Source organism: Brachyspira alvinipulli ATCC 51933 (genome assembly GCF_000518245.1).
Taxonomy (GTDB): Bacteria; Spirochaetota; Brachyspiria; order Brachyspirales; family Brachyspiraceae; genus Brachyspira; species Brachyspira alvinipulli.
Map to the genome: position 1 here is coordinate 60,681 of NZ_KI912406.1, position 57,671 is coordinate 118,351.

Annotated in this window: 57 protein-coding genes, 2 tRNA genes and 1 pseudogene (1 of these 60 only partly in view); 33 read left to right on the forward strand and 27 right to left on the reverse strand. The window is 27.9% G+C overall.

Translation table 11 applies throughout. The features are described from left to right. Positions 1–1,797, forward strand: a pseudogene (locus T324_RS0113440) (hypothetical protein); the annotation flags it as partial. 45 nt (positions 1,798–1,842) lie between these two features. Beyond that, the gene (locus T324_RS17405) at positions 1,843–2,532 is read left to right on the forward strand and encodes a ribonuclease HII (protein ID WP_038375296.1); all 690 of its coding nucleotides are present in this window, start codon (positions 1,843–1,845) and stop codon (positions 2,530–2,532) included. Positions 2,533–2,598: 66 nt separating this feature from the next. Here the strand turns inward: T324_RS17405 and T324_RS0113450 are convergent, their stop codons facing one another. Beyond that, positions 2,599–3,288 (reverse strand): ankyrin repeat domain-containing protein, encoded by a 690-nt coding sequence (locus T324_RS0113450; protein ID WP_028330736.1) that lies wholly within the window; start codon positions 3,286–3,288, stop codon positions 2,599–2,601. Positions 3,289–3,502: 214 nt separating this feature from the next. Here T324_RS0113450 and rpmG point away from each other — a divergent pair, with 214 nt between their 5' ends. The 20 genes from rpmG (at position 3,503) to T324_RS0113550 (ending at position 22,975) form a co-directional block, all read left to right on the forward strand. Next, positions 3,503–3,679 (forward strand): 50S ribosomal protein L33, encoded by a 177-nt coding sequence (rpmG, locus tag T324_RS0113455; RefSeq protein WP_028330737.1) that lies wholly within the window; start codon positions 3,503–3,505, stop codon positions 3,677–3,679. Between the two features lie 23 nt (positions 3,680–3,702). After that, positions 3,703–3,775: transfer RNA gene (locus tag T324_RS0113460), tRNA-Trp, on the forward strand. Positions 3,776–3,816: 41 nt separating this feature from the next. Beyond that, positions 3,817–4,140, forward strand: coding sequence for a preprotein translocase subunit SecE (gene secE, locus T324_RS0113465; protein ID WP_028330738.1), 324 nt, complete (start codon positions 3,817–3,819; stop codon positions 4,138–4,140). Between the two features lie 7 nt (positions 4,141–4,147). Then, positions 4,148–4,735, forward strand: coding sequence for a transcription termination/antitermination protein NusG (nusG, locus tag T324_RS0113470; RefSeq protein ID WP_028330739.1), 588 nt, complete (start codon positions 4,148–4,150; stop codon positions 4,733–4,735). 25 nt (positions 4,736–4,760) lie between these two features. After that, entirely contained in the window at positions 4,761–5,183 is a 423-nt protein-coding gene (gene rplK, locus T324_RS0113475) for a 50S ribosomal protein L11 (protein WP_013244493.1), read from the forward strand. A gap of 75 nt (positions 5,184–5,258) precedes the next feature. Next, positions 5,259–5,960 (forward strand): 50S ribosomal protein L1, encoded by a 702-nt coding sequence (gene rplA, locus T324_RS0113480; protein WP_028330740.1) that lies wholly within the window; start codon positions 5,259–5,261, stop codon positions 5,958–5,960. A 97-nt stretch (positions 5,961–6,057) separates the two neighbouring features. Continuing rightward, positions 6,058–6,582: a 50S ribosomal protein L10 gene (rplJ, locus tag T324_RS0113485; RefSeq protein ID WP_028330741.1), complete on the forward strand. Its 525-nt coding sequence runs from the start codon at positions 6,058–6,060 to the stop codon at positions 6,580–6,582. Between the two features lie 68 nt (positions 6,583–6,650). Next, positions 6,651–7,040, forward strand: coding sequence for a 50S ribosomal protein L7/L12 (rplL, locus tag T324_RS0113490; protein WP_028330742.1), 390 nt, complete (start codon positions 6,651–6,653; stop codon positions 7,038–7,040). 132 nt (positions 7,041–7,172) lie between these two features. Beyond that, positions 7,173–10,694, forward strand: coding sequence for a DNA-directed RNA polymerase subunit beta (gene rpoB / locus T324_RS0113495; RefSeq protein ID WP_028330743.1), 3,522 nt, complete (start codon positions 7,173–7,175; stop codon positions 10,692–10,694). Between the two features lie 19 nt (positions 10,695–10,713). Then, entirely contained in the window at positions 10,714–14,919 is a 4,206-nt protein-coding gene (gene rpoC, locus T324_RS0113500) for a DNA-directed RNA polymerase subunit beta' (RefSeq protein ID WP_028330744.1), read from the forward strand. A 73-nt stretch (positions 14,920–14,992) separates the two neighbouring features. Then, positions 14,993–15,931: a TDT family transporter gene (locus T324_RS0113505; RefSeq protein WP_028330745.1), complete on the forward strand. Its 939-nt coding sequence runs from the start codon at positions 14,993–14,995 to the stop codon at positions 15,929–15,931. A gap of 23 nt (positions 15,932–15,954) precedes the next feature. Continuing rightward, on the forward strand, positions 15,955–16,896 hold the full coding sequence (locus T324_RS0113510; protein ID WP_245580724.1) for an FkbM family methyltransferase: 942 nt from the start codon (positions 15,955–15,957) through the stop codon (positions 16,894–16,896). 84 nt (positions 16,897–16,980) lie between these two features. After that, a complete protein-coding gene (locus T324_RS0113515) occupies positions 16,981–17,427 on the forward strand; it encodes a bactofilin family protein (RefSeq protein ID WP_028330747.1) in 447 nt (148 codons plus the stop codon). A gap of 11 nt (positions 17,428–17,438) precedes the next feature. Beyond that, on the forward strand, positions 17,439–18,233 hold the full coding sequence (gene map / locus T324_RS0113520; protein ID WP_028330748.1) for a type I methionyl aminopeptidase: 795 nt from the start codon (positions 17,439–17,441) through the stop codon (positions 18,231–18,233). A gap of 82 nt (positions 18,234–18,315) precedes the next feature. Then, positions 18,316–19,149, forward strand: a complete 834-nt coding sequence (locus T324_RS0113525) for a tetratricopeptide repeat protein (RefSeq protein WP_425387441.1) — start codon at positions 18,316–18,318, stop codon at positions 19,147–19,149. 185 nt (positions 19,150–19,334) lie between these two features. Next, on the forward strand, positions 19,335–20,009 hold the full coding sequence (sdaAB, locus tag T324_RS0113530) for an L-serine ammonia-lyase, iron-sulfur-dependent subunit beta (RefSeq protein ID WP_028330750.1): 675 nt from the start codon (positions 19,335–19,337) through the stop codon (positions 20,007–20,009). Positions 20,010–20,034: 25 nt separating this feature from the next. Further along, a complete protein-coding gene (sdaAA, locus tag T324_RS0113535; RefSeq protein ID WP_028330751.1) occupies positions 20,035–20,910 on the forward strand; it encodes an L-serine ammonia-lyase, iron-sulfur-dependent, subunit alpha in 876 nt (291 codons plus the stop codon). 33 nt (positions 20,911–20,943) lie between these two features. Beyond that, the gene (locus T324_RS0113540; protein ID WP_028330752.1) at positions 20,944–21,522 is read left to right on the forward strand and encodes a GNAT family N-acetyltransferase; all 579 of its coding nucleotides are present in this window, start codon (positions 20,944–20,946) and stop codon (positions 21,520–21,522) included. 61 nt (positions 21,523–21,583) lie between these two features. After that, the gene (locus T324_RS0113545) at positions 21,584–22,567 is read left to right on the forward strand and encodes an ankyrin repeat domain-containing protein (RefSeq protein ID WP_028330753.1); all 984 of its coding nucleotides are present in this window, start codon (positions 21,584–21,586) and stop codon (positions 22,565–22,567) included. Between the two features lie 72 nt (positions 22,568–22,639). Next, a complete protein-coding gene (locus T324_RS0113550; protein ID WP_028330754.1) occupies positions 22,640–22,975 on the forward strand; it encodes a hypothetical protein in 336 nt (111 codons plus the stop codon). Between the two features lie 58 nt (positions 22,976–23,033). On the opposite strand, the gene T324_RS0113555 is transcribed toward T324_RS0113550, so the two are convergent. After that, positions 23,034–23,687: a hypothetical protein gene (locus T324_RS0113555; RefSeq protein WP_028330755.1), complete on the reverse strand. Its 654-nt coding sequence runs from the start codon at positions 23,685–23,687 to the stop codon at positions 23,034–23,036. A 354-nt stretch (positions 23,688–24,041) separates the two neighbouring features. Here T324_RS0113555 and T324_RS0113560 point away from each other — a divergent pair, with 354 nt between their 5' ends. From T324_RS0113560 to fabV, 3 genes are all read left to right on the forward strand, one after another. Continuing rightward, positions 24,042–24,728, forward strand: coding sequence for a potassium channel family protein (locus T324_RS0113560; RefSeq protein WP_028330756.1), 687 nt, complete (start codon positions 24,042–24,044; stop codon positions 24,726–24,728). Between the two features lie 2 nt (positions 24,729–24,730). Then, positions 24,731–24,946: a DUF2905 domain-containing protein gene (locus T324_RS0113565; RefSeq protein WP_028330757.1), complete on the forward strand. Its 216-nt coding sequence runs from the start codon at positions 24,731–24,733 to the stop codon at positions 24,944–24,946. 322 nt (positions 24,947–25,268) lie between these two features. After that, positions 25,269–26,447: an enoyl-ACP reductase FabV gene (gene fabV / locus T324_RS0113570; RefSeq protein WP_028330758.1), complete on the forward strand. Its 1,179-nt coding sequence runs from the start codon at positions 25,269–25,271 to the stop codon at positions 26,445–26,447. 73 nt (positions 26,448–26,520) lie between these two features. Here fabV and T324_RS0113575 read toward each other — a convergent pair whose 3' ends face one another. The 4 genes from T324_RS0113575 to nhaC all read right to left on the reverse strand — a co-directional run bounded on the left by T324_RS0113575 (position 26,521) and on the right by nhaC (position 31,607). Beyond that, positions 26,521–27,465, reverse strand: a complete 945-nt coding sequence (locus T324_RS0113575; protein WP_028330759.1) for a vWA domain-containing protein — start codon at positions 27,463–27,465, stop codon at positions 26,521–26,523. Between the two features lie 52 nt (positions 27,466–27,517). After that, positions 27,518–28,489 carry a vWA domain-containing protein gene (locus T324_RS0113580; RefSeq protein ID WP_028330760.1) on the reverse strand — a complete coding sequence of 324 codons (972 nt, stop codon included), beginning with the start codon at positions 28,487–28,489 and terminating at the stop codon, positions 27,518–27,520. Positions 28,490–28,503: 14 nt separating this feature from the next. Then, positions 28,504–30,078, reverse strand: a complete 1,575-nt coding sequence (locus tag T324_RS0113585) for a DnaJ domain-containing protein (RefSeq protein ID WP_028330761.1) — start codon at positions 30,076–30,078, stop codon at positions 28,504–28,506. 110 nt (positions 30,079–30,188) lie between these two features. Then, complete coding sequence (nhaC, locus tag T324_RS0113590) at positions 30,189–31,607, reverse strand: Na+/H+ antiporter NhaC (RefSeq protein ID WP_028330762.1); 1,419 nt, start codon at positions 31,605–31,607, stop codon at positions 30,189–30,191. 133 nt (positions 31,608–31,740) lie between these two features. Between nhaC and T324_RS0113595 the strand changes: the two genes are divergently transcribed. Together T324_RS0113595 and T324_RS0113600 are read left to right on the forward strand one after the other, a co-directional pair. Beyond that, positions 31,741–31,814: transfer RNA gene (locus T324_RS0113595), tRNA-Ala, on the forward strand. 104 nt (positions 31,815–31,918) lie between these two features. Next, positions 31,919–32,431: a chemotaxis protein CheW gene (locus T324_RS0113600; RefSeq protein WP_028330763.1), complete on the forward strand. Its 513-nt coding sequence runs from the start codon at positions 31,919–31,921 to the stop codon at positions 32,429–32,431. Here the strand turns inward: T324_RS0113600 and T324_RS0113605 are convergent, their stop codons facing one another. Together T324_RS0113605 and T324_RS0113610 are read right to left on the reverse strand one after the other, a co-directional pair. Further along, on the reverse strand, positions 32,432–33,037 hold the full coding sequence (locus tag T324_RS0113605; RefSeq protein ID WP_028330764.1) for a 5-formyltetrahydrofolate cyclo-ligase: 606 nt from the start codon (positions 33,035–33,037) through the stop codon (positions 32,432–32,434). It abuts the gene before it with no gap. Further along, positions 33,018–33,773 (reverse strand): PilZ domain-containing protein, encoded by a 756-nt coding sequence (locus T324_RS0113610; RefSeq protein ID WP_028330765.1) that lies wholly within the window; start codon positions 33,771–33,773, stop codon positions 33,018–33,020. Before T324_RS0113610 ends, T324_RS0113605 begins: the two co-directional genes overlap by 20 nt. 142 nt (positions 33,774–33,915) lie before the next feature. Between T324_RS0113610 and recG the strand changes: the two genes are divergently transcribed. Further along, entirely contained in the window at positions 33,916–36,006 is a 2,091-nt protein-coding gene (gene recG, locus T324_RS0113615) for an ATP-dependent DNA helicase RecG (RefSeq protein WP_028330766.1), read from the forward strand. A gap of 16 nt (positions 36,007–36,022) precedes the next feature. Here the strand turns inward: recG and T324_RS0113620 are convergent, their stop codons facing one another. The 7 genes from T324_RS0113620 to T324_RS0113645 form a co-directional block, all read right to left on the reverse strand. Then, the gene (locus T324_RS0113620; RefSeq protein ID WP_028330767.1) at positions 36,023–36,694 is read right to left on the reverse strand and encodes a DUF6320 domain-containing protein; all 672 of its coding nucleotides are present in this window, start codon (positions 36,692–36,694) and stop codon (positions 36,023–36,025) included. A 1-nt stretch (position 36,695) separates the two neighbouring features. After that, positions 36,696–37,961 (reverse strand): condensation domain-containing protein, encoded by a 1,266-nt coding sequence (locus tag T324_RS0113625; protein WP_028330768.1) that lies wholly within the window; start codon positions 37,959–37,961, stop codon positions 36,696–36,698. 233 nt (positions 37,962–38,194) lie between these two features. Further along, the gene (locus T324_RS18305; RefSeq protein WP_211232597.1) at positions 38,195–38,632 is read right to left on the reverse strand and encodes a hypothetical protein; all 438 of its coding nucleotides are present in this window, start codon (positions 38,630–38,632) and stop codon (positions 38,195–38,197) included. Beyond that, the gene (locus T324_RS18310; RefSeq protein ID WP_211232598.1) at positions 38,583–39,665 is read right to left on the reverse strand and encodes a hypothetical protein; all 1,083 of its coding nucleotides are present in this window, start codon (positions 39,663–39,665) and stop codon (positions 38,583–38,585) included. Before T324_RS18310 ends, T324_RS18305 begins: the two co-directional genes overlap by 50 nt. Before the next feature lie 256 nt (positions 39,666–39,921). Next, positions 39,922–40,704, reverse strand: a complete 783-nt coding sequence (locus T324_RS0113635) for a DNA methyltransferase (RefSeq protein WP_028330769.1) — start codon at positions 40,702–40,704, stop codon at positions 39,922–39,924. After that, complete coding sequence (locus T324_RS0113640) at positions 40,691–41,017, reverse strand: DNA methyltransferase (RefSeq protein WP_028330770.1); 327 nt, start codon at positions 41,015–41,017, stop codon at positions 40,691–40,693. Before T324_RS0113640 ends, T324_RS0113635 begins: the two co-directional genes overlap by 14 nt. Next, complete coding sequence (locus tag T324_RS0113645; RefSeq protein ID WP_028330771.1) at positions 41,007–41,849, reverse strand: DNA methyltransferase; 843 nt, start codon at positions 41,847–41,849, stop codon at positions 41,007–41,009. The genes T324_RS0113640 and T324_RS0113645 overlap by 11 nt, the downstream gene beginning before the upstream one ends. Positions 41,850–42,002: 153 nt before the next feature. On the opposite strand from T324_RS0113645, the gene leuS reads away from it, so the two are divergent. After that, positions 42,003–44,564, forward strand: a complete 2,562-nt coding sequence (gene leuS, locus T324_RS0113655; protein WP_028330772.1) for a leucine--tRNA ligase — start codon at positions 42,003–42,005, stop codon at positions 44,562–44,564. A gap of 89 nt (positions 44,565–44,653) precedes the next feature. Here leuS and T324_RS0113660 read toward each other — a convergent pair whose 3' ends face one another. Continuing rightward, complete coding sequence (locus tag T324_RS0113660; protein ID WP_028330773.1) at positions 44,654–45,295, reverse strand: SGNH/GDSL hydrolase family protein; 642 nt, start codon at positions 45,293–45,295, stop codon at positions 44,654–44,656. Between the two features lie 570 nt (positions 45,296–45,865). Further along, complete coding sequence (locus tag T324_RS17415; protein ID WP_051436856.1) at positions 45,866–46,267, reverse strand: tetratricopeptide repeat protein; 402 nt, start codon at positions 46,265–46,267, stop codon at positions 45,866–45,868. A 379-nt stretch (positions 46,268–46,646) separates the two neighbouring features. Here T324_RS17415 and hisA point away from each other — a divergent pair, with 379 nt between their 5' ends. Beyond that, entirely contained in the window at positions 46,647–47,360 is a 714-nt protein-coding gene (hisA, locus tag T324_RS0113670) for a 1-(5-phosphoribosyl)-5-[(5-phosphoribosylamino)methylideneamino]imidazole-4-carboxamide isomerase (protein ID WP_028330774.1), read from the forward strand. 466 nt (positions 47,361–47,826) lie between these two features. Here the strand turns inward: hisA and T324_RS18615 are convergent, their stop codons facing one another. The 10 genes from T324_RS18615 to T324_RS0113715 all read right to left on the reverse strand — a co-directional run bounded on the left by T324_RS18615 (position 47,827) and on the right by T324_RS0113715 (position 55,433). Next, on the reverse strand, positions 47,827–47,994 hold the full coding sequence (locus T324_RS18615; RefSeq protein ID WP_245580726.1) for a hypothetical protein: 168 nt from the start codon (positions 47,992–47,994) through the stop codon (positions 47,827–47,829). 146 nt (positions 47,995–48,140) lie between these two features. Further along, complete coding sequence (locus tag T324_RS0113680) at positions 48,141–49,832, reverse strand: phospho-sugar mutase (RefSeq protein ID WP_028330775.1); 1,692 nt, start codon at positions 49,830–49,832, stop codon at positions 48,141–48,143. Positions 49,833–49,931: 99 nt separating this feature from the next. Next, complete coding sequence (locus T324_RS18620; protein ID WP_425387442.1) at positions 49,932–50,183, reverse strand: hypothetical protein; 252 nt, start codon at positions 50,181–50,183, stop codon at positions 49,932–49,934. 25 nt (positions 50,184–50,208) lie between these two features. Beyond that, complete coding sequence (locus T324_RS18625) at positions 50,209–50,595, reverse strand: hypothetical protein (RefSeq protein ID WP_245580728.1); 387 nt, start codon at positions 50,593–50,595, stop codon at positions 50,209–50,211. A gap of 17 nt (positions 50,596–50,612) precedes the next feature. Then, a complete protein-coding gene (locus T324_RS0113690; RefSeq protein WP_051436857.1) occupies positions 50,613–51,719 on the reverse strand; it encodes a leucine-rich repeat domain-containing protein in 1,107 nt (368 codons plus the stop codon). A gap of 77 nt (positions 51,720–51,796) precedes the next feature. After that, positions 51,797–52,438, reverse strand: a complete 642-nt coding sequence (locus tag T324_RS0113695; protein ID WP_028330777.1) for an outer membrane protein — start codon at positions 52,436–52,438, stop codon at positions 51,797–51,799. A gap of 11 nt (positions 52,439–52,449) precedes the next feature. Further along, a complete protein-coding gene (locus T324_RS0113700; RefSeq protein ID WP_028330778.1) occupies positions 52,450–53,109 on the reverse strand; it encodes an outer membrane protein in 660 nt (219 codons plus the stop codon). A gap of 24 nt (positions 53,110–53,133) precedes the next feature. Next, the gene (locus T324_RS0113705; protein ID WP_028330779.1) at positions 53,134–53,826 is read right to left on the reverse strand and encodes a hypothetical protein; all 693 of its coding nucleotides are present in this window, start codon (positions 53,824–53,826) and stop codon (positions 53,134–53,136) included. Positions 53,827–53,838: 12 nt separating this feature from the next. Continuing rightward, positions 53,839–54,771, reverse strand: a complete 933-nt coding sequence (locus T324_RS0113710; RefSeq protein ID WP_028330780.1) for a hypothetical protein — start codon at positions 54,769–54,771, stop codon at positions 53,839–53,841. Positions 54,772–54,860: 89 nt separating this feature from the next. Beyond that, entirely contained in the window at positions 54,861–55,433 is a 573-nt protein-coding gene (locus T324_RS0113715; protein ID WP_028330781.1) for a hypothetical protein, read from the reverse strand. A 212-nt stretch (positions 55,434–55,645) separates the two neighbouring features. Here T324_RS0113715 and T324_RS0113720 point away from each other — a divergent pair, with 212 nt between their 5' ends. The 3 genes from T324_RS0113720 to T324_RS0113730 all read left to right on the forward strand — a co-directional run. Further along, on the forward strand, positions 55,646–56,071 hold the full coding sequence (locus T324_RS0113720) for an HIRAN domain-containing protein (RefSeq protein ID WP_028330782.1): 426 nt from the start codon (positions 55,646–55,648) through the stop codon (positions 56,069–56,071). A 69-nt stretch (positions 56,072–56,140) separates the two neighbouring features. After that, on the forward strand, positions 56,141–57,157 hold the full coding sequence (gene holA, locus T324_RS0113725; RefSeq protein WP_028330783.1) for a DNA polymerase III subunit delta: 1,017 nt from the start codon (positions 56,141–56,143) through the stop codon (positions 57,155–57,157). Positions 57,158–57,467: 310 nt separating this feature from the next. Further along, positions 57,468–57,671, forward strand: the 5' portion of a protein-coding gene (locus T324_RS0113730; protein WP_028330784.1) for a late competence development ComFB family protein. 462 nt of this gene lie beyond the right edge of the window; 204 of the gene's 666 nt are visible here — the first part of the coding sequence; the start codon lies at positions 57,468–57,470; the stop codon falls past the right edge of the window.

The window sequence follows — 57,671 nt, forward strand, 5'->3', positions numbered from 1 at the left end:
GATGAATTGCTTTCTAAGACAGATAAAAAAGTTGAAGATTTAGTATTAGAGCAGAATTTAAAATTCTTCAAAGAAACAGAAGGTTTAAGAAGAGAACAGGAAAATCTTGCTGAAAATATAAAAAAACTAGATGAAGAAACAAATAAAAAGCTAGACAGCCATATAGAAGAGCAGAAAAACCTTATAAATAAAGAAACAGAGAGTTTAAATTCAAAATATGAAGAACTTTCTAAGAATACAGAAGATTTACTAAAAGAAAGCAATACTAAATATGATGAATTGCTTTCTAAGACAGATAAAAAAGTTGAAGATTTAGTATTAGAACAGAATTTAAAATTCTTCAAAGAAACAGAAGGTTTAAGAAGAGAGCAAGAAAATCTTTCAGAAAATATACAAAGAGTAGATAGCGAAAATATTTCCAAGTATGAAGAGTTAAATAATAAATATAATGAACTTTCTAAGAACACAGAAGAATTAATATTAGATACTAATAAAAAACTAGATATTCAAATAAAAGAACAGAAAAACTTTATAACTAAGGAAACAGAAAGTTTAAATTCAAAATATGAAGAACTTTCTAAAAATACAGAAGATTTACTAAAAGAAAACAATACTAAATACGATGAATTGCTTTCTAAGACAGATAAAAAAGTTGAAGATTTAGTATTAGAACAGAATTTAAAATTCTTCAAAGAAACAGAAGGTTTAAGAAGAGAGCAAGAAAATCTTGCTGAAAATATACAAAGAGTAGACAGCAAAAATATTTCTAAATATGAAGAGTTAAATAATAAATATAATGAACTTTCTAAAAACACAGAAGAATTACTAAAAGAAAACAATACTAAATACGATGAATTGATTTCTAAGACAGATAAAAAAGTTGAAGATTTAGTATTAGAGCAGAATTTAAAATTCTTCAAAGAAACAGAAGGTTTAAAAAGAGAACAAGAAAATCTTGCTGAAAATAATGCCAAGTATGAAGAGTTAATTGGTAATTTAAATAAAAAATTAGATGAGCAAATAGAAAAACAGAAAGATATTTTGAATGAAGAAAAAAAAGTATTGAGTTCAAAATATGATGAACTTAGTAAAAATACGAATGAATTAATAAAAGATAATAATGCTAAATATGATAGTTTAATTAATAATTTAAATAAAAAGATAGAAGATAATAATGATATTTTAAATTATACTATTGATAGTAAATATGCATCATTTGCAAAGAATATTAATGAATCAATAGAAAAAAATGATGCTAAATATAATCAATTTGCTGATGCAGTAAGTAAAAAAATTGATATTCAATCAGAAGAACAAAGAAATAAACTTGAAGCTATAAGCAAAAACAATGAGAATTTTATAAAAACTATAAATGAAATATTAGAAAAAAATAATATTAAGTATGAACAGTTAGTAGAATCTATAAACGGCAGATTAAAAAATAATAATAATACAGTATCTAATAATCATACTACTTCTTCATACAATAATAATGATGATGTATTTAATTATATAGACAGCAGACTTGATGAAGAAAGCCATAAAACTAAAAAGAGAATTAAAAGAATAGAAAATAGATATTCTGAGCTTGTAAAAACTACGGATGAAATGTTTGAAAAACAAAATAAAAAGCATGATAAATTAATTGAGTATGTTGACAAGAAAATTGATGAAGAGCAGGTGAGAAATGATAATCAAGTAAAAGGAATAGATAAAAAGATAAGCAATGTTGCTATAGTATCAATTTCTTTATTTGCAGTTATAATTGTAATATTGCTTGCTTATCAATTGTTATAATTTTATGTTTATAGGAATTTATTTATAATGGGGGAATCATAGTTTATGGATATTTTTAAAACTAATACCATTATAGATAAATTTGCCTATGAAAAAGAATATTTATCACTAGGCTATAAAAATATATGCGGTGTAGATGAGGTTGGAAGAGGATGTTTATTCGGACCTGTTACAGTTGCTGCTGTTATAATGCCTTTAGAATTGGATAATGATTTTATAAAAAGAGATTTAATAGTAAAAGATGTTGATGATTCAAAAAAAATATCACCAAGAAAAAGAGAAGAGCTTTATGATAAAATAATTGAGAATGCCCTATGCTATTCTATTTATTCTGTTGATTCAAAAACTATAGATGAAATAAATATATATAATGCAACTAAACTTGCTATGATTAAAGCTATAGAAAATTTAGAATTAAAACCAGATGTGCTTCTTATAGATGCAGTTAAACTTGATATAGATATAAAACAATGTTCCATAACAAAGGGTGATTTTAAATCTTACAGTATTGGATGTGCTAGTATAGTTGCAAAAGTATTTAGAGATAGGATGATGAATGAACTTCCTGAAGAATATCAAAAATATAAGATTGCTAAAAATAAAGGTTATGGTACTAAAGAGCATATTAAAGCTATAGATATGTATGGAGCAAGCGATATGCATAGATATTCATTTGAACCAATAAAGTCTTTGAATAATATTAAAGAAGATGAAACGGATTCGTTACCTCTATAAAGAGTTTTTATTTATAAAAAAATAGGGCTTAATATTAATTAAGCCCTATTTTTTTAGTTTTTTATATTATTGACATGAAGCTTTTCCAGTACGTACGTTTATTCCGCCTGCATCTTTTATCATTTTTATAATGTTTTGATTTCTTGATTCGCATGCATAAGTATATGCACTTTTATTTAACTGTTTGCTTACTATATTTACATCAACTTTTTTATCCAATAAGAATTTCACAGCATCTTCTCTGTTATTTCCGGCAGCAACCATAAGCATAGTTTCACCATCTCTTTTATCCTGTTCATTTAAATTTAATTTTCCTTGATAAAGAGGATATAAATATTCTATAACTTTTATATTTCCCCCAAGTATAGCTGATTTAAAAGCGCTAGTAACATCTGCAGTATCTCCTGCATATAGATTAGCTCCCTGACCTACTAAATATTGAACTACGTCTAAATATCCTATAAAAGCAGCCCATCCTAAAGCAGTTTGTTTTAAACTAGCAGTATCCTGAACTTCTATATCCTGACCTGCTTCAACCATTTTTTTAATTTCAGCTAAATTGCCTTCTTTAACAGCATCAAACCACTTAGCATTAGGGCCTTTGGATCTTTCCTTATAAAATATTCTATGAGATAATCTTCTTGGATTTGCAAGATTTGTTAACTCTTGCGGGCTTAATCTTGTAAATCTTTCAGTTTGAGAATAAAGCGGTATAGATGAAATTATTAAAGCAAATAGAAGTATTATTTTTTTCATAGCTTTCTCCATTTTTAATATAGTTTTAACAAATAAAAACTTTCATAAATATGTATTTGTAAAAAATCTTTAATAAGAAAGATTATCATAAAATACCAATAATTTAAAAATATGTAATTTTTCCATTTTTTTATTGACATAATTAATTTTTAGTTATATAATGGATTACCTTGTAAATTATAGGTTATTGTAAATTTGTTTTAAGGAGCAAATAATGGCAGGAGCAAAAGTAAAAACAGAGCAAATACATCTTCAATGTACAGAATGTAAAAGAAAAAATTATATAACAACTAAAAATAAACAAAATGTTCCAGATAAGCTAGAATTAAAAAAATATTGTCCTCATGATAAAAAACATACAATTCATAAAGAATTGAAAGTATCTAGATAATATTTTTTTGTTTTTATAAATTTGGGTCAGTAGTTCAATTGGTAGAGCACCGGTCTCCAAAACCGGGTGTTGCAGGTTCGACTCCTGTCTGACCTGATTCTTTTTTAATTTGAATTAATATATTTTAAGGTAACTTTATGGCGGATAATAAAAAGAAAAATAACTTTTTGAACTCTATTGTTGAAATAAAAAAAGAACTTTTTGAAAGAAGTGTATGGCCTACACGTCAGGATGTTATCAATCAAACAGTTGTTGTTATAATTCTGCTTGTATTAGCATCTGCATTTTTGGGTGCTGTAGATTATGTTGTTACATTCTTGACAAGAGCTTTGTTGGACGGAAGAGTTTTGTTAAGTTTGATGTCTTCTAAAATAACATTAGTTTTAGTATTAGCTGTAGTTGTTTTATTAGTAATATATTTTGCTATACGTTATTTGAGAAAAAATAGATACAGTAGGTGAATAAAATATGTCTGAAGAAATATCTGGTGTAAAAGATTATAAATGGTATATAGTTCATACTCAGCATGGATATGAAAATAAAGTTCGTGAACGTATAGAAAAAAGAGCTAAAGAAAATGGAATGACAGAACTAATTGTAGATATATATATACCTTCAGAAACAGTAACTTCTACAAAAAATGGTAAAAAAGTTTCTAAGGAAGAATTTTTTTATCCTGGCTATGTTTTAGTAAAAATGGTAATGAATGATGCTACACAGTCTATGGTTAGAAGAACACCTGGAGTTGCAGGATTTATAGGCAGTCACGCTACAACAAAAGAAGAAGGAAATATAATTCCTACTCCTTTAAGCGAAGCAGATGTTGCACGTATATTTGAAAATAGAGATTCAAAAGATAAGACAGAGATAAATGAAATTATCGGAATGGAATTCGATATAGGAGAAAAGGTTCAGGTAATAGACGGACCTTTCAATGGTTTGAATGGAGTTATTGAAAATATTAATTCAGATAAAGGTAAAGTAACAGTAAAAATAGAGATATTTGGAAGAAGTACTCCTACAGAATTAGATTTTAATAAAGTTAAAAAACTATAAAAAATAAATTTAAGAGGTAGTAAAGATGGCTAAAAGAGTAGTTGGTATTGTAAAGGTTCGCATACCAGGCGGAGAGGCAACACCTGCTCCACCATTAGGACCAGCATTGGGTCAGAAGCAGATACAAATAGCAGCTTTCGTTAAAGATTTTAATGCTAAAACATCTAAAATGAAAGGTCAGCTATTAAATACCTATATAACAGTATATGAAGATAAAACATATACATTTGTTACTAAAGGTACATCTACTTCTACATTAATTAAGAAAAAATTGGGTATAGAAAAAGGTTCAGGAGAGCCTAATAAAACTAAAGTTGCTACAATCAATCAAAAGCAGCTTGAAGAAATAGCTCAAGAGAAAATGGCTTATATGTCAGCTAATGATATAGAAGCAGCAAAGAAAATAGTTGCGGGTACAGCTCGTGCTATGGGTATTAAAGTAGAATAATAAATATTAAAGGCATACCATTTATTAAAAGTGAATAAATGGAAGTAGACGTTTGAAAGAAAGGAAGAAATAATTATGGCTACAAAAGAAAAGAAAATAGGTGGCAAACGTTACGACGCTATACGTAAGGGAGTAGAGAAGTTCAAGCTCTATTCAGTAGAAGAGGCTATTGATTTAGCTAAGAAAAACGCTACCTGTAAATTTGATGAAACTATTGAGGTAACAATAAACCTTAATATCTTACAAAAACATTCAATAAGAGATACATTATCATTCCCAAATGCTTTTGGTAAAGAAAAAAGAGTAGTAGTATTTGCACAAGGTGAAAAAGCAGATGAGGCAAAAGCTGCCGGTGCTATGGAAGTTGGTTTTGAAGATTTAATTGATAAAATTAAAGGCGGATATACTGATTTTGATGTTGCTATTTCTACCCCAGATTTGATGAAAGAGGTTGGTAAATTAGGTCAGATACTTGGTAGAAAAGGACTTATGCCTAACCCAAAAACAGGAACAGTTACTCTTGATATAGCTCAGGCAGTAAAAAGTTTCAAAGCTGGAAGAATGGAATACAGAGCAGATAAACATGGTATAGTAAGAATGGGTATCGGCAAGGCTTCAATGGATGTTGATAAATTGAATGAAAACTTCAAAACATTCTATGATGAAATCTTAAGAAAAAAACCTACAGACTTAAAAGGTGAATATATTAAAGCAATAGGCGTTACATCTACAATGGGTGTAGGTATAAAAATAGATCATAAAAAGATAAAAATGTAATTAGCAATAAACCTGTTTTGATAAGCGAAGTCATATTTTGTGATCCCATTATATGAATAGTATTAGCAAAATGGTTTAATATAATAGAGGTGGTAGTATGCCTAATAAGAAAAACATTGAAACAGTATCATTTCTTAAAGAAAGTATGGGAGAATGTGCAGGTTTGGTTTTCTTTGATTACAGAGGAGCAACAGTAGCACAGCTTACAGAATTAAGACGTGAATTAGCAAAAAGTTCTTCTTCAATGAAGATATGTAAAAACTCTTTAGTTGATATTGCTTTAAAAGAGTTAGGCAGAGAAGTAAAAGATGAAATGTTCGTTAATCCTACAGCAGTAGTATTTGCTAAGGAAGATGTTCCATCTGCAGCTAAAATAATAAGTGAAGCTGCAAAAAAGAATGATAAAATTAAAATCAAGGGCGGATATATGGGTGAAGATTTACTTAACCCAGCTGATGTACAAGTTGTTGCAAATATCCCTCCAAGAGAAGTTTTACTTTCTCATCTTGTTACAGCACTTGAGTCGCCTATATCAAGTTTGGCAAACAGCTTGCAAAGTATTATATCAGAGCTTGCTTATGTGCTTGATAGCGTTGAAGAAGAAAAGAAAAAATCAGCTTAATATGCTGACGAATTATTTAATATTTAATTAAAGAAAATTATTAAACAAAATTTTTAAGGAGATAAACAATGGCTTTAAGTAAAGAAGAAATATTACAAGCAATAGAAGAGATGAAAGTTATAGAGCTTCACGAGTTAGTAGAAGCTATTAAAGAAAAATTCAATGTAACAGCAGCTATGCCAGTTGCAGCAGTAGCAGCAGCTCCAGCAGCAGGCGGTGCAGCAGCTCCAGCTGAAGAAGAGAAAAATGAATTCGATATCATTCTTACAGGTTTTGATGTAGCTCAAAAAATCGCTCTTATTAAAGAAGTTAGAGCAGTTAGCGGCTTAGGATTAAAAGAAGCTAAAGATGCTGTAGAAAAAGGTGGAGAAACTATTAAATCAGGTGTTTCTAAAGAAGAAGCAGCAGCTATCAAAAAACAATTAGAAGCAGCTGGTGGTAAAGTTGAAGTTAAATAATAAGATTTTAGAGAGTATTATCATTAACATTTAATGATTTAATATAAGAAGGGTATAATACGCTTGTACCCTTCTTATTAGTGTATTTAATCAAATCAAAATAAAAGCGTTAAATTGTGGAGATCTTTTAATATGGCCAATAACAATCAGATAGATAATAAAGTATATCCAGAACGAGGGGTAGAGTTCGCAAAAAAGTATAGGATAGAAAATGGACGTGTAAACTTTTCACGTTCTGCTTCCGTAATAGAACCTCCTGATCTCCTCGCAATACAGAAAGAGTCATACGAGAGTTTCCTTCAAAAGGATGTACCTGAAAATAAAAGAAAAAATGAAGGTTTGCAGGAAGTATTAACTTCAATATTCCCTATAGTAGCTTCTAATGAAAAGATGCAGATAGAATTTATTTCTTACTCTATAGGCGAGCCTAAAATTACAGAAAAAGAGGCTAGAAGAAGAGATAAAACTTATGCTTACCCTTTTAAAATAAAAGTACAATTAACCGTAAGAGACCCTGAAAGAATTATAGAGCAAGAAATTTTTGTTGGTGAAATACCAGCTATGACAGACAGAGGTACATTCATTATTAATGGTGCTGAGCGTGTTGTAGTTTCTCAGATTCATAGATCGCCTGGTGTTGTTTTTAATAGAAGCGACAGAGATGCAATGTTCGTGGCTAAAATAATCCCGGACAGAGGTACTTGGCTTGAATTTGAGCTTGACACTAAAAAAGACATAATGTATGTTAGAATAGACAGAAAGAAAAAACTTCCTGTTACTGTATTTTTGAGAGCTATTGGAATAATAACCAATGAAGAAATTTTAAAATTATTTTATGAAGTAGACAATATATCATTAGAAAAACTTTCAGATGATGAGAAAAAACAAGCATTAATAGGTAAACATTCATATTCTACAGTATTTGATACAGAAAACCCATATGAAATCATATTAAATCCTGGTGAGCTTATCAATACTAACTTAGCTGAAAGACTTTTAATGAGCGGAATTAAAGAAGTTTCTGTATTAAATATGGATAAGATTAAAGGCAGTTCTACCATAATTAATACTTTAGATAAAGATACAACAAAAAATCAAGAAGAAGCATGTACAAAAATTTATAATGTTATAAGACCAGGAGAACCTGCTTTAATAGAAAACGTTATAAGAACATGTAATGATTTAGTGTTCGATCCTAAATTATATGCTTTAGGAGATGTAGGACGTTATAAAATTAATAAAAGATTGAACTTCCCTGAAAGCGAACAGGATAAAGTTTTAAGACATAAAGACATAATAGAAACTATTAGATTTTTAATAAAAGTTTTCATAAACGAAGAACAATTGGATGATATTGACCATTTAGGAAATAGACGTGTAAGAAGTGTTGGTGAATTATTAGCTATACAAATAAAACAAGGTTTTGCGAGAATGGAGCGTATAGCTAAAGAAAGAATGCAAATGCAGGATATGGAGGCAGTAACTCCTCAATCTCTTGTAAGCATAAAACTTATACAGGCAGTAATAAAAGAGTTTTACGGTACAAGCCAATTATCTCAGTTCATGGATCAGAACAACCCATTATCAGAGATTACACATAAAAGAAGATTGAATGCTTTAGGTCCTGGAGGTCTTACAAGAGACAGAGCAGGTTTTGAAGTAAGAGACGTACACCATACTCACTATGGTAAAATATGTCCTATTGAAACTCCTGAAGGTCCAAACATCGGACTTATAGTATCTCTTGCAACTTATGCCAAGATTAATAAGCATGGTTTCTTAGAGACTCCTTATAGAAAAGTTGTTGATGGAAAAGTAACTGATGAAATAGAATACTTAACGGCACATGATGAAGAAAGATATCATATTGCTGATGCTAATGCTCCTCTAAATGAAGACGGATCATTTAAAGAAAATCTTATATCCACAAGATATAGAAGTGAATTCCCATATTCTTCACCAGATCAGGTGCAGTATATGGACGTTTCTCCTCAGCAGATAGTATCTCTTTCAAGTTCATTAATACCATTCTTAGAGCATGACGACGCTAACAGGGCTTTGATGGGTTCAAACATGCAACGTCAAAGTGTTCCTTTATTATTCCCAGAAGCTCCTATAGTAGGTACAGGAGTTGAGGCAAAAATATGCCAGCCTGGAACAGGTATAGCTTTACATGCTAAAAGAGCTGGAAAAGTTATCAAAGTTGTACATGATGAGATAGTAGTTAAGCCTACTAAGCAAAATAGCGATGATGATTTTGATGTTTATGAATTAGTAAAATATCAGAGAACTAACCAAGATACTAACTTTCATCAAAGACCAGTTGTTAATGTTGGAGATATGGTTAAAGCAGGCGGATTATTAGCTGACGGACCTGCTACAGATCATGGAGAATTGGCATTAGGAAGAAATGTACTTGCTGCTTTCATGATTTTTGAAGGATATAACTTCGAGGACGCTATTCTTTTAAGTAAAAGATTAGTACAGGAAGATGTATTTACTTCTATACATATCGAAGAGTTTTCTGTTGAAGCACGTGAAACAAAATTAGATAAAGAAAATATTACTAGAGATATACCTAATGTATCAGATGCTGCTTTCAAAAACTTAGATGAAAGAGGCATCGTAAGAATAGGTGCTAAAGTAAAAGCAGGAGATATATTAGTTGGTAAAGTAACTCCTAAGGGAGAAACAGAAATTACACCAGAATACAGACTTCTTCACTCAATATTTGGTGAAAAAGCTAGAGATGTAAAAGATACTTCTTTAAGAGTGCCTCATGGTAAAGATGGTACTGTTATAGATGTAAGAGTATACAGCAGAGAAAACGGCGATGAATTAAAGCCTGGAGTAGAGGAAGTAGTAAAAGTATTCTTGGCTAAGAAGCGTATAATACAAGAAGGCGATAAAATGGCAGGACGTCACGGTAACAAAGGGGTTGTTGCTAGAATCATGCCTATTGAAGATATGCCTTATTTAGAAGACGGTACTCCTATAGATATATGTTTGAATCCTCTTGGTGTACCTTCACGTATGAATATAGGTCAGGTTATTGAGATGTTATTAGGATGGTCTGGTCATAAAATGGGACTTAAATATGCTTGTCCTGTATTTGAAGGTCCTAAAGAAGAGGCATTAAGAGAAGCATTTGAATTCAGCGGTATGAATGTTAATGGAAAGGTAAGACTTTATGACGGAAGAACAGGAGAGCCATTCAAAAATGATGTTGCTGTAGGATACATGTACATGCTTAAACTTAATCACTTGGTTGAAGATAAAGTACATGCTAGAAGTACAGGACCTTACTCACTTGTTACTCAGCAGCCTTTGGGAGGTAAATCTCAGTTCGGAGGTCAGAGATTAGGAGAGATGGAAGTTTGGGCATTAGAGGCTTATGGAGCTGCTAATATGCTTCAGGAGTTCTTAACTGTTAAATCAGATGATATGACAGGACGTGCTAGAATATATGAATCTATTGTTAAAGGCGATGTTATATCTTCTCCAGGTATACCGGAAAGCTTTAACGTATTGGTTCAAGAGCTTAGAGGTTTGGGTCTTAATATTACTATTCATGATGAAGATGGCAATCAGCTTGCTTCTACTGAAAAAGAACTTAGACAAAAGACTAAAAAACAAACCAAGATTTTTAAATAATTAGGAGAAGTTTAGGTATATGCAATTTTCAAACTTTGACCAAATAAAAATTAGTATAGCAAGTCCTCAGGTTATGAGAGAATGGAGTTATGGTGAAGTTAAAAAACCTGAAACTATCAATTACAGAACTCTAAGACCTGAAAGAGACGGACTTTTTTGTGAAAAGATATTCGGAACTACTAAAGAATATGAATGTTACTGCGGTAAGTTCAAAAGTATTCGTTATAAAGGTGTAGTTTGCGATAAATGCGGTGTTGAAGTTACTCATTTTAAGGTAAGACGTGAGAGAATGGGGCATATAGAATTAGCTGCTCCTGTTGCTCATATTTGGTACTATAGAAATACTCCTTCAAGAATAGGACTTCTTCTTAATATGAACATTGCCCATTTAAGAAGCGTGCTTTATTTTGAAAGATATGTTGTTATTGATCCAGGTGATAGTGCTTATTCTAAAGGTGATCTTTTAACAGAAGATGAATATAATGAAAGTTTAGATAGATATGGCGATAATATAAGGATTGGTATTGGTGCTGAAGGCATTAGAGATATGCTTAAAGACCTTGATATGGATGAGGAAATCAGAAAACTTAGAGAGGAAATGATTAAAAAAGGTGAAAAGAGTGATAGGCGTTTAAGAAAGCGTCTTGAAATCTTTGAAGACTTTAAATCAAGCGGAAATGATCCTACTTGGATGATACTTGATGTAGTTCCTGTAATACCTCCTGATTTGAGACCAATGGTTCAGCTTGACGGCGGAAGATTTGCTACTTCAGATTTGAATGATTTATATAGAAGAGTAATAAATAGAAATATCCGTTTAAGAAGATTATTGGTTTTAAGAGCTCCTGATATTATCATTAGAAATGAAAAGAGGATGTTACAAGAAGCAGTTGATGCTTTATTTGATAACAGCAGAAGAAAGAAAGTAGTTAAAGGACCAGGCAACAGACCTTTAAAATCTCTTTCTGATATGCTTAAAGGTAAGCAGGGACGTTTCCGTCAAAACCTTTTAGGTAAACGTGTTGACTATTCAGGACGTTCAGTTATTGTTGCAGGTCCTAGATTAAAAATGCATCAATGTGGACTTCCTAAAAAAATGGCTGTAGAGTTATTCAAGCCGTTCATAATGAAAAAATTAGTTGAAATTAATTCAGCTCATAATATAAAAAGTGCAAAAAGATTTGTTGAAGAGGGAAGAGAAGAAGTTTGGGGTGTATTGGAAGATATCGCTAAAGAACATCCGGTACTTTTAAACAGAGCCCCTACACTTCACAGACTTGGTATTCAGGCATTTGAACCTGTACTTGTTGAAGGAAAAGCAATTCAGCTTCACCCATTAGTATGTCACGCTTATAATGCTGACTTTGACGGTGACCAGATGGCTGTTCATACTCCTTTATCAGCAGAATCTCAAATTGAAGCTTGGACTTTGATGCTTGCTCCTCATAATATATTGAACCCTGCTAACGGAGAACCTATTGTTAACCCTACACAGGATATAGTTCTTGGTATAAGCTATTTAACTAAATTGAGAACAGGTATTAAAGGTGAAGGAAAGATGTTCTCTTCTCCTAAGGATGCATTGCTTGCTTATGATAATAATTTGGTTGAGCTTGAATCCAGAATTAAAGTATTAATGAAAAATAAAGATACTGGGGAAGAAAGTTTTGTTGAAACTTCTGTTGGAAGATTAAAATTTAATGAAGTTATACCAGAAGATTTCAGATATCAAAACAGAGAATTTAACAGTAAAGATTTAGCTAAATTCATTCATGAAGTATATTTAAGACATGGTACAGCAGTAACAGTTAATATGCTTGATGATATTAAAGAGCTTGGTTATCAAAGTGCTACAGTATTTGCTTCTACTATTTCTATTGCGGATATACTTATACCTCCAATGAAAAAACAAGAAATTGAAGAGGCTACTAAACAAGTAGAGTTCATTGAAAACCAATATCAGAACGGTGTTATCACTACAGATGAGAAAAAGCAGAAAGTTATCGACCTTTGGACTACTGTTGAAGGTAAAATAACAGAAGCTATGATGGATAATTTAAGACAAGACCAAGACGGATTCAATCCGGTTTATATAATGGCTGATTCAGGAGCTAGAGGTTCTAAGCAGCAGATAAGACAGCTTGCTAGTATGAGAGGTTTGATGGCTAAGCCTTCTGGAGAGATTATCGAGCTTCCTATTATATCAAACTTTAAAGAAGGTCTTACAGTGCAGGAATACTTTATTTCTACACACGGTGCTAGAAAAGGACTTGCAGATACAGCATTAAAAACTTCTAATGCTGGTTATTTAACTAGAAGATTAGTAGACGTTGCAATAGGGGTTGTAGTTTCTGAGCATGACTGCGGAACTGTTAAAGGTATTAGTATTGAAGCTATAAAAGACGGTGATGAAATTAAAAAATCTCTTAAAGAACGTGTTGTAGGTTTCTTTACAAGTGAGCATATTTACAATCCTGTTACTAAAGAACTTATATGTTCTGCTAATACTGAAATAACAGAAGAGATAGGTACTATAATAGAAAAAGCTGGTATTGAAAAAATAAATATAAGACATCCTCTTACTTGCGAAAGCAGAATGGGTGTTTGTCAGAAATGTTACGGCAGAAGCTTATCTACTAATACACTTGCTTCTATTGGTGAGGCTGTTGGTGTTGTTGCCGCTCAAAGTATTGGTCAGCCTGGTACACAGCTTACGATGAGAACTTTCCACATCGGAGGTGTTGCTACTCAGATGGTTGAAGAAAATGAAGTTAAAGTTAACTATCCTATATATATAGAGCAATTCTCTAACTATGTTGTACAGCCTAATGGTGTAAAAATTACAGCAAGGAAGGGAGACTTAATTATCAGACGTGTATTAGAGAAATGGGAAAAATCTTCTATAAAAGATGTTTTAGCTGAAAATAATGCTAAAATTCTTATAGGTGATGTTATAGCTAATACTAAAGATGGTTCTGAAATTAAAGCTACTTATAATGGAACATTCAAAATGACAGATGATGATAAATATATAATGATCACTGGTTCTAAGCATGAAAAATCTATTAAAGTAGGAAGTGAATATAAAGTTGATGAGCATGTATTTATAGAAGCTAATACAGTTATTGCTAGTTTTGATAGTTATAATGAACCTATCATTTCTGAAAAATCAGGTGTTGTTAGATATCAGGATATTGAACTCGGCAGCACAATGGTAGAGGAAATAGACGAACAGACAGGTAATAAAACATATATAATCAGAGAAGTAAAAAATGAAAACAAACAGCCTAAAATCTTGATTACAGGAGAAGGCGATCCGTTTGAAACAGATATACCTAATGGTGCTCAGCTTATGGTTGAAAATAATGCCAAAGTTGAAGTAGGAGAGGTTATTGCTAAAACTACTCGTATACAGCAAAAGAGTAGGGATATTACAGGAGGTCTTCCAAGAGTACAGGAATTGCTTGAAGCTCAGAAACCTAAAGATACTGCTATTATTGCTGGTATTGATGGAGAGGTTGAAATAGGCGGTTCTCATAAGGGTAAAAAAGTAGTTAAAATCAGAAATGAATTTGATGAAACTAAACACTTAGTACCTCATGGTAAAATGCTCTTAGTAAGAAATGGAGACTATGTAAAAACAGGTACTCAGTTATGTGCTGGTAAAATAAACCCTCATGATATATTGGAAACTCAGGGAGATTTAGCTTTACAAACTTACTTACTTGAAGAAATTCAAGCTGTATATAATCAGCAGGGTGTAGGTATTAATGATAAGCACTTTGCTCTTATTATTAGACAAATGCTTAGAAGACTTGAGATTACAGATCCTGGCGATACTAAATATATTGTTGGTCAGTATGTTGATAAATATGAGTTTGAAGAAGAGAATAAACGCTATGAAGAGGCAGGCGGTTCCCCAGCAAGCGGTAAGCCGGTACTTTTAGGCTTGACTAAAGCTGCTCTTAATACAGAAAGCTTTATATCTTCTGCTTCATTCCAAGAAACAACTAAAGTATTAACTAATGCTGCTATTAAAGGTAAAGTTGATAAATTGCTTGGATTAAAAGAAAATGTTATTATAGGTCACTTGATACCTGCAGGTACCGGAGTTAAACTTTATAACAAACTCCATGTATATAATAAAGAAAGCGGTGATTTGGATAAGAAAGATAATATAGATAGTGCTTCAAAAGAAGAAGAAGTTATACAAATAACCGTATAATAATTAATATAAAAATTAAGAGGTTTTCATAATTTTTATGAGAGCCTCTTTTTTAAAATAAAGTGAAATAAAAATGATAAAAAAAATTAATAAAATGCCTTTAGCCCTTACAGGCTTGGCACTTGGTGTAGGCGGTATATTTAATGCTTGGACTATATTTACAGGTATTAAATATTTTGCTTATATTGGTGCTTTAATCTCATCTATTTTGATATTAACAATTATAACAAAAATATTTTCATCATTCGGAGATTTTCTTAATGATTTGAAGCATCCTGTTGCAGGAAGTACAATACCTACTCTTGATATGGCTGTTATGGTTATATCTTCTTCTGTTGTACAATTTGTTAAGCCTCTTGGAATAGCTATGTGGTTTATTGCTATAGCTGTTCATACAATATTTGCATTTACATTTATATCTCATAGAATAAACTTAAAAGATTTGCATCATGTACTGCCTAGCTGGTTTGTTCCTCCAGTAGGTATAGTTGTTGCTGCTGTTACTGGTTCTAATATGGGATTTCCGCAAGTGTCTCAGGTAATAGTTTACATTGGTACAGCTCTATATATTATTTTATTTCCATTTATATTTTATAGAATTATTTTCCATGAGCCTTTAGCTGATGATAAGTTTCCAGCTTTTGCTGTAATGGGAGCTCCTGCTAATCTTTGTCTTTGCGGATATTTGACAGCTTTTCAAACATACAATACTGCTTTGCTTAATTTTCTTTTGGGGTTAGGATTATTTACGACATTTAAAGTTTATTTATCTCTTATAAGAGCATTTAGAATAAAGTTTATTCCATTATTTGCAGCATACACTTTCCCATTGGCAGTAGGTGCTCAGGCTTTGCTTAAATATGCAAATTATTCAAAAAGTATTAATGGTGAATATTATCTTATATGGCATTATATTGCTTTATTTGAACTCATAGTAGCAAGTTTAATGGTTCTTTGGGTATTTATCAATATGATGTCTTTTGTACATAAAAATGTTGTAAAATCTAGTTAATAAGTTATTGGATTGATTTAATTATGGAAATATTAGAAGAATGCAGAAAAATAGTTTCTAATGGAAACAATAAAGAATTAGTAGAAAAAACAGAATATTCTGATAATTTTATTAAGGCTATGATAGAAACAGATAACTTTAACATTTTATACAATATGCTTGATGATGAATATTCTAAGGATTTATTTAAAAAAATTATAAGATATAGATACATGCTTGCATTTTATCCTGAAGTTCATCAAAACATAAAAAAAGAAATTATGTTTAGTTTGAAATACGGCACAATATCTACATATAAATGGCTTAGCAAAATAATATCATTGTTAATTTTCAAAAGAATGTCTTTGCCTAAAGAGATAGGAGCTTTTGCCTTATTTCATATATTTGATATGAAGCAGTATGATGTGAAAGATGTTTTTGAAGTTAATAATGACAGTGTGATATTTGATATTGGAGCTTGGAAGGGTGATTCTGCTTATTTCTTTTCAAAGAAGTGTTCTAATGATGCTAAAATTTATGCTTTTGAACCCGATGCCAATGCTTATGAAGCATTGAAATGTGTGAAAGAAAAATATAAATTAAATAATGTTATATTAGAGAATGTACTTTTTTCAAATAGAGAAGAAACTATTGATTTTGTTTCAATGATTCCTAATACTCCTGTTGTAAAAATGAATGCTGTTACTGTGGATAAATTTGTAAATGATAATAATATAAATAGAATAGATTATATAAAAATGGATGTAGAATGTGCTGAGCAGCATATATTAGAAGGTGCTAAAGAGACAATAAAAAAATTTAGACCTTCTCTTGCTATTGCCGTATATCATGGCGGTAAATTATTTATGGAAGATTTCTATAAAGTTCCAATATTCGTAAAAGAAATTACCGAAGGATATAAATATTATATACGTACATTTTCTCCTTGGGGAGGGGAGACTATCCTTTTTTGCAAACCTAGATAAAACATAAGAAATATGTTATAATATGATGTTGACTTTTTATAACTATTTTATAAAATCGAATATATAATATTGGAGATTTAATTTATGGCAAAAAGAGATATAATAAATAGTGTAATAGGGGAAGGCTCTTCTTTTAAAGGTACTTTTGTTGTTCAAGGTTCTTTCCAAATAGATGGAAAATTTGAAGGTGAATTAAAAATTGACGGGCATTTAATTATAGGAACTAATGGTAAAGTGAAAACCAGCACCATAATAACAGACAGCATAACTATAGCTGGTACATTAATTGGTAATATTGATGCGAAAAAAGAGGTTATCTTGATAGAGACAGGAAGAGTATTAGGAAATATTGAAGCTCCTAAAATAGATGTTGGAGAAGGTGCTGTTATTCAAGGAGAAATGACCATTACCGGAGGTCAGAAAAAAGATATTACAAAAATTGTTCAGGAGTCTTTTACCGGTGTGTCAAGTTTGGATGATGAAAATAATAATCAGGAAGTACAGAATAATAATTCATCAGGTAGTTTTTAAAGGTATGAAAAATGGCTATTAAAATTAAGACACAATCAGAAATTAATTTAATGCGTGAAAGCGGACATATATTAGCTAATGTATTTAAAGAAGTAGAAAAGATAGTTCAGCCTGGTATTTCTACTAAGGAAATAGATAAATTTGTATATGATTATATAAGAAAACATAATGCTAAACCATCATTTAAAGGTTACGGAAATCCTCCTTTTCCCGGATCAATATGTTCTTCTATTAACAATGAAATAATACATGGAATACCAAGTAAAAAGAAGATATTAAAAGAGGGAGATATTATAGGGCTTGATATAGGAGTATATTATAAAGGATATCATTCCGACAGAGCATTTACATTCAAAGTAGGAAATGTGTCTGAAGAAGCTTCAAGACTTATAGATGTAACTATGGAATCATTTTTTAATGGAATAAAGCAGATTAAAGACGGTGTTCATTTAGGGGATGTATCGTATGCAATACAAAAAACTGCTGAAGATGCAGGATATTCTCTTGTAAGAGAGTTTCAAGGTCATGGAGTAGGTGCTAATTTGCATGAAGAGCCTCCGGTACCAAACAGAGGTAAAGCTGGTACAGGGCCTATATTAAAGACAAATATGGTTATAGCAATAGAGCCTATGGTAAATATGGGGCATCATTCTATTTTGATAGAAGATGATGATTGGACTATAATAACTAAAGATGGTTCATTATCTGCCCATTATGAACATACTGTAGCAGTTAAAGAAAATGGAGTAGAGATATTAACCGCTTTGGAAGATGATCCTATAGTTAATAAATATATGAACAGTTAACATATTTATAATAAAATTAATAATGTAAAATGATTTTATACCGATAAACTATAAAAAGATAATTTTATTTTTATGAATTTGTATGAATATGAAACAAACATTTTTAATATTGCTGATATCAGTTATAAGTACATTATCTATTAATGCACAATATTCAAATTCTTTGAATAATTTAAATACAAATAATGTACCTACTGTTAGGTTAGATACTAATTCTTATAAAACTCTATTTAATGGTAAATTAGAGCCAGCTTGGGTTTATATAGGAGAGGCTAAGAGAGCTATAAATAATGGTGATACTTCTTATGCTTTATATATCATGAACAAAACAGTAATGTATTATCCGGACAATGCGGATGCTCATTATTTTTTAGGTTTGATATATGAAAAAGAAGGCGGCAATCCTGCAGAGCAAGGCGGAGCTGCTTCATACCGTTTAGCTATAGAAGAGTATAAAAAAGCTATTAACTTGTCTACAAATCTTACTATACCAGCTTATAAATTAGATGCTTATTTTAGTCTTTTATATATATATGAGAAACTTATAGATGAAAATAATTATGCTAATGTAGAAAAAGAAATCATAGTTATGGCAGAAAGTACTTATAAAAATTATGAGAAAGGAAGAATATATTTTAGATTGGCACAGCATTATGGAAATAGAAATAGAGGAACTGCTGCTATAGATTATTACAGACAATCATATCTTAATGGATACAGAAAAAAATTATCATTATTTAGAATGTCTTTGATTTATAGAAGAATGAGAAATTATGTACAGGAAAAAGAGACACTAATACTTGCAAATAAATATGATTTTGATTATGTAGAGCCTACTAATTTTGAAGTTCAAAAGGCTATAGTTCAAAGACTTGAAGCTCTGAAGAATGTTAGAATACCTAAGAAATTATATTAAAAATAAAATTAATAAGCAGTGATTTTTATCATTGCTTATTTTTTTATTATGAAATATCAATCATTTACATCATTTTATCAAAAAATATTTTAATTTTTTATTTAAAAATAATAAAAATTAAAAAAATCTATATTCATAATTTATTTATTATGTTAAATTATATTTAAATAAATGGAGGATATTTTATGGCTACATTATTTGATATAATAGGTCCTGTAATGATAGGTCCTTCAAGTTCACATACAGCCGGAGCTTGCCGTATAGGAAAACTTGCTAAAAAAATTTTGGGTGAAGATGTAAAGGAAGTGAAGATATATTTGCATGGTTCTTTTGCTTTAACATGGAAAGGTCATGGAACAGACAAGGCTATTTTAGCAGGTCTTCTAGGTTTTGAAACTGATGATGCCAGACTTAGGGATAGTTATAGTATTGCCGATAAATCTGGGCTTAAATATGAGTTTATTCCAACAACATTAAGAGATGCTTTTCACCCTAATAGTGTTTATATTGAAGCTAAGGGAGAGAAAAATGAAATTAATATTTTGGCTTCTTCTATAGGAGGAGGATTAATAGTATTAGATAAAGTTAATGGTATTGAAGTTCATTATAAAGGTGATTTTCCTACTATTGCTATAGTTAATAGAGATGTTCCAGGTATAATAGCAAAGGTTACTTCCATTATATTTGAAAATAATATTAATATTGAAAATATGAATGTAACTCCTCAGTTTGAAGGTCCTAATAAAGGATACGCAATTATAGTTATTGGTATGACTGATGTTATATCTAAAGAAATAGAAGATAAAATTAGAAATATAGAAAATATAAGAGATTTTGTATTTTTAGATAAATTATATTAAAAATTATTATGAGGGATAGAATATTATGGATATAAAATCTATAGAAGCATTGGTAGCTGAGGCTACAGAAAAAAAAGTAAAAATGAGTGAAATAATAATAGATATAGAAGCTAAAAGTCAGAAGGTTGATAGACAAGTTGTTATTGATAAAATGTCTAGTTATTATGATATAATGAGAGAATCAATAGAAAAAGGAAAAAAGGATAAATTTCATTTTGTAACAGGACAGCAAGAAAATTGTGTAGATATAGTTGAAAAATTTTACAAATCAGGTAAAAGTATATTGGGAGGTACAGTAGGAGAGGTTGTAACTTCTGCTATGGCTGTTAGCGGTTACAATGCCTGCATGGGTAAAATAATAGCGGCTCCTACAGCTGGAAGCTGCGGTATAATGCCTGCTGTACTTTCTATATGTGAGAAAAAAGGCTATAAAAAAGATGATATAGTTAGAGGCATGTTTACAGCTGCTGGACTTGCAGATATTATAGCTCAGGTTGCTACATTTGCAGGTGCTGAGGGAGGATGTCAGGCTGAATGCGGAAGTGCTGCTGCTATGGCGGCTTGTGCTTGTGCTGAAATTATGGGAGGCACTCCGGAAGAATGTGCTAATGCTTTTGCTTTAGCTTTATCTACAGTTCTTGGTTTAATATGCGATCCTATAGCTGGGTTTGTTGAAGCTCCTTGTATGAGTAAGAATGTTATGAGTTCTGTGCATGCTATTATTTCTGCTGAAATGGCTTGTGCTGGTTTTAAAAGCATTATTCCTGCTGATGAAGTTGTACTTGCAATGAAAGAAGTAGGTGATGCTATGGATGAAAGATTTAGAGAAACTGCTCAGGGAGGGCTTGCTAATACTCCTACCGGACGTGCTATAGCAGATAGGATTTTCGGAAAAAAATAAATATTTACTATAATAGATAAGCGGGTATTTTTTATGTTATTGACTAATAGACTTATTATAAGAAAATTCAATATTGATGATGCAGAATCATTATTCTGTATTTTATCTGATAAAGATGTTAATAAATATCTTCCTTGGTTTCCTTTTGAAAATTTAGAATATACAAAAAAACATTTAGAAAATTTTTATTTAAATACAAATAATATTAGTACTTTTTATAGGTATGCTGTTTGTTTAAAAGAAAATAATATACCAATAGGATATATACATTTTGAAAATAATAATGATAATAATGATTTCGGATATGCTCTAAAAAAAGAATATTGGAACAGAGGCATTATAACAGAGGCTTCAAAAAGAGTTATAGAAGAATTAAAAAAAGATAATATAAAATATATAACTGCTACTCATGATATAAATAATATTGCAAGCGGTGAAGTGATGAAAAAAATTGGGATGCATTATAAATATAGTTATGAAGAATTATGGCAGCCTAAAAATTTTTTAGTGATATTTAGAATGTATCAATTAAATTTAGATGAAAACAATAAAAGAGTTTATAGAAGTTATTGTAGTAAATATAGTAATTGTTTTATAGAAAATATATTTTAATTGATATAATTATTAAGATATGTTAATATATTTAAAAAGAAAATTGTACTTGGGGTTCATTATGAAAGTAATAGTTTATATATTGGTTTTTCTTTTATTTGTTATATCATGTTCTCAGAAATCAAATACTGAAGTTTCAAATGATAATATAGAAACAAATGAAAATTTATCATCAAAAGATAATATGGTTCAAGATATGAGTTTAGAGGATGCTATATTAAAGTATGATGGAAATCCTAGTATGGATATAATAACAAATTTACTAGCTTCTGGAAATGTAAATAATACTTTGACAGAGACTACAAATATAGTAAATACAGAAGATGTGGAATATGATCTTAGCGTTACTTTTGATGAGGGTACAACTGCTTTGATGATAGCTTCTTATTATGGATATGCTGATTTAGTAAATGCACTTATAAAAAATAATGCTGACGTTAATATGAAAAATAAAAGAAATTATACAGCACTTTTATATGCTACAGACATATGGGCTAGACAGGGAATTGGAATATATGACAGTAATTATAATGTAGTTGAGCTTTTAGTAATGGCCAAATCAGATGTGAATGCAGCTAATAATTATGGCTGGACTCCTTTGTTTTTTGCAGCAGATAATTCTAATTCTGATGTCGTTACATTTTTAGTTGATAATGGAGCTAATATTAATTTAATATCTGATGAAGGAATTACTCCTCTTTTGATAGCAAATGATGTAGAAACAATAAAAATATTATCAAAAACTACAAATATTAACAAGCCAAATGATTATGGAGTTACACCTTTAATTGCATTTTCTGGAAGAGAAATATCTCCTGAAGCTATTAATATTTTATTGGAAAATGGTGCTAATGTAAATATGGTTGATAAAGATGGTGAAACTGCTCTTTCTCATGCTGTTGAATATGGTAATTTTGAAATTGCTTTAATATTATTAGAAAATAATGCAAATCCTAATTTATCTAATAAAAAAGCTAAAGAACTTGCTAGTATTGCAAGAGAATTAGGAGATGAGGAGGTTGCATCTGTATTAGAGTCTTATTAAATATTTTGACAAATTATTTTATTTTAATATATTTATAAAATAAAGAAAATTATAAAATATAGGGAGTTTTTAATGTTTGACAACAATGTACACTATATAAGGAAGGAGCTTGAGTCTATATATAAAGTTATAGTAGAAAATTTAGGTAAAGAATTATTGAATACTGAGATTAAGCGTTTAGAGTATGAACCTAAAATGGACAGAATCAATATTAATAATTTTATATTTATAAGACTTACTTTTGAAAATGAATATGATCATAAAGAATTATATTATGACATATATATTGAAGATGAAGATGGAAATGATGTTGAGAGAGCTTTAATCAGTGTAGAAAAACCTTTTTCTAAGGTTGTTGATAAAATAGATTATTTAGTAAAATTAAATTATCAAGCTAATAATGAATAATTATGCAAAAAATAAGAGAGACTTAAATTTAAGTCTCTCTTTATTTTTTATTTTTATATTAATTTAATGATTTTGTAGATAATACAAATTTATCTTCTCTGTATTTTTGAGTATTTCCATTTATTATGTCGCTTAATTTTCTTTGAACTTCATCTTCTCTGTCGCCATCAACTATATATAATGTATTTCTGTCTACTAAATAATATCCTTCGTAATCAGTATCATTATCATATTTTTCTATATTCTGAACTATGCATGCATTTCTGTCTCTATTGTTTTGAGCATTAGGAATAGAAATATCTTTAATATATCTTAATGTCGAATATTCATCTCTTCCGTCTACTATTCCATTTTCATATTCTCTTTTGCTTATTTCTGATGAACTATTGAAGAATATAAACTCTTCTTCTGTTTCCAATCTTCCGTCATCATAATCAGATTCAGATTGATACCATACAGTTGAATATAATCTGTCAAGTAATGTGTACTCAGAAGCCTTAGCCGCTTTTGTATTAGCGGATAAGGTGTTAACTGATATTGTATTTGCATCACTGTCATTCCATTGAGACAAAGGAGTTCCTTCTCTTACTGTTTTGTCATCACTTGGAACATTTGATGTTAATGGTTTTTCACCTATTGTTGGGGCATTATTACTATTACATGAAATAGCCAATACAGATATAATGCTTAAAATAAAAATTATTCTTTTCATAAATTTTTTGTAACCTCTCACAATCTTTATAGTCTATGCTATAATAATAACATAATTTTAAATAAAGTGTAAAATAAAATTTGTTTTTCATATGTTTTTTTAAATTTTTTTTATATAAAATATATGTTTTGTAAAAATATAATTACATATTTATGTTCTATAAATTATCTATATTTGAATATGTAAATACTAAATTTTATATATATTTGCTTTAAATAATTAAGAAATTAACTATATTTTATGTATTGTAGATATTTTATAATGAAACTATAAATTTATAAAAATATTTTTTGACAAAATTTTATATTATTCTATAATAAAACTAATTAAAATATATATTTTAGGGGTATTAGTATGCTTCAGTATGCTGTTATAGGAGTTGGTACTTTAGGTAAGGCATTAATCAATAGGCTTATGACAAAACCTTCAATAGAAGTATTTGCTATAGATAATGATATTAACGAAATAGAGGCTATAAAAAATAGTGTAACTCAGGCAATGAGATTAGACTCTACACAAAAAGAGGCATTAGAAGCTATTGAGATAAATAAATTTGATGCTGTTATACTTACTATTGGTGAAGATATGATGACAAGTATATTGACAGCATTGCTTTTAAAGGAGCTTAACGTAAAAAATATTATAGCAAGATATTCAAATGAAAAACATAAGGCAATACTTAGTATGATAGGAATAACCCATTTGGTAAGTCCTGAAGAGTCTATGGGTATACATATAGCAGAGCAGCTTGAGGTAGGGGATACAGTTTTACTTTATGATCTTACAGAATATCATTCTATAGTAGAGTTTCCAGTTCATGGAGGACTTGCGGGTAAGAATTTTAAAGAACTAGATTTGAGAAAGAAGTACAAAATTAATGTTGTTGCTGTAAAGAAAGAGATAGTCGGTATATTGGGTGAAAAAAAGGTTGTAGTTGATTGTACTCCTGATCCTGATGTTCCTATGGTAGAGGGTGATATATTGATTATTGCCGGACATGATAAAGATATAGAAAAAATGAATAAGAAAATGTCAGAATAATAATGAATACTCATTTTGCTAAACTTTTTATAGTTATTGGTGTTATATTTTTAATAATTGGTGTATTATTCTTATTTAATATAAAAATTCCTTTTGGAAAACTTCCAGGAGATATATTTGTAAAAAAAGAAAATTTTACATTTGCTTTCCCATTGATGAGTTGCATTGTAATAAGCATACTTTTATCATTTATAATGTGGCTAATTTCTAAATTTTAGATGCATTCACTCTATATTTAATTTTATAAAAAGTTAATTTTTATAAAGCACGGTCAATCGATTTTAATATAAAAGTGATTTTTGATTATTGATTTGTTTAACGTGCAGGTTCTTATTTTTTACTATATTTGAAAAATAATTGATTATTGAAATATAAAAATATATAGAATATTATTTTTTCTTTCTATATGTAGTACTATTATATATTTATAATTATCAAAAAAAGATATTGTTGTAACAATAATATCTTTTTTTCTATTGAAAAAAAATCTTTTTGATATATTATTGATTTAATTTAAAAAATAAAAAGAGGTAATTTGTTATGGTAGTAAAACCGCAAATAATAAATAATATATGTAAAACTTCGCATCCATTGGGCTGTGCTAGAGAAGTTGAGAATCAAATCAATTATGTAAAATCAAAACCAAAAATAAAATCCAATATAAAAAATGCATTAATATTAGGAGCATCTGGCGGATACGGACTTGCAAGCAGAATAGTATTAGCTTATGGTATGGGAGCAAATACTTTGGGTGTGTCTTTTGAAAGAGCTGCTTCTGAAGATAGAACAGGTACTCCTGGATGGTACAATAATAAGGCATTTAGTGAGTATGCTAAAAGAGACGGACTTAAAGAAAAAACAATTATAGGGGATGCTTTTTTAAGAGAGTCTAAAGCTAATATCATAAAAGAAGCTAGAGAATTTTTCTCAGGTAAAATAGATTGTGTAATATATAGTTTAGCTACAGGTATAAGAAAAGATGAAAAAGAAAATGTAACATACCGTTCTACTTTGAAGCCTATAGGAAAAGATTATGAAGGCTTTGGTACAGACTTTATGACTGAAGAGCTTATTGAAGTAAAAATGCCTGCCGCAAGCGATGAAGATATAAAAGCTACTGTAAAAGTTATGGGAGGAGAGGATTGGAAAGATTGGATTGATATGCTTATAAAAGAAGATATGCTTTCAGAAAATGCTGTTACTTTAGCTTATTCATATATAGGCCCTGAAATGACTAAAGCTATATACAGAGATGGAACTATTGGTAAGGCTAAAGATAATTTAGAAGAAACTGCTTTGCAAATGGATAAAATGATGCAGGAAAAGATAAAAGGACATGCCTATGTTAGTGTAGCTAAGGCTGTTGTTACAAGAGCTTCTGCTGTTATTCCTGCTATGCCTTTATATATAAGCATATTATTCAAGGTTATGAAAGAGAAAGGAATACATGAAGGATGTATTGAACAGATGTACAGACAGTTTGCTGAAAAAATTTATTCCGGCAAAGGATTTATACTTGATGATGAAAACAGACTAAGATTAGATGATTGGGAAATGAGAGATGATGTACAAAAAGAAGTTGCAGCTGCTTGGAATAAAGTAAAGGATAATGCTTCATTAAAAGCAAATGCAGATTTAGCACAATTTAGAGATGAGTATTTACATCTTCATGGATTTGGATTAGACGGCATATACTATGATGCTGATGTTCAAATATGATAATTAAATAATTTGCTTTATTTATAATAAAAGGCATGTTGATTTATATCAGCATGCCTTTTTATTGTATTATTTATCTTCCTGTTATTCTCAAAGTTTTCTTTTTCTCTTCTATTTTTAATGATTCCTTTTTTATATGTTCTAGTATAGGTATTTTAGCAGTTTTATGTGTCTTTTTAATTTCCTCTTCATATTCATCCATTTTACCGGCATCTTTTGCAGCCATAGCCTGTATTATATCAACTATATCTTCTATTTGTTCAACTCCAATAGCTATGCCTCCAGTAACATTTGCTATCCAAGAAAAAAATTCATCTTCTCTTAATCTTGAAACTCTTTTGCTAAAATCCCCTATATCTATTTTATAAGCAGAAGAAACTTTATTATATCCGCCGTATCCAATATTGCAGAAAACAGTATTTACAGTTACTTGTTTTTGATAAAGTTTTTTAGTTAATTCAAAATAATCGTATCCGTACATGCATCTATTAGGTTCATGAGGACAGGCATCTCCAAATAATACTATTGATTTTGTATTTATTTGACTCCAATTTATATTATAGGCATCATTTAATGCATCTTCAACAGCTTCATCAGCATCTCCTCCGCATCCATTCGGAACACTGTTTATAAAGTTTATTAAAGAATCAACATTAACAGATAATTCATGTACTTTAGTTATATATGGATCTCCGCTTCCATGATCTAAATAAAATATAATACCTATACGCAAATTATCTATAACTTGAAATAAAGTTTTTGCTAACTCTCTAAACTTGTTTTTTAATTTTTCTCTGTATGCACTCATAGAACCTGTTAAATCTCCAACCAATAATAAATCAAGTCCTTTCTTTCTTTTTAATTCATCATTCATCTGCTTTTTTATGGAATCTTCTTTTAGTATTTTTGAGATTTTTGATTTTGATGTATCAACTGGCTTTATTTTGTTTAAATCATTTTTATTATTGATTGAAACATTGCCTTTTCTTAAGGCTGGTATTTTCTTTTCTTCTGACATATTTACTCCTTAAATATTATTTGTTTTCTATGAATAAATAATTATTAAAATGTTATTTTTGTTCGCCTCCTGTTATTCTTAAAGTTTTCTTTTTCTCTTCTATTTTTAATGATTCCTTTTTTATATGTTCTAGTATAGGTATTTTAGCAGCTTTATGTGTCTTTTTTATTTCTTCTTCATATTCATCCATTTTACCGGCATCTTTTGCTGCCATAGCCTGTATTATATCAACTATATCTTCTATTTGTTCTACTCCTATAGCTATGCCTCCAGTAACATTTGCTATCCAAGAAAAAAATTCCATATCTTCAAGTTTTGAAACCCTTTTGCTGAAATCTCCTATATTTATTTTATAAGCAGAAGAAACTTTACCATATCCACCGTATCCAGTATTGCAGAAAACAGTATTTATAGTTACTTGTTTTTGATAAAGTTTTTTAGTCAATTCAAAATAATCATATCCATGTATGCATTCTCTAGGTTCATGAGGCCTAGCATCTCCGAATAATACTATTGATTTTGCATTTATTTGATTCCAATTCATATTATTATAAGCATCATTTAAAGCATCCTCAACAGCTTCTTCCCAATCTATACCATTACCTATTTTTGTTTCATCTATAAAATTATACAATACCTCTATATCGGTTGTTAGTTTATGATATCTTGTAACATAAGGATTGTAATTAGAATATATGCCGGTGCCATGATCCAAATAAAATATAATACCTATACGAAGATTATCTATAACTTTAAATAATGTTTTTGAAAGTTCTTTAAATTTTAATCTCAATTTTTCTCTATATTCACTCATAGAATCTGTAAAATCACCTATTAATACTAAATCAAGCCCTTTCTTTCTTTTTAATTCATCATTCATCTGCTTTTTTATGGAATCTTCTTTTAGTATTTTTGAGATTTTTGATTTTGATGTATCAACGGGCTTTATTTTATTTAAATCATTTTTATTATTGATTGGAACATTGCCTTTTTTTAATGCAGGTATTTTATTTTCTTCTGACATGTTTACTCCTTATATTATTTATTTTTTTTAGAGAAATATTCCATATATTCTATGTCATAATTTGATTTTTTATATTCATCTGATAATATTTCTTTTGCCTTGTTAAGCATTGTAGATTTTTCATGTGCTTCTTCTTTATTTTCTTCTGTTGCTTTATCAGGATGATATTTTTTCATCATTTTTTTGTATTGCTTATTTATATCTTTTTCAGAATATAAAGTATATTCTTCATATTTTGATTCATCGTACTCTTCTTCCCATAATATTTCATACCAATTCATAAAGTTTCCATCAGAATCTTTATGTTCATCATCAGAAGAGCTTTCATCTGAAGCTCCTGAAGAAGTATATTCCCTAAATATTTCAACCATTTTTCTATAGCTTTTGCAGTATGAAAGACCAAATACGCAGCTTCTGTATGCTTCTGAAAAGAAATGCTTTTTTATATTTGTATCAGTTTCTTCTATGTAGTTTTCTACTTCTTTAATCCATAAATCAAAAATATTTTCGCTTTCATTGTTATGATTATAAATATTAATAAATTCATTTTTTAATTCTTCAAATGAATCGCTTATTTCTTCTATAGGTGTAGCAAAACCTTTAAATGTTCCGCTTGAATATTTTTCTTCTAATTCTTTAAACTCATTCATTGATTCTTCAAGCAGTTTTAAAGATCTTCTTATAGCCTCTTTGACAACTATTTTTGCTTTTCTTCCGTCTTCTGTATCATCAAATTTTATATCCTCAAATACTATAGCAGACTCTTCCATAGCAGCTATTTTCCTGTCAAGTTCTTTTTCTTTTTCTGATAATACTTTTTCTATTTCTTCTCTTTTCTCTTCCCATTCTGCCTTTTCTTTTTCAAAACTGTCAAATAATTCTTTTTCTCTTAAATCAAAAGTATCTTCCCTTCCTCTTAAATCAATATCCCTTGATTCTATATCCTCTTCTCTTTCTCTGCATATCTTTTCTCTTGAATCAAGTTCTTCCATTTTTTCTTCATAATATTCTTTATCTTTTTTTACTTCTTCATATTTTGCTTCATATTTTTCTATGTTTTTTCTTGCCTTTTTTTCTATTTCTCTTGCTTTTTCTTCTACTTCTCTAGATTCATTCTCACGTTTTTTTATATTTTCTCTTTCTTCATCTAAATCCCTATCTTTTTTTTCTACTCTTTGTTCTTCTTTATCAACATATTCTTTTTTTATATTTAAATTTATTTCTTCCTTTCTGATGTTGTTAGCTCTTTCATTTAAATCCTCTTCTCTGGCATTTAAATTATTAGATTTTACTTCTAGTTCTTTTTCCTTTTCCTGAAGTTTTATAAATAGATTATTATATTCTTCTATTTTGTTGTTTAACTGTTTTCCTAAATCTTTATTTTCATCTATTAAAGATATATTTTTCTCAATATAACTTGCATTATTATTCATTAATGCATGAGTTTTATGCTGAAGAGTTGTTGTTTTTTCTATTCTGTTGGATATTACTTTTTCTTTTTTTAATTTTCTTTTGTTGTTTCTGTTTTGCTTGATTCTCCTATTTCTATTATTTTTGAATGTAATTTTTCTTAAAATTTTTTTAAACATTAAAACATCCTTTTGTTTTTATATAAAAAAATATACAATGCTTTGTAATCTTTGTACATGAATGTTTTTGATATATTAGGTATATATCTCTATATATCTATGGGGGAAGGTTAAGCCTTTTTGTTTATTGATACTGCAAATTTAGGCAAAGTGAGCATATATAGAAAAGAAAGCCCTATGCTTATTAAATTAAAAAATGAGTAAGGCATGTACTGTAAAGTATGTACTCCAAGTATTGAAGTCATATAAACACCTGTAACAGTCCAAGGAAGCAGAACTTCTGTAAGTGTTCCTCCTTCTTCCATCGTTCTTGATAATACTCCAAGATTGACATTATATTTTTTGTATACATCTTTAAGAACTGAGCCTAATGTTAAAAATGTAAATTGAAGGCTGCTTAATGCTGAGTTTATAGTGAATGTTGTAAACCAAGTTATAAATATTAAACTTCTTACACCTTTTACTATTTTTATTAATAATTCTATAAGAGTATCCAAAGTGCCTATTAGCTGAAGCATAGCACCGTAAGTGAGAGCAAGTATCAAAAATAATACGCTTGGCATAGTGCTTATCATACCGCCTCTGTTTAATAAAGCATGCAAATTTTGAGGTATGCTTTCCGGATTAACTGTAGGAGACATTGATATATTAAATCCAGTTACAAATGATTTCATAGAATTTATAATTCCGAAATCCTGAAATACAGCACCTAATATTATAGCAATTAAACTTCCTATAAACATAGTGATTACAGGGTTTACTCCTTTAACACTTGCTATAAGTACAAAAGCAGGAGGAATTAATAAAAATATATTGAAATTAAATATTGAATCCAATGATGTTAATATTTCGCTTGCTTCTTTAAGATTTGAAATATCTGTATTTGAAGAAGAAGCATTGAATCCTAATATAGTAAATACTATTGCAGCAAGTATTGCAGATGGTATTGTATTTACAAGCATAGTTTTTATATGATTAGAAAGTGTGGTACCTGCTCCCATAGCAGCCAATACAGTAGTGTCTGATATAGGAGAGTTTTTATCTCCAAGATATGCACCGCTTATAACGGCACCTGCCACTAATGGCAGGGGAGTGTTTGTTGCTTGTGCAATTCCAATGAATGCTACTCCTGCAGTAGAAGCAGAACCCCATGAAGTACCTGTAAATATAGAAAGAAATGATGTGACTATAAAAGCCATTACAGGTATAAAAGAAGGATGAATTAATTTTATTCCATAATATATAAGCATAGGCACAGTTCCTGCATACATCCATGCTCCTACAACTATACCTATTAATATAAATATCAAAACTCCAAGCCAAGTATCAACTATCTTTTTTATGAAAGCATCTTCCATATCTTTCCATTTATAACCTGCGAAATGTGCTATTATACAAGATATTAATGTTCCTATAGTAAGTAAAAATTCTATAGGTACTCCATATTTAATTGTAAATATTAAAACGCTTACAAGTATAAATATTAATGGAAACAGCTTCCAAAATATGCTTATTTGCTTTGATTTCATAAAATTACCTATATAACAAATTCTAATAAATATATAAACTATTTTTATTGTAATGTCAATAGTTACAGCTAATATTTTGCCTTAATCGTTGACTTTTAAGTTAAAATAATATAAAATACTGCCAAATATACGAGGGGATATAGCTCAGTTTGGGAGAGCATCACAATGGCATTGTGAGGGTCGTGGGTTCGAACCCCATTATCTCCATAATATGTTATTTTTTAATTGAAAATCTTTCTATATTGGTATAAAATATAAAAAGATATTTCCGATAATTAAATAACTCTAACACTCATGGAGGCATTATAAAAATGGCAGAACAGCTAGAGCAACAACCTATAGAAAGTACAGAATCCAGAGCTGAGCTTGAAGATAGTACTAACCTAGTTACTTTCAGACTAGGAAGCGGGGAATATGCTATAGATATCATGCAGGCTAAGGAGATAATCAAGATGGAAAAGATTACTCTTATACCTAATGCCCCAGATTTTGTAGAGGGTGTTATCAATTTACGTGGTAATATTATACCTATTATAGATTTGAAAAAAAGATTTAATTTGGAAGAGATTGAAGGAGATAAAAATACAGGTATTATCATAGTAAAAATTGAAGATGTAGATATGGGTATAATTATTGACTCTATATCAAAGGTAGTATCTATATCTAATTCTGATATACAGCCTCCTCCTCCAATGCTTTCAGGTATAGGTCAGAAATATATAAAAGGTGTTGGTAAATTAGAAGATAAATTATTAGTAGTACTAGATTTAGAGAAGTTGTTTAGTACTGATGAAGAAGAAGAAACTGACAGCTCTGAAAATTAATTAAAATATAGCTGTAATTACTTTACTTTCGCTTATAATAATATCTAATATTTCATCGTTATTATCTTTTGGAATAAAAGGTAATATTTGATAATCGTAAGCTAACCCTATTCTTAAGGCGTTTTTATTTATTTTTAATATATTATCGTAGTATCCGTTTCCAAATCCAAGCCTATTGCATTTTTCATCGAATGCCAAAGCTGGAATTATAAACATTGATACTTCTTCTATGTTACAGTCTTTACAATAGGCGAAAGGTTCACCATTACCGAATTTTGTATTTCGATTTATATCTTTATCATAATCTTCTATATATTTTAATATCATATTATGATTATCTATAAGAAATGGTACAGACACTTTAATATTATTATTTAAAGCATTTTTTATTATTTTATATGTAGAAACTTCATTATTAAAATCTATATAGGCACATATAGAAGAAAATTTATTTATATTAACTATATTTTTAAATTTTTTATATATAATATTACTTTTAGCATCAACAAATGAAGCGTCTAAACTATTTCTAATGAGTTTAAAAGGTTCTCTTATTATTTTTTTTGCTTCTTTTATATCTAAATTATCATGAAGAGAAGTTCTCATCGTTATATTCTAATAATATTTCTTGTAATAACTTGTCTCTAATAATTTGGTCTATAATTTTTTGAGAAGCCATACCTATATCGATAAATTGTACAGCAAAACCTTTAGGTAAATCAGGTTTTTGTTTATCATTATTTATCCATACAACTTTAGCTTCTGTAAATAGTTTAAAATCTTTAAAAGATATAGTTAAACCAAGCATATCTCCCTTTTCAGGAATATTAGTATCTGAGGAAATGTATGCTCCATTACCGCTTATAGATAATATATTTCTATCTATAGTTCCTCTAATTTTATCTTTATATGCTATAATAACATTTAAAGGCCAATTAACTCTTGAATATTGTCTTCTCTTAGAACTGCCGTCAGCAGCATTAGATATATGCGACTTAATAGCATGAACAATGCTTCCAATATCAGTGTTTTTTACAAATACTAAAGAATAAGGATATTCATCTGCAATTGATTCATCGGAAGTATCTGTAAGAACAAATTTTATTTGAGGATTAATCTTATTGATTTTCTCGGAAAAGAATTTTATAGCATCTTTATCCTCTTCTTTATATCTAATAATATAGAAATAAATATCTAAATTATTTTCAATAATATAGGCTAGTGATGAATTAGCATCATTAAAAACGCTTATATCAAATTCATCCCCAAAAGCATTTTTATATTTTGTTAATATTGCTACATCATTTTCTATTATGACGCCTTTTATTTTTTCTTTGTCCATTGTTTGACTCCTGACAATACTTGTGACACAGAATTGTAACATATTTTTTTTATTCGTACAACTGTTTTTTTACAAAAAATGTACTGTTAATTTTCGTATTTATAATGTAATATTTTAATAAATTATTTAGAGATTTGAAAAATTGAAAGAAAATAATTATAGTAAAGAAATTTTTATCAAAAGTATAAAATATTTGAAAGGTGTTGGTCCTAAATACGCTGAAATATTGGCAAAAAAAAATATAATAACATTATACGATCTTATATCATTTTATCCAAGAACTTATGATGATAGAAGAAAAACCTTAAAAATATATGAAGCATTACAGAATCAGGAAAAAACAAGCGTTGTTTATGTAGAAGTTATAGATATATCAAGCTTTACTTTTCAATATAGAAATAAACCATTAGTCATAGTTACAGACGGCGATGTAATATGTGAGGTTCCAATATATGGAGGAAGACTCCCGGCAGGAATTGCAAAGGGATCAAAGCTTTATCTTACTGGAAAATTTTTAAGAAGTGGACGCGGTAAGATACAATGCCGAGTTATAGAATTTGAAAAACCATCTTCAAATGCATTATCTTATGGTAAAATAGTTCCTATATATCCATTAACAGAAGGACTTTCTCAAAAAAAATTAAGAACTTTAATTGTAGATGAACTTGTTAATTTTGAAAAGAATATGAAATACGATATACCTAGCATTATAAAAAAAAAGTACAGACTTAAGAGTTTTGTTTCTTCGGTTATGGAAATGCATTTTCCTACTTCTTTTGAGGCTTTAGCCGAAGCTAGAGAAAGTTTAGTTTTTGAAGAGTTTTTAACATTTCAGTATATACATTTAAGTGAAAGAAGACCTAATATTTTAATAAAAGAAAAGAGATATAATTCTTCTAATTTGATTGAAAAAGTTAAATCGAGCTTAACATTTGAATTAACTTCTGATCAATTAAATACAATAGAGGAAATAAAGAATGATTTATTTTCTAATAAACAAATGTTCAGACTTCTTCAAGGGGATGTTGGAGCAGGTAAAACTATAGTAGCATTTTTAACATCATTGATACCTGCAGAATCAGGATTTCAAACTGCATTTTTAGCACCTACAGAAATATTAGCTTTGCAGCATTATAAAACTTTTAAGAAAATAATTAAAGCAGCGGGTTTGGAGGAGAAAATAAAAGTTGATATATTAACTTCTTCTGTCAGTCAAAATGAAAGAGGTTATTTGCTTAAAAGGCTTAGAGAGGGTAAAAGCCATATATTAGTAGGTACGCATTCTATACTTTATGATGAAGTTATATTTAAAAATTTATCTTATGCAATAGTTGATGAGCAGCAGAGATTCGGGGTAGCTCAAAGAAACAAACTTCTTTCAAAAGGAGAAAATGTTGATTATCTGCTTATGACAGCAACACCGATTCCTCAGTCTTTAGCATTAACATTATTTGGAGAGTTAGATTTATCCATTATAAAAAGTATGCCTAGCAGCAGAAAAGGAGTGCTTACAAAGTATAAAGAGCTTTATGAAAGGGATCATTGTTATAAATTCTTGAAAAACAGAATAGAAAAGGGAGAACAAGGATATGTTGTCTTTCCATTTATAGAGAATACTGATTCAAATTTCATTACTCTTTCAAGTGAATTCCAAAGAGCAAAAGAAACTTATTTTTCAAATGTACAAATAGAAATAATACATGGTAAAATGAAAGATGAAGAAAAAGAATATATAATGAATAAATTTTCAAACGGAGAGATAAAAGTATTATTTTCAACAACCGTAATAGAAGTAGGTATAGATAATCCTAATGCTACTACTATATTAATAGAGGGAGCAGAGCGTTTTGGTTTATCACAGCTTCATCAGCTTAGAGGCAGGGTAGGCAGAGGAGATAAATTAGGTTATTGTTATTTAATACTTCATAGTGAATTAAATGATATTATAAAAGAAAGAATTAACATAATATGTGAAACTACTGACGGATTCAAAATATCAGAAAAGGATTTAGAATTAAGAGGGTCTGGAGAGTTTTTAGGAGATAAACAAAGCGGAATACCTGATTTTAAAATTGGAAATATCATAAAAGATAGCGAGATTATGCGTAAGGCTAAAGATGAAATGCGTTCTTTATTAAAAGATGAAAATACTAAAGAAAATTTTCTTAAAGAGAATGAGGCTTTTATATTAAAGGCTAATTATTTAAAAGATAAAATAATAAAAGATGAATGATTTTTATATACTATTTTTAAGTATGAAAAATTTTCTTTATAGATAATAAAAAATCTTGCTTAAATAAAATGAGCATTATTAATATTATTATTACACCGCTTGCAAATGCTGATAAGCTGCTCCAAAATATAAAATTGAATAATGGTATTATAATCATTAGAATTGATATAAATGAAGATGATATTATATAAGATACATATTCATTAAAATATTTATTGTCTATTAAAGATATTATAAGCATTGCAATATTCAAAGCCATAGACAAAAAAGGAATGGCATAATTAAAAGACCATTTATAAAATCCTGTAAATATATCTATTATAATTATTAATGGGGTGAGTATAAAAAATTCTATTAATAATTTTTGCCTTAAATATAAAGATTTAGCAGTAAAGCATATATAAGTGAAATATGCAGCCGCTATTGATATTACAGATATTACAGCCCAATTATATTTACTTGATGTAGATATATTAACTACTATTATAGATATTATTGCTACTAAAGATGCCAAGAGCACAATTTTTTTTACATTGATTTTATTTTGTTCTTTATAAAAATCTTTATATGAAGGATATTCTTCGTATATTAATTTATTGTTATCATTATTATTTAATTCTTTTAAACATAACGGACATATATTTTTATTTGTTTTAATTTCTAATTTGCAGTTATTACAATGCGGCATTTTATACTCCGAAATCATTAGAATATATTTCTACTTTTGATATATTTGACATATATTTAAAAAAGTATCTTATAATATCTGTTTCTATTACAGTTCTATTAAATGTTATTGAAAGTTTATCATAAAAACTGCATACGCCGCAATTTAACGGGCTATTTATTGTTGGGTATACTACGGCTTCAAAATGACTGATATAATCTTTCATCTCTTCAGGCAATGATATATTAGCAAAATTTGAAATGGTCATTGTTTTTATTTTATCTTCAAACAATTCAAATGCTAAATTAACCACAAAATTTTTTATAAATAATGGTATAAATTTAGCAAATATATTATTTTCTAATTTTGTATTTTCGTATATAAAATTTTCTAAATAATCCTTTGATATTTTATTTTTCATTTCGTTTTTTACAGTTTCAATTATATTTTCAAATTCAAGTTCTTTGTCAGTATTAATTGCTATATTTGTAACTCCGAAGAAATTTTTTAATGATATAGATGGGAATATTTTTCTTAAGTTTACAGGTATGCATATAACTATATTCTTTCCATCATGTCTGTTTTTTATTCTAGTTTCATATATTGAATATGCAAGAACTGATAATATATAAGCAGTTATTGTGACATTATATTTTTTGCTCTCTTTTTTAATTTTTTCCAAGCTCAATATTCCATGTATAACGTTATCTCCGTATATTTTTAATGGTTTTCCTCTAACTAAATAAACATTTTTTATTTTTGCTTCTTTTTTTGATTGTTTTTTTTCCTTTGTATGAATTTCAAAACTGTCATCATAATCTGCTATAGTATGTATATTATCTTTAAATATGTCTTCATTTATATCATTAATTGTTTTACCTGATAGTGTAAAATAATGATATAATAAAGATTTTAAAAAACTTATTAAAGATGTGGCATCAGCTAAGGAGTGTGCTATTTCAACAGAGATTCTATATTTATAAAATACAACTCTTATTAAATGTCCGTTATTTAATTTACTATTTATATTATAGCAAGGATAATATTTTTCTTCCTGCACTATTAATTTTCTATTATTTTCTTCAAAGTAGTGCCAAAATAATCCCTTTTTTATTGATAAGGCAAGAGTTGGAAATCTTTTTATTGTTATGTCTAATGCTTTTTGTAATGTTTCTCTATTTACTTCTTCTATTAATACGGCAGATACTCTAAATATAGGCATATTTTTTTTATTTTTTATAGATACAAAAAGTTTAGCAGCATTATCAAGTTTATATAATTGTTTCATATTATTTATTTTAATTAATAAAAATTATTTTGCAATGATAAAATCATTAAAATAATATTTATTAATTAAAATTTTCAATCTAATAAACACTTGGGCGGGTGTGCTGTTTCTTTATTAGTCAGTAAAAATAATTTATATTAGAGTAAAAAATAAAGCAATAAAGAATAAAGGGCGGGGTATGTAGCAGAATTCAAAATACTCTAATCACTTGAAAAATATGCAAATTTAGCAATTCACATTGTATAAATTGAATCTAATGATATTTTTCCTTCTAACTTATTATTTTTATTTACTAATGGCTTAAACAATTCTAATAAATCTAAGTTAATTATAGCAATATTCCATAATATATAAGTTTTTGATGAGTCAGATTTTATATCAAAAGCAAATATATAATCAGCTTTTAAATATGTTGAAATATTATTCTGTAATTTACTTTTTGATCCAAGTCCTAAATAAACATTGTTATTTGTTATATTATTCAAACTAAATTTATTTAATAGAGTATTTATTTCATTAATATTATTTTCTTTTAATTTTACAAGTTTTATTTCATCTTTTTTTAAATCATTTTTGTTTATTTTATTTTCATGTAGTAAAACTAATATTTTATTAGATTTTTTATATGATATTATATATATATATTCTTTTAGTCTTTCTACCATTACCAATTAAAATAGCTTTGTCTCCTTGAGCTCCAGGATAACTAACCGCTAGAATATTACAACCTGCTTTTTTTAATAATTGTACACTAGCATAAGTTATTATATCTTCTTTAGTATTAATAAACGATATTTTAGATATATTTATAGATTCATTTTGTAATGGATAAAGTTTTTTTAAATAATTTTTAATAATATTTTTATTCCAAGTTATTTCACATAATATGTTTTGTTCATAATCACATAATTGTAATTTTGTAGAATTTATGAAAATTGATTTATAAACAATATTCTTATAATTATCTAAAAAATCAATTAAGTTTTTATCTGTTATTTCATAATTAGATGATGTTATCTTTTCTATTTTTAGGCTTTCAGTATTGGTAGCAACTTGAAATATTTTTAATGCTAATTCTCCATTAATATCATTTTCTATCATTTTATTTAATTTTTTCACAGTATATTTAGATAATCCGTCAAATAATGCTTTATAACTTTCTTTTCCATCATAACATTCCCTTTTTATTATTAATTTTGATATTATATTTTTTCCTTCAAATAACATATTCACAAAAAATAATACACCTCTATCAGGATCCATAGCATGACCAAATCTATTGATTTTTACAATTAATATAGAATCTGAATTTTGAAACCTAGTAGAATTTACAAAATTCTTTTTTAATTTTTCTATTTCTATATTATTAAATAATAATTTTTGTTCATTTAAAATTGCTTTATATACTTCGTCAAAAGTATTACTAGAAATTATTTTTTGTAATATATTATTTAATATTTTTTCTATTTTATCATTATATGGTATACAGGATAATCTTTCTAAGTTAGTTTCTAACATGTAGTTATCTAATTTCCAGTCTATAAAATAAACTACAGAATTTATTAATAAACTTAGATTTATTTCTTGTAACATAGTAATTTTTGATCCACCACCATGAGAAGTAGACAATTTTTCTAATGGTGAAATTTTCATTACAGGAATTTTGAAAATACTTGCCCAAAAATATACATCACTTCTCTGCATTTTATGATCGTCTGTAGGTACCGCAGTAGAATATTCAACAACAAGAATTGGAATTTCTTTTTCTTCTGATATTATTGTTATAACTAAATCAAATTTTTTTAAAATCTAATATTTTTTTCCAAGAACTATATTCATAACTTTTATTTTTAGAAATATATATTTTTTATGTTAAAATTAGCATTAAAATTCAAAAAATAATCTTTAAAATCTAATCCTTGTTCTAAACATTCAGAATATATTCTAATTTCTTGAATATTCATAAAATCTCCTTTTTCAAAATAAAAATATGCTCTTTTTTATTTTTAGTTCTATAACTTTTTACAAAAGATCTACTTGTTTGATCTAATTCTGTATAATCATAACATATTATTTCCCATTTTAATGCTTGAAATAATTCAACTAACTCTTTTTTAGCATCATAAATTTCTCCATTTATTTTACCATCTCCCATTATTATAACTATAAAACCATCATTTTTTAATACTAAATTAAGTTGTTTAAAAATCTCTAATAAATCATTATTAAATTTTTCTTTTGGGAGTTTTAAACTTGAATATTCTCTTCTAGAACCTATTTCATTTTTCATTGAGAAATTAACATCATAATCCAACCATAGCGTACGATATTTATGATATAGATAGTAATCATAAGTATTTGGATATGGAGGAGATGTCAAAATAAGAGATATTGAATTTTTTTTTACTTTATCACTCAAAATTTTAGAATTAGTTAATAAAATTTTTGATATAGATTTATTTGTAATATTAATATTTTGATATATTTCAATTGCTATTTTTAATTTTTCGTAAAATTTATTAAAAACATATTCTTTATTTAAATATGGTTTTTCTATACTAGCATATCTTGTATCTGAATCTTGGTTTGAAACAATGTTAATAATTGACGAAAATATAGTATTTAAAAAAACTAAATATTTTTCATTATCTTTTGAATATTTAATAATTTGGTATTTAATATTAGATAAAGCTATTATGCAATCTTTTTTAAACCAATGATTTATATTATTATAAGTATGCAAATTTTTTTATTTCAATATTATTATTTAAATCAAAATTATCTAAATACATTAAATCCTTGTTTGTAAGTTCTAAAATTTTAAATTTGGATATTAATATTGCCACATGATTTATATCAAAACCTATACTATTTCTATTTAATATTTTTGAAGCTAATAATGTAGTACCACTTCCACAAAAAGGATCTAATATTAGATCTTTTTCTTTTGAATATTGTTCTATAAATTTTAATGCTATATCAACTGTAAATTTTGCTGGATAAGGATGTATTCTATCTAATTTCCTTATATAATCTAAATCAATATCATATTTCATTAATCTTCCTAAATACAACAATAAAAGAATGATTTTGATTTACATAAAAAACACTAGGATATCTCAACAATACAAGTCTTCTTCTTTCATTTTGATCCCAAATTATTAAATCATGATATTTAAATCCTGCTTCAATACCGGCATTGGCTATAGAACTATGTAAATCAACATATGGAATTTTATTTTTAGTATCTCTATAATCTTTAACAATCCATATATTATAACCATTGATTTTTGTTTTTTTAAATATCTTTTTCATTATTGTTTTGATATATATATCAAATTCCATATTTCCAAGGTCTCTATCATCATTTGAATATATTTTTGTTGTAGCATTATTGTCTATTACAAAAGCAGATTTTTTATGTCTGTTTTTTCTATCGTCAATAACTTTATGAATTAAATTTGCATAAGGTGGAGATGTTAAAGTTAATTGAATAGTATTATCTTCTATATTATCTATTAATTCTGTACAATCTCCATTTTTTATATCGCAATATAAATTTTTATTTTTAAACATATTATTATTATATTCTAATATTGATTCCATTGCCATGTTATAAAATTTATTTGATAATTCAAATCCTATCATATTTCTATTATGTTCTAATGCTGATATGGCAGTTGTACCAGTTCCTAGAAATGGATCTAAAATAAAATCCGTTTCTTTTGAATAAATGGAGATAATGCGATCACTTAATTTTTTAGGAAAAGTTGCACCATGTATTAAGGCTTTTTGTGAGCGTGGAGATGATAAATCATTCCATATACTTCTGCTATTTTTAGCCCATTCTTTTGTTGTTAATTCATTAAGTATATTTTTATTTTTCAATTTTTATCCTTGGATTATAAATTTAAAGATGTTGAAAAATTATAATATAGAAATGAAAAAAAACAACTATATAATAATTGAAAAATATATTAAACTAGAATATAATATTTTATCTATAATTAGTTTTTAGTATCAAACTACGGAGTGTTAATCATGGAATATAATTTTACTACCATTGAAAAGAAATGGCAGAAATTCTGGAAAGATAATCAGTCTTTCAAAACAGTATCTAAACCTACAGACAAAAAATACTATGTACTAGAAATGTTTCCATATCCATCTGGAAAAATGCATATGGGGCACGTTTCTAATTATACTATAGCTGACTCTATAGCTAGATACTATAAACTGTTAGGATATGATATTTTACACCCAATGGGCTGGGACGCTTTCGGTATGCCTGCAGAAAATGCTGCTATAGAACATAAAACTCACCCTGCTGAATGGACTTTGAAAAATATTGCTAATATGAAAGAGCAGTTAAACTTGCTTGGATATTCCTATAATTGGGATAGAGAAGTTACTACTTGTTTGCCTGATTATTATAAATGGGGACAATGGTTCATATTAAAAATGTATGAGAAAGGTCTTTTATATAGAAAAGGCGGAGATGTTAACTGGTGCGATCATTGTAATACAGTACTTGCAAATGAACAGGTTACTCCTGAAGGTACTTGCTGGAGATGCGACGGAGAAGTTACTAAAAAGAAACTTGAGCAATGGTATATAAAAGTTACTGATTATGCAGAACAATTAGATGCAGATTTGAAATTATTAGAAGGTTATTGGCCTGATAATGTTATAGCTATGCAGAAAAACTGGATTGGTAAAAGTGTAGGTGCTTATATCAATTTCAATTTAGATGACGGTAAAGAGTTCCCTATATTTACAACTCGTCCAGACACTATTTACGGTGTTACTTATATGGCTATAGCTTGGAATTATGACGGACTTTTAGATATGTGTACTCCTGAACAAAGAAGTGCTGTAGAGGAGTTCATTAAAAAGTCTGCTAAGATTGACCAAAAAACATATTATGAGAAAGAAGGTGTATTTACTGGAAGATATGTAGTTAATCCATTTAATGGAGAGAAAGCTCCTTTATATGCTGCTAATTTCGTTTTAGCTGAGTATGGTAGCGGTGCTGTAATGGCTGTTCCTGCTTATGACCAAAGAGACTTTGAATTTGCTAAAAAATACAATATTCCTGTAAAAGTTGTTATACAAAATGCTGATAATTCTTTAAAAGCTGAAAATATGACTGAGGCTTATACTGAAGACGGAACAGTTGTTAATTCAGATATTTTAAATGGACTTTCTTCAAGAGATGCTATAAAAAGAGCTATAGAGTATGCTACAGAAAAAGGTTTTGGTAAGCAGCAGATACAGTATAAATTAAGAGACTGGCTTATATCAAGACAAAGATATTGGGGCAATCCTTTACCATTTGTACATTGTGAGAAATGCGGTGTTGTTCCTGTACCTGAAAGTGAATTACCTATAACACTTCCTATGGATATAGAATTTACTGTAGGAGATAACCCTCTTAAAAAATCAGAATCATTCGTTAATACTACTTGTCCTAAATGCGGTGGTAAGGCTAGAAGAGAAACTGACACTATGGATACATTTACATGCAGTTCTTGGTATTATGCTAGATATACAGATGCTCATAACACTCAAATGCCTTTCGATTCTGATATTGCAAATGCTTGGCTTGGAGTTGATCAGTATATAGGCGGTATTGAACATGCTTGTATGCACCTTTTATATTCAAGATTCTGGTACAAGTTTATGAGAGATATAGGACTTGTTAAAGGAGATGAGCCTTTCAACAAACTTTTAACTCAAGGTATGGTTTTAGCAAATAGCTATGAATCAAGAGAGTTAAAGAAATTCTATACTCAAGAACAAATGAATAATAAAGAGTATGAGAAAGACGGTATTAAAAAAGAAGATATAATAGTAAAAATGGAAAAGATGTCTAAATCAAAAGCCAATGGTGTTGATCCTGCTGAGATTATAGAACTTTTCGGTGCTGATGCTGTTAGAATATTCGTTATGTTCGTTGCTCCTCCTGAAAAAGATAAAGAATGGTCTGATGAAGGTGTTAAAGGTTCTGCAAGATTCTTAAACAGAATTTGGAACTTATTCCTTAAATACAAAGATGAAGAAGCATTCAAAAACGGAAAATCATTTGACTATAATAATCTTTCAAAAGAAGGACAAAAATTATTCAGAAAATACAATAAAACTATTAAGAAAGTTACAATAGACATTAAAGACAGATTCCACTTTAATACTGCAATTGCTGCTTTAATGGAGCTTTTGAATGATATGTCTAGTATAAAATTAGCTAACAATGATGATTATGCCATGTTCAAAGAAGTTATAAGAGGATATTTAATACTTCTTAATCCTATAGCTCCTCATATTACAGAAGAACTTTATCAGATATTGAACTTTGGTAAGATGATACTTGAAGAAAGCTGGGTTGAACATGATGAGCAGTATTGTAAAGATGATACATTCGAGCTTGTATTCCAAGTTAATGGTAAGATAAGAGATAGGGTAGAAGCTGATGTTAATATAAGTGAAGATGATGCAAAAACTCAGGCATTATCAAATGATAAAGTAAAACAGTTTACAGATGGAAAAAATATTGTTAAAGTAGTTTATGTTAAAGGTAAACTTGTAAACATAGTTGTAAAATAAAATTTAATTAATTTAAAATAATAAAAAGAGTATAGATTAAAAAAATCTGTACTCTTTTTTTATTACAATTTTTTATAAATCAAATATTATTATTTATTAAAAATATTTTTTATTTCTCTAGCTAAATTTTCAGCTATTATTTTATGTGATTCTTTATCAAGATGTATTTGATCCTTTTCACTAGCTTTTACTATACTTCCTAAATCAAAAAAATGAACTTTTTCTTGTTCTGCAAGCAATTTATATTTGGAAGCTAATTCTTTAGATATTTGTACAGAATTTTGAGTAAACCCTGAAAAATCATTAACAATATCAACTTTCTCTCCCACTGGAGGAGGTGCAAGCAATAAAATTTCAGGTTTTTTATATCCCATTGGATCCTCGCTATTTCTAATTTTGAATATAAGTCTTTTCATTCCTTTAGCAATTAAATTAGAAGTAGCAGAAAAATGTGCTTTTACATCATTCGTACCTAAAGATAGTATAACTAAATCTAATGGTTTATGTGTTTCTAATGCTATTTCTATATATGCAATTCCATTTCTTCCAGGCTCAAATGTATCATCAAATACAGTAGTTCTGCCTCCCAAACCTTCCTCAATAATCCTATAATCATTACCTAAAATATTCTGTAATATTCCTGTCCATCTTTCATCTATGGAATATCTTTTATTTGCCATTGGTATAGAACCAAATGTGTTGCTGTCACCATAACATAATATATTTATCATAGTTTTAATGTCCTATTATTGATTGTTATGCTTGTCGACGAAGTCCACCTACGTGTAGGTGTTGACTACAATAAGCTAGTGAGTAATCTCACTAGATGGCTACGACTCGCTTTTTATTATTCTTAATAATATTAATAAAAATATATTTGTCAATATTAATTATTAATAAAGATATTTTTATATACTTCTATATTAAAAATTATTTTCTATTTAGCTTTAATTACATACCTCGCCCTTTATTCTTTATTGTTTTATTTTGAAATTATAATTTTTATTATATTTATAACTTGATTAGAAATTAAAGCACCCACCCAAGTTTTTATTAGATTTAGAATTTTATTCAACGCACGGTGAGCTGAATTTGATATATAATAAAAATTGGAATTTATAATTAATTTATATTGATAATATTATTCTTCGTGCGGAGTTTTAATTTAAAATTTAAATAAAATTGGGGTGGGCTTTATAATTACAGTAAAGGCTTAAAAGAAAAATAGTAAAAATGACAAATTGAAGTTATAAATTAAAAAGGGTGGGCAATTATAATAAAATTTGTAAGTTAATTAATTTTCATTGCAAACCGTATTTGTTTTCGATGTTTTTTATATTTTCTATGATAGTATTATTAGTAGTATCTAACTCTAAGGCCTTTTTATAATCTTTTAATGCTTCTTTATATAATCCCAAACTATATTTAGCATTTGCTCTATTACAGTAAGCTTCAAAATAATTATTATCAAGTTCTATTGCTCTGTCATAATCTTTTATAGCATCTTCAAAAAGTCCCATATTATACTTAATTATTCCTCTATTATTATATGATTTAATATGATACGGATCTATTTTTAAATCTTTATTATTTTTTAAGGTTTCTTCATAAAAGTTTATAGCTTTATCATAATCTTTTAATCGAGATTTTTCTAATTTAGATTTGTCTATAGGCTTTTTAAATAAATAGCCAAATATTGACATTGGTCGCTCCTATATAACAAATATTAATATATATCATTATAACATAAATAATTTTTTATATTTTAAAATTTTATTTATAACCCGCCCTTTATTCTTTATTGTTTAATTTAGGATTTTTGATTTTTATTCTCTTTATAACTTTATCAGAAATTATAGCCCCGCCCAAGTTTTTATTAGATTTATAATTTTATTCAACGCACGGTAAACTAAATTTTATATATAATAAAAATTAACATTCAAAATCAGTATATATTTATAACACAGTTTTGCGTGCGTTTTGTACGTTAAAAAACTTAGAAATTTAAATTATGATAATTTTTTATTTTAAATAATATGTTATAATTATTTAACTTATTAATATAAAATTAGAGGATTAAAAATGTATATACTTCCAGCAATAGATTTAAAAAATGGAGAAGTTGTAAGACTTGTTGAAGGAGACTATGATAATAAGACTACTTATTTTAGAGACCCTATTGAAGCATTAGATTTTTTTATTGAAAGCGGAAGTAAATATCTGCATGTTGTTGATTTGGATGGGGCAAGCGACGGAGAAACTATTAATTTTAAGACAATAGAGAAAATCATAAAAAAATCTGATTTATTTGTTGAAGTAGGCGGCGGTATAAGAAATGAAGAGACTATAAATAGGTATTTGGATATAGGTGTAAAAAGAACAATACTTGGAACAGCTGCTGTTGAAAATATTGATTTTACTGAGAATATGATTAATAAATATAAGGATCATATAGCTGTATCCATTGATTCAAGATATAGAATGATAGCAGTTAAAGGCTGGAAAGAGATTAATAAACAAGACTCAGTTGAATTTTGCATTAAACTTGATGAAATGGGTATCGATACAATTATATATACTGATATATCAAAAGATGGAAAATTATCCGGTACTAATTTAGAAATATATAAAGAATTAAGAGAAAAAGTTTCATGCAATATTATAGCTTCAGGCGGTGTTACTTTTGAAGATGAAATTATAAAATTGAGAGATATGAATATTAACGGAACTATAGTAGGAAAAGCTATATATGAAAACAAACTAGATTTAAAAAAGATTATTAAACTTGTTTCGTAATATTATATATATTTTTTATTTTGTTAATATAAGTAAATACTGGTACATATAAAAAATTAGTTAACGCACGGTTAGATTAATTTGATATCTATTGAAATTAAAATTAACAATCAAATTATTTTTTGCTTTGTTCTGCGTGCGTTTGGTAAATTCAAAATTCAAATAAATATAGAGTGTTGAATTAGAATAAATACAAAAATATAAAAGTCCCATTAAAAAATAATGAAGCTTTTATATTTTATAAAGTAAATAATTATTATATTTCTTATAATATTTATCAGAAGCCATTAAAAAAATCAGAAATTTTTCCATAAACTAATACAATAATAAATAATAAAATCGGATAGTAATAGTAAAAAGAATTCCGCTGCCGCTTTTTACTGGGGATACAAACATACCAATAAGCATTATAAACGGTAAAAATAAAATTCCTAATATTATTATAGTTAATAATAAAGAAGTTTTATCATTTTAGTTTTTGCAAAATTATTTGTGTATATAGTATTTCTGTAGTAGTAATTTTTCCAACAGATATATCTGTACTTGTTTTTTCATTGTTGACACTTATATAATTACCTGAACAACTTATTATAAACATCAGTAAAAAAGATAATATTATAATAATTTTTCTCATATAGTATCCTTAATATTATTATCTAATTATATATATTATACTTTTTTACTATGACAAAACTGTTGTATAAAAAAAGCCCCATTATAAAAACAGGACTTCTTTTATTTTTTATTAATAATAAGTTTATCGCTAGCAACAATAATAAATTATTCTTTAATAAACTTTTTGAAATTAGCTACTTTTTCTTTAGCTATAGTCAGTCTCTTATCTTTGCTTTCTCTTACGCAAACTTCAAAATAGAATTTGATTTTTGGTTCAGTACCAGAAGGTCTGATAGTAATCTTAGTTTTATCTTCAAGTATGTACTGAAGAACATTAGATTTAGGTAAAGTAATATCTTTTATTTTTTTACCAGTATTATCATAAACTTCTTTTTTCTCATAGTCGCTTATGCTTTCAACTTTTACACCAGAAATTTCTTTAGGTAAATTGTTTCTGTAATAAGTCATCAAATCAGCTATAGCTTTAGCTCCGTCAGCACCTTTTTTAGTTATAGAGATAGTTTCTTCATAGAAGTAGCCATATTTTTCATAAATGCTTTCTAAGTAATCAGCTAATGTCATGTTATTGTCTTTACAATAAGCAAGTACTTCAGCAAGCATTAAACAAGAACTAACGCCGTCTTTATCGCGTACATTAGAGTTAATACAATATCCGAAACTCTCTTCAAATCCGAATAAATATGTTCCTTCTTTATCTCTTTCTATAACATCAGCAATCCATTTGAATCCTGTAAGAACATTATAAAGCTTAACATTGTTAGCATCAGCAATAGCTCTAGCAAGTTCAGTAGTAACTATAGTTTTTACTATAAATGGATTTTTAACATTCTTTTTATTTGTGATGAGATAATAAGCCATAATAGAACCGATTTGGTTTCCAGTAAGATACATATAAGAACCATCTTTAGTAAGCAAAGCACAGCCCATTCTATCGCAGTCAGGGTCAGTACCCATAACAAGTTCAGCACCTATTTCTTTAGCTTTATCAACAGCAATTTTCAATGCTTCAGGGTTTTCTGGGTTAGGTGATTCTACAGTAGGGAAGTTTCCGTTAGGAGGCTGAGCACCTTCTAAAGTAGTTAAATTTGTAAATCCTGCCTTTCTTAAAGCCATAGGAACCATTTTGTATCCGGAACCATGAATAGGAGTATAAACTATTTTTATATCATGATGTTTTTTGATTATATCAGGATTAACTAAATATCCCATTAAATCATTCATATATTTATCTTCAATATCTTTTCCTATAATAGTAACTTTTGAAGAATCTCCCATTTTTACTTCTTCAGGCTTAACTTTCAATACTTCTTCTATTATGTTTTTATCATGAGGAGGAATAACCTGAGCACCATCAGTCCAATAAACTTTATAACCATTATATTCTTTAGGGTTATGGCTAGCAGTAACAACTATTCCTGCAATACAGCCTAAACTTCTAACAGCATAAGAAAGAAGTGAAATAGGGTGAATATCATCGTATAAATAAACACTTATACCATTTGAAGAAAGTATTTCAGCAGCAGCTTTTGAAAATACATCAGAGTTATTTCTTGAGTCATATCCTATAGCAACTTTATAATTACTTCCGCCTTGTTTTAATATATAATTAGCGAGTCCTTGAGTAGCAACGCCAACAGTATATTTATTCATTCTGTTGGTACCAACTCCCATTATTCCTCTAAGTCCGCCGGTACCAAATTCTAAATCTCTATAAAATGCATCTATTAACTCTTTTTCATTGCCGGCATCTAATAATGCTTTAATTTCTTTTTTTGTCTCTTCATCATAAGAGCCGCTAAGCCATGAGTCTATTCTTGCTTTTACTTCTTGTTCCATATATACACCTCTCTCTATATTTATTTTAAATAAATTCTAACAAAAAATTAATAATTTTTCTATATAAATTATAGTATACAAAAGGTATATAATCAAGTATTATTTAGGCATAGAAGCACCATAATGTATATTAACCCACTTAACACCTAAAAAATTATCCCAGCTATTATTGTTAGGATTTGAAGGAACATTAGGAAGATATAAATCTGTAGGAGTAGTTCCAGATAAAGTTGTTGTTTTTATTATGTTTGGAGAAGTTTCTAAATATTCTATGTTTTTTAATGAACTGCATCCGTCAAAACATGTTCCTTGAACAGTCATTAAAGAATTAGGCATACGTATGTTAACCAATGATGTGCATCCTTTAAAAAAGTTATCAGCCATTTTTATAGTAGAAGCAATAAAGTACAGTTCTTAGAAATAAAGCATTTTCTGATGTAAAATTATAATTACTATCAAGAATAGCATTAGATAAATCTAATTCTACATTACTTTCATTTTTAAGAGCAGTTTTCATATTATCGAATATAGCAGATGATGAAATATGTCCTACAACCACTATAATATTTTTTCCTGTTATTTTTTTATTATTTTCTAAAGCATTTGTTATTTCATCTACTGAAGCATTAGCATCTATTATTGAAAGAGTTTTATTTTCATTACCGCCTAATGATATATCATATTCTGAATAAGGAGAAGTTATTTTATATTTACATGAGGTCATTGTTAAAATAAAAATAAATAATATTAATACTTTTTTCACTTATAGTCTCCTATTAATTAAGGCATGGCTTGCTTATAAATATTTCTTCCCGTATCTTTCCAATTGTATCCCAAAAAATTATCCCATCCTGTATCTATAGATGCTGCTTTAGGGAGATACAAATTAATAGGAGTAGATGCTGGTACTGAAATACTTCCGCCATTATATTCTTCAAATACTTTTCCTGTTGCAACAACACTATTATTTTCGCCTAGATATTCTATGCTTTTTAATGATGTGCATCCTGACAAAATATAATCACCTTCCATTTTTGTTAAATATTTTGGCAGACTAATTTTTTCTAACGAAACACAATTAAAAAAAGCAAAACCAGAAATAGTTGTTAATTTATTATTTAATTCTATACTTTTTAATGATTTACAGTCAGAAAAAGCACTTTGTTCTATTATTGTTACATTTTGCGGTAAAGTTATATGTGTTAATGAAAGACAATAATTAAATGAAGTAGCACCTATATCTGTTAGTGAATTAGGTAATAAAACTGTTTTTAAACTTGCACAATCATAAAATGTTTGCTGATTTATTTTTGTAATTTTTGTATTCTGTAAATCCACATGACTAAGTATATAACATCCATGAAATGCTCCTTCTCCAATTTCAGTTATTGAAGAAGGAAAATTAATATTTCTTAAACTTACACATGATTTGAAAGCACTTTCTCCTATAGTCGTTATTGTATTGGGCAATTTAATATTGGCTAAATTATTATTATTTTCAAACGCATTAGCTTTTATTTCTGTCATATCTGTTCTGCTTAAATCAAGTGCAACACCTTGAAGATATTCATTTTTCTTTATGATACCATTTATTATTGCTATAGTACCATTTTTGTTTATATTCTCTTTAGTATCGCTTAAAAATATTATATAGGATCCGTATTCACTAAAATACTGATTCATAATATTTTCTATATCTGCTTCTTTTGTATCTGCCTTGATTAAATATTTTGGATCAACATTGTCTGGAATCGAATAAATATCATATCCGTATCCTGATGATGCAAGAGGATCTGTTGCTATATAATTACTGCATGAAATAAAAAATATTGAAATGAATAATAATAAATTGATTTTTATAAATATCTTATATTTATCTTTTTTCATAATTTGTTCCCATAATAAAAATATTAACAAAAAACCAAAAATAAAGTAAAATTATTTTATTTTTACTTAAAAAATATTTATAGTTTAGGCACTTTAAACCTTAATCCTAATAATACATCATGGTATCCATCTGCTTTTGTATCTAATAAATATCTGTATCCTAAATCAATAGCCATATAAGGCAGTACATTAAAAGACATTCCTCCGCTGAATCCAAAAACTAATGTACTTACAGATGTTCTATATTCCGTTTCATTATATGTTGTAAAAAAACTATCTTTTAATTTTGCCCCCATAGAAAAACCTAAATAAATTGTAAATGGAGGATATTTAGTTAATAATGTTTGTTTATATGTTTCATCTGTTAATACTTCATCTATAACAAAAAAGTTAATATCAAAATATACAGAACCTAATAAAGTATGCATTTTTATATCATTTGTCATTCCTACTATATTTCTGCCGATATATTCAAATTCAAATCTTACAGGAGATGATTTATTTATTGTTGGTATACTATATCCAATAGAAAAACCGCCTCCTAAATAATTAAAATATCCTTTGCTTCCATCATCTTTAATGTAAGCATAACTTCCATCATGTGAAAACATAAATTTAGGAGTTATATATAAGCCTTCGGGAATATATGAAAATAGTTTCTGTGTGCTATTGAATAATATTATGAACATAAATATGAGTATATAGTATCTTTTCTTCATCTACTGTACCCCTAAAAATTAAACCTTAAAGAAGCTATTATATCATGATTGGATTGTGTTTCTTCTGTAAGCAGTAATCTATATCCTAAATCCAAACTTAATAATGGGGTTATATGAAATCCTAATCCAGCCCCAAAACCATAAAGAAATTGTCCTTTATTATAATAAGTGCTTGTTTTAAAAATACCGCCGTATTCATGAGATGTATTTGCTATATATGTATTTAATGCTCCTCCTATAAAAAATCCTGCATAAATTGACATTAAAGGTCTTTTTCCATTGTTAATTTTACTTCTGGCGGAATTAGGATTATCATAATCTGTATACCAAAAATAATAATCATAGTATGCACCCAATAAAAAGCTATGAGAATGCATAGTTTTTACTCCAGTTATATATACATTTTCAGGCATAGGATTTCTATATAAATATTCAAATTCAAGTCTTACTGTACTGTATTTATGGAATATGTCAAAATTATAACCAACGGCAATACCGCCTCCAACATATAAGTCTTGAATGTTTTTTTTATCGCTGTTTGGTTTTCTTATTCCAGAATCTTCTATTTCAAATAATAATTTAGGTGATAAATATGCTCCTATATCTATAGCCATAAGCATGTTAGTTAAAGAAACTATCAAGAAAAAACTAAACAAAAACTTTTTTATCATAAAATAATTTCCTTAAAAATAAAATCAAAACAATATACCAATAGCAAATCTAGGCAGCAGTACAAACCTAAATATATGATTATAAGAATATCCGATATCAATTATGGATATATCAAAGAAAGGACGTACTCCGCTGTTAATTCCTAATCCCCTTGAAACATCTATTCTAAATCCAAACTCTCCTGATGCATAAAAATCCCATATATACGAATCTTTTTTTACAGTAGAATTTGAAGTTTTATTATAATTATTTCCATAAGTTATAAATAATGTAGTTCCAACTTTAGGCATTATAAAAAATCCAGATGCTCTGTCTTTTTTATTGAAATAAAATCTTCCTCCAATAGATAATCCAAGACTGTAAACACTGCCGTTATATCTCGTACTTGAATTATCATAGTATGTTTTCATAGTATATAGCCCAGCATCAACATTTAAATCAATTTTTTCAGAAGCTCTGTATGTATAAGTTAAATCTAAGCCAAAAGTACCTTGTAATTTAGGATTATTAGGATCATTGCTAGGCAAAAGAAGATTAACAAGTGCTGGAGCTTCTAACATATAAAATATAGCAGGCCCGAAATTAACACCTATTGAATGTCTATGAGAAGAAATCCCATTTTCTGTTGTTAATGTGTTATTTGTAGCAGGTTCCTGAGCAAAAGATATGCTGGTAATTATAAATAAAAATAAAATTATTAATTTATTTTTTCTCATATATACCTCGCATTAAAACCTTAAACTAAAGCCTATTCTAGGGAATAAGGCAAATCTAATAGATGCTACATAATTAGCCCATGAAGGAAAAGAATTCCAAGAAGGTATTATTTTATTCATATTTATTAAACCGCTTCCAAAGAAACCAATACCTTCTCTAATATCTTCATACATACCTGGAATTCCAGAACGTACATAATATCCTATTTCAAATAAAGAAATATCGATATAAGGTTTTACAGGCCATTCTCTTGTAGGGAATAATTCTATAGTCCAGCCTAGTTCATAAGATACATACATTGTAGTATCAACTGTATGACGCTTGGTTTTTACTCCAGTAATTCCATGCTCCGTTTCTACATCAGATATTAAGGTTTCTAAACCGAATCTAAATGTATTTACTACCTGTCTGTTTTTTCCGCCTAAAAATTTTACTCCTATTGTTGCTGGCAAATATATAAAAGATGCTTTAAAAGTGGTATCAGTTGATACTGCACTTCCTATATTTCCCAAATTTCCCCCAGAAATTGCAGAATCAATTAAATCCCCAGCCTTATCTTTTGGTATGTTAAGCGAAAATGACATAGATTGTACGCCGAAACCAACCTCTATTCCAATACGCGGATGAACTAATAGGGTATATGATATACTTGGAACATACCAAAAACTTCCTTTAGCTTCTATAGCATTTAGATATTTTTCTATAGAACTTAAATTAACTCCAACTAAGCCTGCAAGTGTATCGGCATTGTTGAAAGCTGTATTGATAATACTAGGAAATAAACATGAATATCCAGGAGCCAAATTTATGCTTACTACTTGTCTGCCTTTGATCCAACTATATGTATTGGTATCAGATTGTGTAGACATTGGTATTCCATTAGCCATACATAATTTGGATATACCAAAAACTATAATAAATATTAGTAATAACTTACTTTTCATTATCCGCCTTAATATATATTTATTATACCTTATTTCTAATTTATATGCTTAACATAAAAAATTTACTAAGCATTAAAAATACATTCAATTTAAGGTGAAGGATTTTTATTAGTACCTATAGTATCAGGGTCTCCAAAACTTCCTTTAGGCAGACCATTTACTATTGATTCTATTTGACTTACTTGTTCTTGAGTAATACCGCTGTTTCCTACTAATTTATCAACATCTATATTTCCATTACTGTCTATTCCGCCATTGCTTGCTATATTAACCATTATACCTAAGGCCTTGTCTTCACCAACTATAGTTAATATATCATTTATAGCTTTTTTACCATCTTCTGTCATATCTACAGTATATAATGTATCACCCGCAGGTACTGTTACTATATATCCTTTATCATCTCCTGAAGGCTTATCGTCTTTGTATATTCCGCCTACACCTAAGATATTGTCTTCAAATGTATAATTTTTATCTCCGCTCCCAGTGCTAATAGTAATTTTATTGCCATTATCATTTACTGTAACACCTTGCCATTTATTATTTTCCATTTTATTTAAAAATAACTCAGGACCTGGTCCTGTAATTGTAAGGCTTGTTTTTTTACATGAAAAAAACGTTATTATAATAAATAATACAGCAATATACTTGACTGCTTTCACTTCTTATCTCCATAAATAATACTTATACTTTTATTATATATTTTTTTTCTATAAAAACAACATAAAATTATACTGTTATATAAAGTCGACTATATTAACTTTAAAAATTAGTTTATATAATATTTTTTATATGCTTGACAGAAAATTTGAATTAAAGTAAAATTTATAGATGTTCAATATTAAAAAGGTAATACTTTCCGTTTATGAATAATATTAATGATAATACAAAACATATTACATATATAACTAATCATGAAAAAAATAGTTTCAGAAGAATTATTATAAATAGAAATTATAAAACTAAGAGATATTATATAGATTTTTTTGTTGCAGGATATAAATATAATGACGGAAAGGAGATAATAGAATTTTTATGCAAAAATGAATCTGTAACTCTTGTTCATGAAATATTTAACCCTTATGACAGATTTGCTATAGCTATATATGACAGCAGAAATTATTTCCGTTTAGGTTATATTCCTAGTGTTATTTCACCTTTAATATCATATAAACTTGAAGATAAAAAAAATAAAGTGCATGCTGTAATAAAAAGTATTAAACTTGAAGAAGATGATGAGTGCAAAATAGAGATAAGAGTATTTATAGATATAGTAAAGAAGTCTAAGAAGAACAGTTAAAAATATAGCTATTGCATCTTAATATACATTATGATATTATTAATCGTAAATTTATTATAAAAGTTATATATGAAAAAAATTTCAGTAAAAACAGAATTAGCTTTTCAAAAAGTTAAAGATGAATATATTAAAGAGCCTTTTAACTATGGTATTTATATATTAACAGGAAAAGAAAGACTTTTTAAAAAGGCTTTTATTGCTTCTATGCATTCTTATATGTTTCCAGATGAAGGAGACAGTGAAATGAATTATAGTGTGTTCTATGATAAAAATGACGCTGTAGGATTTGCTCCATTAGAAGTAGCAGATACTCCTCCTTTTGGATCCAAACTTAGACTTATTGTTATTTATAAATATAATAATTTTCAGGAAGATTTTTTAGAATATTGTTCTAATCCGTCTAAAACAGCTATTGTTATATTAGAAACCGAAAGTTTATTAGAAGAAGACCCTATATATAAATATTTTTCTAAAAAACAAAATTCAGATAATATATATTTTATAGATTTTCCTTTACCTGATGAAAATGATTTTAGAGGATTAATTAATGCCTATGTTAATAAACAAGGGAAAAAAATATCTACAGATGCTGTTGAGTATTTAATTAATAATATAAATTTGGATTATGATTCACTTTATTCCGAGCTTGCAAAAATATGCAATTATAATGATAAAGATTATTTGCATATTGAAGATATTATGGATTTTACTTATGTATCTAAAAATAGAAACATATTTGACTTTTTAGATGCTGTTTTTGAGAGAGATAGAAAAAAATGCTTTAGTATTATGCATAGGCTTGATCAAGATGCCTCAAGTTCTCTTACATTGATGATGAATAATTTTATGGCAATATACTATATGAAAATATTTAGTCCTCAAACAACTTTAAATGAAATAAGTAAATTAACTAAAATACCAGAGTTTATCTTAAAAAAGAAAAAAAACTCATTAAAACTTTTCTCTTTAGAAGAAGTTGTAAATATAATATCAAAAATATCATATTTAAATACTTTAAGTGTTACAACACCTGTAAATATTTTTAAAGCACATTTTGAATTATTTTTGTTTACAATAACTAAATAAATATAAACATTTTATAGTATTTAATTATGAAATTATCAGTATATTTACAAAAATTATTTTTATTTCTTTGCATCTAGTTATTTAGATATATGAAGTTTACAATGTTTATCAACATAACTATATTTTAGATTTATCCATATTCAAACAAAAATATATTTTATATTTCATTTAGGATAATTTTTTATATTTTTATATTATAAAACTTATTTTAATATAAAATGAAATAAATAAACTAAGTTTTACAGCAATTTTCTTTGACAAATAACCATTTATTTTGTATAATATCTCATAAATTTATAGGATGGTGCTTATGTATTTAGTTAACCTTATGGAACAAAAAGTTTCAAAATTAGCAGATTCTTATTTAAAAGAAAAAAATATACCAGTTAATACAAATATGCGTATGGATATCATAGCATATACTTTAAATAGAGTTCAATCTCAGTATGTTACAAGTGCCAGAGGTGTTTTACATAGTTATAATAGAGATCTTATACAAAGCAACACTGAAATT

Excerpts from the sequence above, each read along its gene's own strand:
- T324_RS0113610 (WP_028330765.1), bottom strand. The coding sequence starts at position 33,773 with ATGGACAAAGAAAAAATAAAAGGCGTCATAATAGAAAATGATGTAGCA.
- sdaAB (WP_028330750.1), top strand. The coding sequence starts at position 19,335 with ATGGCTACATTATTTGATATAATAGGTCCTGTAATGATAGGTCCTTCA.
- T324_RS0113560 (WP_028330756.1), top strand. The coding sequence starts at position 24,042 with ATGCTTCAGTATGCTGTTATAGGAGTTGGTACTTTAGGTAAGGCATTA.
- nhaC (WP_028330762.1), bottom strand. The coding sequence starts at position 31,607 with ATGAAATCAAAGCAAATAAGCATATTTTGGAAGCTGTTTCCATTAATA.
- rplJ (WP_028330741.1), top strand. The coding sequence starts at position 6,058 with ATGCCTAATAAGAAAAACATTGAAACAGTATCATTTCTTAAAGAAAGT.
- T324_RS0113705 (WP_028330779.1), bottom strand. The coding sequence starts at position 53,826 with ATGAGAAAAAATAAATTAATAATTTTATTTTTATTTATAATTACCAGC.
- T324_RS0113600 (WP_028330763.1), top strand. The coding sequence starts at position 31,919 with ATGGCAGAACAGCTAGAGCAACAACCTATAGAAAGTACAGAATCCAGA.
- T324_RS0113585 (WP_028330761.1), bottom strand. The coding sequence starts at position 30,078 with ATGTTTAAAAAAATTTTAAGAAAAATTACATTCAAAAATAATAGAAAT.
- fabV (WP_028330758.1), top strand. The coding sequence starts at position 25,269 with ATGGTAGTAAAACCGCAAATAATAAATAATATATGTAAAACTTCGCAT.
- sdaAA (WP_028330751.1), top strand. The coding sequence starts at position 20,035 with ATGGATATAAAATCTATAGAAGCATTGGTAGCTGAGGCTACAGAAAAA.
- T324_RS17405 (WP_038375296.1), top strand. The coding sequence starts at position 1,843 with ATGGATATTTTTAAAACTAATACCATTATAGATAAATTTGCCTATGAA.
- T324_RS0113565 (WP_028330757.1), top strand. The coding sequence starts at position 24,731 with ATGAATACTCATTTTGCTAAACTTTTTATAGTTATTGGTGTTATATTT.
- holA (WP_028330783.1), top strand. The coding sequence starts at position 56,141 with ATGAAAAAAATTTCAGTAAAAACAGAATTAGCTTTTCAAAAAGTTAAA.
- rplK (WP_013244493.1), top strand. The coding sequence starts at position 4,761 with ATGGCTAAAAGAGTAGTTGGTATTGTAAAGGTTCGCATACCAGGCGGA.
- T324_RS0113640 (WP_028330770.1), bottom strand. The coding sequence starts at position 41,017 with ATGAAATATGATATTGATTTAGATTATATAAGGAAATTAGATAGAATA.
- map (WP_028330748.1), top strand. The coding sequence starts at position 17,439 with ATGGCTATTAAAATTAAGACACAATCAGAAATTAATTTAATGCGTGAA.
- T324_RS0113545 (WP_028330753.1), top strand. The coding sequence starts at position 21,584 with ATGAAAGTAATAGTTTATATATTGGTTTTTCTTTTATTTGTTATATCA.
- T324_RS0113690 (WP_051436857.1), bottom strand. The coding sequence starts at position 51,719 with ATGAAAAAAGATAAATATAAGATATTTATAAAAATCAATTTATTATTA.
- nusG (WP_028330739.1), top strand. The coding sequence starts at position 4,148 with ATGTCTGAAGAAATATCTGGTGTAAAAGATTATAAATGGTATATAGTT.
- T324_RS0113680 (WP_028330775.1), bottom strand. The coding sequence starts at position 49,832 with ATGGAACAAGAAGTAAAAGCAAGAATAGACTCATGGCTTAGCGGCTCT.
- rpoC (WP_028330744.1), top strand. The coding sequence starts at position 10,714 with ATGCAATTTTCAAACTTTGACCAAATAAAAATTAGTATAGCAAGTCCT.
- rpoB (WP_028330743.1), top strand. The coding sequence starts at position 7,173 with ATGGCCAATAACAATCAGATAGATAATAAAGTATATCCAGAACGAGGG.
- T324_RS0113510 (WP_245580724.1), top strand. The coding sequence starts at position 15,955 with ATGGAAATATTAGAAGAATGCAGAAAAATAGTTTCTAATGGAAACAAT.
- T324_RS0113710 (WP_028330780.1), bottom strand. The coding sequence starts at position 54,771 with ATGAAAAGTAAGTTATTACTAATATTTATTATAGTTTTTGGTATATCC.
- T324_RS0113605 (WP_028330764.1), bottom strand. The coding sequence starts at position 33,037 with ATGAGAACTTCTCTTCATGATAATTTAGATATAAAAGAAGCAAAAAAA.
- T324_RS18615 (WP_245580726.1), bottom strand. The coding sequence starts at position 47,994 with ATGAGAAAAATTATTATAATATTATCTTTTTTACTGATGTTTATAATA.
- T324_RS17415 (WP_051436856.1), bottom strand. The coding sequence starts at position 46,267 with ATGTCAATATTTGGCTATTTATTTAAAAAGCCTATAGACAAATCTAAA.
- T324_RS18310 (WP_211232598.1), bottom strand. The coding sequence starts at position 39,665 with ATGCAGAGAAGTGATGTATATTTTTGGGCAAGTATTTTCAAAATTCCT.
- T324_RS0113700 (WP_028330778.1), bottom strand. The coding sequence starts at position 53,109 with ATGATAAAAAAGTTTTTGTTTAGTTTTTTCTTGATAGTTTCTTTAACT.
- T324_RS0113525 (WP_425387441.1), top strand. The coding sequence starts at position 18,316 with ATGAATATGAAACAAACATTTTTAATATTGCTGATATCAGTTATAAGT.
- secE (WP_028330738.1), top strand. The coding sequence starts at position 3,817 with ATGGCGGATAATAAAAAGAAAAATAACTTTTTGAACTCTATTGTTGAA.
- T324_RS0113550 (WP_028330754.1), top strand. The coding sequence starts at position 22,640 with ATGTTTGACAACAATGTACACTATATAAGGAAGGAGCTTGAGTCTATA.
- T324_RS0113555 (WP_028330755.1), bottom strand. The coding sequence starts at position 23,687 with ATGAAAAGAATAATTTTTATTTTAAGCATTATATCTGTATTGGCTATT.
- rpmG (WP_028330737.1), top strand. The coding sequence starts at position 3,503 with ATGGCAGGAGCAAAAGTAAAAACAGAGCAAATACATCTTCAATGTACA.
- T324_RS0113625 (WP_028330768.1), bottom strand. The coding sequence starts at position 37,961 with ATGAAACAATTATATAAACTTGATAATGCTGCTAAACTTTTTGTATCT.
- rplL (WP_028330742.1), top strand. The coding sequence starts at position 6,651 with ATGGCTTTAAGTAAAGAAGAAATATTACAAGCAATAGAAGAGATGAAA.
- T324_RS0113660 (WP_028330773.1), bottom strand. The coding sequence starts at position 45,295 with ATGATAAATATATTATGTTATGGTGACAGCAACACATTTGGTTCTATA.
- T324_RS0113515 (WP_028330747.1), top strand. The coding sequence starts at position 16,981 with ATGGCAAAAAGAGATATAATAAATAGTGTAATAGGGGAAGGCTCTTCT.
- hisA (WP_028330774.1), top strand. The coding sequence starts at position 46,647 with ATGTATATACTTCCAGCAATAGATTTAAAAAATGGAGAAGTTGTAAGA.
- T324_RS0113540 (WP_028330752.1), top strand. The coding sequence starts at position 20,944 with ATGTTATTGACTAATAGACTTATTATAAGAAAATTCAATATTGATGAT.
- T324_RS0113695 (WP_028330777.1), bottom strand. The coding sequence starts at position 52,438 with ATGAAGAAAAGATACTATATACTCATATTTATGTTCATAATATTATTC.
- T324_RS0113505 (WP_028330745.1), top strand. The coding sequence starts at position 14,993 with ATGATAAAAAAAATTAATAAAATGCCTTTAGCCCTTACAGGCTTGGCA.
- T324_RS0113580 (WP_028330760.1), bottom strand. The coding sequence starts at position 28,489 with ATGTCAGAAGAAAATAAAATACCTGCATTAAAAAAAGGCAATGTTCCA.
- rplA (WP_028330740.1), top strand. The coding sequence starts at position 5,259 with ATGGCTACAAAAGAAAAGAAAATAGGTGGCAAACGTTACGACGCTATA.
- T324_RS0113575 (WP_028330759.1), bottom strand. The coding sequence starts at position 27,465 with ATGTCAGAAGAAAAGAAAATACCAGCCTTAAGAAAAGGCAATGTTTCA.
- leuS (WP_028330772.1), top strand. The coding sequence starts at position 42,003 with ATGGAATATAATTTTACTACCATTGAAAAGAAATGGCAGAAATTCTGG.
- T324_RS0113450 (WP_028330736.1), bottom strand. The coding sequence starts at position 3,288 with ATGAAAAAAATAATACTTCTATTTGCTTTAATAATTTCATCTATACCG.
- T324_RS0113620 (WP_028330767.1), bottom strand. The coding sequence starts at position 36,694 with ATGCCGCATTGTAATAACTGCAAATTAGAAATTAAAACAAATAAAAAT.